The 57,671-nt window shown below is 57.3% G+C and carries 47 protein-coding genes, 1 tRNA gene and 1 pseudogene (2 of these 49 running past the window's edge); 28 read left to right on the forward strand and 21 right to left on the reverse strand.

The genetic code is table 11. The features are described 5' to 3' along the window. The 3 genes in view from VDP81_RS10220 to VDP81_RS10230 are tightly spaced (at most 39 nt apart) and all read left to right on the forward strand, a layout consistent with a single transcriptional unit that may run on beyond the window. A protein-coding gene (locus VDP81_RS10220) for a TRAP transporter large permease (protein ID WP_323012226.1) crosses the window boundary here: on the forward strand, positions 1-372 show its 3' end. The gene continues 900 nt to the left of window position 1, outside the view; only the last 372 of its 1,272 coding nucleotides appear in the window; its start codon lies beyond the left edge, outside the window; the stop codon is at positions 370-372. A gap of 16 nt (positions 373-388) precedes the next feature. After that, the gene (locus VDP81_RS10225; protein WP_323012227.1) at positions 389-1,534 is read left to right on the forward strand and encodes a mannitol dehydrogenase family protein; all 1,146 of its coding nucleotides are present in this window, start codon (positions 389-391) and stop codon (positions 1,532-1,534) included. Positions 1,535-1,573: 39 nt separating this feature from the next. Then, the gene (locus VDP81_RS10230) at positions 1,574-3,109 is read left to right on the forward strand and encodes an altronate dehydratase family protein (RefSeq protein WP_323012228.1); all 1,536 of its coding nucleotides are present in this window, start codon (positions 1,574-1,576) and stop codon (positions 3,107-3,109) included. A gap of 5 nt (positions 3,110-3,114) precedes the next feature. Here VDP81_RS10230 and VDP81_RS10235 read toward each other — a convergent pair whose 3' ends face one another. Both VDP81_RS10235 and VDP81_RS10240 read right to left on the reverse strand, forming a co-directional pair. Continuing rightward, positions 3,115-4,110 (reverse strand): Nudix family hydrolase, encoded by a 996-nt coding sequence (locus VDP81_RS10235; protein WP_323012229.1) that lies wholly within the window; start codon positions 4,108-4,110, stop codon positions 3,115-3,117. 25 nt (positions 4,111-4,135) lie between these two features. Next, on the reverse strand, positions 4,136-5,002 hold the full coding sequence (locus tag VDP81_RS10240; RefSeq protein WP_323012230.1) for an ATP-binding protein: 867 nt from the start codon (positions 5,000-5,002) through the stop codon (positions 4,136-4,138). 81 nt (positions 5,003-5,083) lie between these two features. On the opposite strand from VDP81_RS10240, the gene ispB reads away from it, so the two are divergent. The 3 genes from ispB (at position 5,084) to VDP81_RS10255 (ending at position 8,007) form a co-directional block, all read left to right on the forward strand. Further along, positions 5,084-6,049, forward strand: coding sequence for an octaprenyl diphosphate synthase (gene ispB, locus VDP81_RS10245; protein WP_323012231.1), 966 nt, complete (start codon positions 5,084-5,086; stop codon positions 6,047-6,049). 72 nt (positions 6,050-6,121) lie between these two features. Beyond that, positions 6,122-6,198: transfer RNA gene (locus VDP81_RS10250), tRNA-Pro, on the forward strand. Positions 6,199-6,417: 219 nt separating this feature from the next. Further along, entirely contained in the window at positions 6,418-8,007 is a 1,590-nt protein-coding gene (locus VDP81_RS10255) for a tyrosine-type recombinase/integrase (RefSeq protein ID WP_323012232.1), read from the forward strand. A 638-nt stretch (positions 8,008-8,645) separates the two neighbouring features. Here the strand turns inward: VDP81_RS10255 and VDP81_RS10260 are convergent. Then, positions 8,646-9,275, reverse strand: a complete 630-nt coding sequence (locus tag VDP81_RS10260) for a hypothetical protein (protein WP_323012233.1) — start codon at positions 9,273-9,275, stop codon at positions 8,646-8,648. A 421-nt stretch (positions 9,276-9,696) separates the two neighbouring features. On the opposite strand from VDP81_RS10260, the gene VDP81_RS10265 reads away from it, so the two are divergent. After that, the gene (locus tag VDP81_RS10265) at positions 9,697-10,734 is read left to right on the forward strand and encodes a DUF5677 domain-containing protein (RefSeq protein ID WP_323012234.1); all 1,038 of its coding nucleotides are present in this window, start codon (positions 9,697-9,699) and stop codon (positions 10,732-10,734) included. A gap of 248 nt (positions 10,735-10,982) precedes the next feature. Here VDP81_RS10265 and VDP81_RS10270 read toward each other — a convergent pair whose 3' ends face one another. Continuing rightward, complete coding sequence (locus VDP81_RS10270) at positions 10,983-11,186, reverse strand: hypothetical protein (protein ID WP_323012235.1); 204 nt, start codon at positions 11,184-11,186, stop codon at positions 10,983-10,985. A 225-nt stretch (positions 11,187-11,411) separates the two neighbouring features. Next, entirely contained in the window at positions 11,412-12,788 is a 1,377-nt protein-coding gene (locus tag VDP81_RS10275) for a replication-relaxation family protein (protein ID WP_323012236.1), read from the reverse strand. 729 nt (positions 12,789-13,517) lie between these two features. On the opposite strand from VDP81_RS10275, the gene VDP81_RS10280 reads away from it, so the two are divergent. The 4 genes and pseudogenes from VDP81_RS10280 (at position 13,518) to VDP81_RS10290 (ending at position 15,794) form a co-directional block, all read left to right on the forward strand. After that, positions 13,518-14,153, forward strand: a complete 636-nt coding sequence (locus VDP81_RS10280; RefSeq protein ID WP_323012237.1) for a hypothetical protein — start codon at positions 13,518-13,520, stop codon at positions 14,151-14,153. A gap of 162 nt (positions 14,154-14,315) precedes the next feature. Next, on the forward strand, positions 14,316-14,627 hold the full coding sequence (locus VDP81_RS15370; protein ID WP_416233231.1) for a DUF262 domain-containing protein: 312 nt from the start codon (positions 14,316-14,318) through the stop codon (positions 14,625-14,627). A gap of 2 nt (positions 14,628-14,629) precedes the next feature. After that, positions 14,630-15,037, forward strand: a pseudogene (locus VDP81_RS10285) (DNA polymerase IV); the annotation flags it as partial. After that, a complete protein-coding gene (locus VDP81_RS10290; protein ID WP_323012238.1) occupies positions 15,003-15,794 on the forward strand; it encodes a transposase in 792 nt (263 codons plus the stop codon). The pseudogene VDP81_RS10285 and the gene VDP81_RS10290, both read left to right, overlap by 35 nt. A 38-nt stretch (positions 15,795-15,832) precedes the next feature. Here the strand turns inward: VDP81_RS10290 and VDP81_RS10295 are convergent, their stop codons facing one another. Beyond that, positions 15,833-16,102: a hypothetical protein gene (locus VDP81_RS10295; protein WP_323012239.1), complete on the reverse strand. Its 270-nt coding sequence runs from the start codon at positions 16,100-16,102 to the stop codon at positions 15,833-15,835. 437 nt (positions 16,103-16,539) lie between these two features. Here VDP81_RS10295 and kdpF point away from each other — a divergent pair, with 437 nt between their 5' ends. From kdpF to VDP81_RS10325, 7 genes are all read left to right on the forward strand, one after another. Then, entirely contained in the window at positions 16,540-16,629 is a 90-nt protein-coding gene (kdpF, locus tag VDP81_RS15375; RefSeq protein ID WP_416233232.1) for a K(+)-transporting ATPase subunit F, read from the forward strand. 141 nt (positions 16,630-16,770) lie between these two features. Then, positions 16,771-18,474 carry a potassium-transporting ATPase subunit KdpA gene (kdpA, locus tag VDP81_RS10300; RefSeq protein WP_323012240.1) on the forward strand — a complete coding sequence of 568 codons (1,704 nt, stop codon included), beginning with the start codon at positions 16,771-16,773 and terminating at the stop codon, positions 18,472-18,474. Positions 18,475-18,483: 9 nt separating this feature from the next. Continuing rightward, positions 18,484-19,137, forward strand: a complete 654-nt coding sequence (kdpC, locus tag VDP81_RS10305; RefSeq protein ID WP_323012241.1) for a K(+)-transporting ATPase subunit C — start codon at positions 18,484-18,486, stop codon at positions 19,135-19,137. An 8-nt stretch (positions 19,138-19,145) separates the two neighbouring features. Further along, positions 19,146-21,230 (forward strand): potassium-transporting ATPase subunit KdpB, encoded by a 2,085-nt coding sequence (kdpB, locus tag VDP81_RS10310; RefSeq protein WP_323012242.1) that lies wholly within the window; start codon positions 19,146-19,148, stop codon positions 21,228-21,230. Positions 21,231-21,242: 12 nt separating this feature from the next. Beyond that, on the forward strand, positions 21,243-23,987 hold the full coding sequence (locus VDP81_RS10315) for a DUF4118 domain-containing protein (protein ID WP_323012243.1): 2,745 nt from the start codon (positions 21,243-21,245) through the stop codon (positions 23,985-23,987). Continuing rightward, on the forward strand, positions 23,984-24,676 hold the full coding sequence (gene kdpE, locus VDP81_RS10320) for a two-component system response regulator KdpE (protein ID WP_323012244.1): 693 nt from the start codon (positions 23,984-23,986) through the stop codon (positions 24,674-24,676). The genes VDP81_RS10315 and kdpE overlap by 4 nt, the downstream gene beginning before the upstream one ends. Positions 24,677-24,884: 208 nt before the next feature. Then, entirely contained in the window at positions 24,885-25,664 is a 780-nt protein-coding gene (locus tag VDP81_RS10325) for a TorF family putative porin (protein ID WP_323012245.1), read from the forward strand. A gap of 360 nt (positions 25,665-26,024) precedes the next feature. On the opposite strand, the gene VDP81_RS10330 is transcribed toward VDP81_RS10325, so the two are convergent. Both VDP81_RS10330 and VDP81_RS10335 read right to left on the reverse strand, forming a co-directional pair. Further along, a protein-coding gene (locus tag VDP81_RS10330) for an IS5 family transposase (RefSeq protein WP_323012246.1) occupies positions 26,025-26,974 on the reverse strand; the annotation gives its coding sequence in 2 pieces (ribosomal slippage) (positions 26,025-26,821 and positions 26,821-26,974; 951 coding nt in all). Positions 26,975-27,411: 437 nt separating this feature from the next. Next, a complete protein-coding gene (locus tag VDP81_RS10335; RefSeq protein WP_323012247.1) occupies positions 27,412-27,828 on the reverse strand; it encodes a hypothetical protein in 417 nt (138 codons plus the stop codon). Positions 27,829-28,433: 605 nt separating this feature from the next. On the opposite strand from VDP81_RS10335, the gene VDP81_RS10340 reads away from it, so the two are divergent. Further along, complete coding sequence (locus tag VDP81_RS10340) at positions 28,434-29,336, forward strand: helicase RepA family protein (protein WP_323012248.1); 903 nt, start codon at positions 28,434-28,436, stop codon at positions 29,334-29,336. Next, complete coding sequence (gene repC, locus VDP81_RS10345) at positions 29,333-30,163, forward strand: replication protein C, IncQ-type (protein ID WP_323012249.1); 831 nt, start codon at positions 29,333-29,335, stop codon at positions 30,161-30,163. The genes VDP81_RS10340 and repC overlap by 4 nt, the downstream gene beginning before the upstream one ends. A 577-nt stretch (positions 30,164-30,740) precedes the next feature. On the opposite strand, the gene VDP81_RS10350 is transcribed toward repC, so the two are convergent. Next, complete coding sequence (locus VDP81_RS10350) at positions 30,741-31,286, reverse strand: hypothetical protein (protein WP_323012250.1); 546 nt, start codon at positions 31,284-31,286, stop codon at positions 30,741-30,743. A 262-nt stretch (positions 31,287-31,548) separates the two neighbouring features. Between VDP81_RS10350 and VDP81_RS10355 the strand changes: the two genes are divergently transcribed. Further along, positions 31,549-32,208, forward strand: coding sequence for a hypothetical protein (locus VDP81_RS10355; protein ID WP_323012251.1), 660 nt, complete (start codon positions 31,549-31,551; stop codon positions 32,206-32,208). Between the two features lie 218 nt (positions 32,209-32,426). Here the strand turns inward: VDP81_RS10355 and VDP81_RS10360 are convergent, their stop codons facing one another. The 3 genes from VDP81_RS10360 to VDP81_RS10370 form a co-directional block, all read right to left on the reverse strand. Then, positions 32,427-32,846 carry a helix-turn-helix domain-containing protein gene (locus VDP81_RS10360; protein WP_323012252.1) on the reverse strand — a complete coding sequence of 140 codons (420 nt, stop codon included), beginning with the start codon at positions 32,844-32,846 and terminating at the stop codon, positions 32,427-32,429. A gap of 357 nt (positions 32,847-33,203) precedes the next feature. Next, on the reverse strand, positions 33,204-35,168 hold the full coding sequence (locus VDP81_RS10365) for a putative bifunctional diguanylate cyclase/phosphodiesterase (protein WP_323012253.1): 1,965 nt from the start codon (positions 35,166-35,168) through the stop codon (positions 33,204-33,206). A 72-nt stretch (positions 35,169-35,240) separates the two neighbouring features. Then, positions 35,241-35,729, reverse strand: coding sequence for a GAF domain-containing protein (locus VDP81_RS10370; protein WP_323012254.1), 489 nt, complete (start codon positions 35,727-35,729; stop codon positions 35,241-35,243). Between the two features lie 130 nt (positions 35,730-35,859). Between VDP81_RS10370 and VDP81_RS10375 the strand changes: the two genes are divergently transcribed. After that, positions 35,860-38,634, forward strand: a complete 2,775-nt coding sequence (locus tag VDP81_RS10375; RefSeq protein ID WP_323012255.1) for an EAL domain-containing protein — start codon at positions 35,860-35,862, stop codon at positions 38,632-38,634. Here VDP81_RS10375 and VDP81_RS10380 read toward each other — a convergent pair. Together VDP81_RS10380 and VDP81_RS10385 are read right to left on the reverse strand one after the other, a co-directional pair. Then, positions 38,625-39,260 carry a carbonic anhydrase gene (locus VDP81_RS10380; RefSeq protein WP_322996227.1) on the reverse strand — a complete coding sequence of 212 codons (636 nt, stop codon included), beginning with the start codon at positions 39,258-39,260 and terminating at the stop codon, positions 38,625-38,627. The two genes, VDP81_RS10375 and VDP81_RS10380, sit on opposite strands and share 10 nt — an antisense overlap. 36 nt (positions 39,261-39,296) lie before the next feature. Then, positions 39,297-40,199, reverse strand: a complete 903-nt coding sequence (locus tag VDP81_RS10385) for a LysR family transcriptional regulator (RefSeq protein ID WP_322996228.1) — start codon at positions 40,197-40,199, stop codon at positions 39,297-39,299. A 93-nt stretch (positions 40,200-40,292) separates the two neighbouring features. Here VDP81_RS10385 and VDP81_RS10390 point away from each other — a divergent pair, with 93 nt between their 5' ends. Then, the gene (locus VDP81_RS10390) at positions 40,293-41,891 is read left to right on the forward strand and encodes an NADH-quinone oxidoreductase subunit L (protein ID WP_323012256.1); all 1,599 of its coding nucleotides are present in this window, start codon (positions 40,293-40,295) and stop codon (positions 41,889-41,891) included. A gap of 1 nt (position 41,892) precedes the next feature. Then, positions 41,893-44,397, forward strand: coding sequence for a DUF2309 domain-containing protein (locus VDP81_RS10395; RefSeq protein WP_323012257.1), 2,505 nt, complete (start codon positions 41,893-41,895; stop codon positions 44,395-44,397). Here VDP81_RS10395 and VDP81_RS10400 read toward each other — a convergent pair whose 3' ends face one another. The 6 genes from VDP81_RS10400 to VDP81_RS10425 form a co-directional block, all read right to left on the reverse strand. Further along, a complete protein-coding gene (locus tag VDP81_RS10400; RefSeq protein ID WP_322996231.1) occupies positions 44,398-45,297 on the reverse strand; it encodes a DMT family transporter in 900 nt (299 codons plus the stop codon). Between the two features lie 254 nt (positions 45,298-45,551). Continuing rightward, positions 45,552-48,401 carry a phosphoenolpyruvate carboxylase gene (ppc, locus tag VDP81_RS10405; RefSeq protein ID WP_323012258.1) on the reverse strand — a complete coding sequence of 950 codons (2,850 nt, stop codon included), beginning with the start codon at positions 48,399-48,401 and terminating at the stop codon, positions 45,552-45,554. A 121-nt stretch (positions 48,402-48,522) separates the two neighbouring features. Further along, positions 48,523-50,634: a TonB-dependent receptor family protein gene (locus VDP81_RS10410; protein ID WP_323012259.1), complete on the reverse strand. Its 2,112-nt coding sequence runs from the start codon at positions 50,632-50,634 to the stop codon at positions 48,523-48,525. Positions 50,635-50,667: 33 nt separating this feature from the next. Beyond that, on the reverse strand, positions 50,668-51,333 hold the full coding sequence (locus tag VDP81_RS10415) for an ATP-binding cassette domain-containing protein (RefSeq protein WP_322996234.1): 666 nt from the start codon (positions 51,331-51,333) through the stop codon (positions 50,668-50,670). Further along, complete coding sequence (locus tag VDP81_RS10420) at positions 51,326-52,108, reverse strand: ABC transporter permease (protein WP_323012260.1); 783 nt, start codon at positions 52,106-52,108, stop codon at positions 51,326-51,328. The genes VDP81_RS10415 and VDP81_RS10420 overlap by 8 nt, the downstream gene beginning before the upstream one ends. Next, positions 52,105-53,088 (reverse strand): ABC transporter substrate-binding protein, encoded by a 984-nt coding sequence (locus tag VDP81_RS10425; RefSeq protein WP_323012261.1) that lies wholly within the window; start codon positions 53,086-53,088, stop codon positions 52,105-52,107. The genes VDP81_RS10420 and VDP81_RS10425 overlap by 4 nt, the downstream gene beginning before the upstream one ends. 70 nt (positions 53,089-53,158) lie before the next feature. Between VDP81_RS10425 and VDP81_RS10430 the strand changes: the two genes are divergently transcribed. The 3 genes from VDP81_RS10430 to nadE all read left to right on the forward strand — a co-directional run bounded on the left by VDP81_RS10430 (position 53,159) and on the right by nadE (position 56,533). Further along, positions 53,159-53,863, forward strand: a complete 705-nt coding sequence (locus VDP81_RS10430) for a Crp/Fnr family transcriptional regulator (protein ID WP_322996237.1) — start codon at positions 53,159-53,161, stop codon at positions 53,861-53,863. A 79-nt stretch (positions 53,864-53,942) separates the two neighbouring features. After that, positions 53,943-55,631: a dihydroxy-acid dehydratase gene (gene ilvD, locus VDP81_RS10435; RefSeq protein ID WP_322996238.1), complete on the forward strand. Its 1,689-nt coding sequence runs from the start codon at positions 53,943-53,945 to the stop codon at positions 55,629-55,631. Between the two features lie 71 nt (positions 55,632-55,702). After that, positions 55,703-56,533, forward strand: coding sequence for an ammonia-dependent NAD(+) synthetase (nadE, locus tag VDP81_RS10440; protein ID WP_323012420.1), 831 nt, complete (start codon positions 55,703-55,705; stop codon positions 56,531-56,533). A gap of 69 nt (positions 56,534-56,602) precedes the next feature. Here nadE and VDP81_RS10445 read toward each other — a convergent pair whose 3' ends face one another. Beyond that, positions 56,603-57,589, reverse strand: coding sequence for an LLM class flavin-dependent oxidoreductase (locus VDP81_RS10445; protein WP_322996259.1), 987 nt, complete (start codon positions 57,587-57,589; stop codon positions 56,603-56,605). 80 nt (positions 57,590-57,669) lie between these two features. Between VDP81_RS10445 and VDP81_RS10450 the strand changes: the two genes are divergently transcribed. After that, positions 57,670-57,671, forward strand: a 2-nt sliver of a protein-coding gene (locus VDP81_RS10450; protein ID WP_322996260.1) for an EamA family transporter. It continues 937 nt past the right edge of the window; just 2 of its 939 coding nucleotides fall inside the window; its start codon straddles the right edge of the window (only 2 of its three bases are visible, at positions 57,670-57,671); the stop codon falls past the right edge of the window.

A 57,671-nucleotide genomic window follows, 5' to 3' on the forward strand; every position in this document is an offset into this window, starting at 1 on the left:
GTGGCGATTGCCAACTGGGTGACCAGCCTGACGGACAACAAGTATGTCTTCCTGACGCTGATCAATATTCTGTTGCTGGTGCTGGGCATGTTCATCGAGGGGACGGCCCTGATCATTGTCCTGGTGCCGTTGTTCAAGCCCGTGGTCATGCAGTTGGGGATTGATCCAGTGCATTTCGGCCTGGTGATGATTCTGAACCTGTCGATTGGAACTTTGACCCCGCCAGTGGGTACGGTGATGCTGCTGGTCAGCAATATCACCGATGTGCGCATTAATGACTTCATCCGCGAGGCCTTGCCACTATTGCTGGCCTTGCTGGTTGCACTGGCTTTCGTGACTTATATGCCCGCCATTTCCCTGATTTTGACCTGATTTTTCGGATGGATGCATGACACAAGCTATTGTTCAGTTCGGGACCAGCCGATTTTTGCTGGCGCATGCCGGCTTGTTCATTTCGGATGCATTGGCAGGTCGGGCGGGCGCCACAGAGGCCCTGGGGGGGGTCACGCTGGTCCAGACCACCGATAACCCCGTCAGCGCCGCCCGGGTGGCGGCCTTGGCGGCGGGCCAGGGCTATCCGGTGATTGTCCGGGGACTGAAAAATGGGCTGCCAGTCCAGGAAACCGTGCAATGCATGGCCGTGCGCGAAGCCCTGCAGACAGCGAACCCCGCTGATTGGCGTGCCTTGCGCACGGGGGTGGCCAACGGTTCAGTGCAGGTGATCCTGTCCAATACGGCAGATCAGGGCTATCTGTGCGATGCCCGCGATAGTGCGGCGGCCTTGGCGGATGATGCAGCGGCCCCGTTCAGCTATCCCGCCAAGCTGCTGGTCTTATTGCATGGCCGTTGGCAGCTCAGTCCACAGTCCTCCATCAGCCTTTTACCCTGTGAACTGATCGAGCGCAATGGCGAAGCCCTGCATGGGGTGGTCAGCCAATTGGCGCAAGACTGGCATTTGCCGGCGGCTTTTGTTCAATGGTTGGCGGATCATTGCATCTGGGCCAATTCCCTGGTCGATCGCATCGTCTCCGAGGCCATTGATCCTGTGGGCGCCGTGACCGAGCCCTACGCCTTGTGGGCCATCCAGGCCCAGCACGGCTTGATTCTGCCCTGCAGCCACCCGGCCATGGTGGTCACGGATGACCTGGACCATTACGAAAGGCTCAAGCTTTTTTTACTGAATGCGGCCCACACATACCTGGCGGATTGCTGGCTGCGTGATCAAAGGCCAGCCGACGAGACTGTGCTCCAAGCCATGGAAGACGCCGCCTTGAGGGCTCGTCTGGAAGCTGTCTGGGCAGAAGAAATTCTGCCGGTGTTCGGCGCTATGGGCACAGCCACGCGCCTGGAAGCCGAGCGCTATGTGGACGATGTGCGTGAGCGTTTTCTGAACCCGTTCTTGCGTCACCGTCTGGCGGATATTGCGCAAAACCATGCTGACAAAATTCAGCGCCGCGTCGCGCCGGTTTTGGCGGCGGCGCAGGCCCTAGGCCTGTCGCTGTCGCAATCCCGCTTGCACGGTTTGCTGTCCTAATCCTGACGGCCCCTGGCCGCCGCTTTTATACGAGCTGTCATGTCTTCTACTTCTACTCCGATTCAGGCGATTCGCCTGGCCCCGAATGACCATGTGGCCGTTGCCCGCTTTGCGCTGTCTGCGGGACAGGTCTTGGTGTTGGGCGAGGTGACGGTCACGCTGCTGGCTGATATTCCGGCAGGGCACAAGTTTGCCGTCGTGCCGGTGGCGACGGGCGAGACCGTGCTGAAATATGGCCAGCCCATCGGCGTGGCCACGGCTGATATTTTACCGGGCGCGCATGTGCACACCCAAAATCTCGGCATGTCGACCTCCCATCAGCAGCATGCGGTGGGGCAGGCCTACCAAGCTACAGTGCCTGCCGTTGAATCCCGCACCTTTGATGGTTATGTGCGCCCCAGCGGCCGGGTGGGCACCCGAAACTACATTGGGGTGGTATCCAGTGTCAATTGCTCGGCAACGGTCTGCCGCCATATTGCCGATGGCTTGAACGCCACCGTGATGCAGCAATTTCCCAATGTCGATGGCGTAGTGGCCATTACGCATGGCAGCGGCTGTGGCATGAGCGGTGATGGCGAAGGCCTGGTGCTGTTGCAACGCACTTTGCGCGGCTATGCAAATCACCCCAATTTTGCCGGGGTGTTATTGATTGGCCTGGGCTGCGAGGTCAATCAGATCGCGCCGTTGGTCGAGAATCTGGATGCCCGTGACCCAGGCATGGTGGCCACGCTGACGATCCAGGATGTGGGGGGGACGCGAGACACCATTGCCAAGGGCAAGGAATTGATCATGGCCATGCTGGCGCAGGCCAATCAAATGCAGCGCCAACCCGTACCATTGTCTCATCTGTTGGTGGGGCTGCAGTGTGGGGGGTCCGATGGTTATTCGGGGATCAGCGCCAATCCCGCCCTGGGCGCGGCGGCGGATGCCCTGGTCCGGTTGGGCGGGACGGCGATTTTGTCTGAAACGCCGGAAATCTATGGCGCAGAACATCTGTTGACCTCGCGTGCGGCGTCCCCTGCGGTTGCCGACAAACTCATGCAGCGCCTGCAGTGGTGGGAAAGTTATACCGCCTCGCATGGGGGGGATCTGGACAATAATCCCTCGCCCGGCAATAAGGAAGGCGGCATTACCACGATTCTGGAGAAGTCGCTGGGGGCGGTGGCCAAAGGCGGTTCCAGTGGCGTGATGGCTGTATACGAATACGCTCAGACGGTGCAGCAGCAAGGTCTGGTATTCATGGATACGCCGGGTTATGACCCGGTTTCCGCCACCGGACAGGTGGCGGGCGGCGCCAATCTGATCTGCTTTACCACAGGGCGCGGGTCCACCTATGGTTGTAAACCTACTCCGTCTTTAAAGCTTGCGACCAATACAGCCATGTTTCGGCACATGGAACTGGACATGGACTTTAATTGTGGCACCATCGTCGATGGGACGCAGTCCATCGAACAGGCCGGGGCAGCGATTCTAGAGTTAATGATCCAGACGGCATCCGGCCTGCGGACCAAGAGCGAGGAAAACGGCCTGGGCGATAACGAATTCCTGCCCTGGCAGTTGGGCGCAGTGATGTAATCGAGTCAGGCCAGTAGTTTTCCCCGGATGGCGGCTATGCCGTGCGCGCCGTGGCGCCGGGCAATATCCAGGGTGTCGGCAGATTGTCCGCCGATGGCGAATACAGGCCGCCCGGCCATATTGGCCAATTGACGGAATCGATCCCAGCCCAGGGCCGGAATATCCGGGTGGCTGGCGGTGGGTTGGGCATGGCCCAGGACGACAAAATCCGCCTGCAGTTGACGAGCACAATCGATATCTTGCTGATTGTGGGCAGACACCCCCAGCCAGCCGGGTGGGCGGGTGTCCTGCTGCAGGATGAGGGCCGCATCGGCGGCGCGCAGCTGGACGCCATCGGCCTGGCACCACCAGGCTTGGGGGTGGGCACTGTTGATCAGGCAGCGCGCCCCATGCTGGCGGCATAGCGCCAGGGTGTCCTGGAATGCCTGCTGCAGGCTATCCGTATCGCCAGTCCAGTCAGGTTCGCGAAACTGCACCAGGCGCAGCCCATCCAGCAGTTGCAGACGTAATTGCGCTAGCCAATCCGCAGTCTGGTCCGGGCTGCCGATATGGCTGATCCGGTAGTGGGTGGGCAGGCGCAGCCAGCGCAGTGGCGGGGTGGCCGCAGGCAGCAAAGAGCCGCCTCCTGGCGCAATGGGGTGCTCGGACTCGTCCAGGCTGATGTCCCAGGGATCGACCCAGTCCAGGGCCTGGTTTTCACGGCCATGGGGTTCGCCGTCCCAGGCGGTCACCTGGCAAAAAGCCAGTTCCACGATGGACTTCGGGTATTCGTGCACATGCACTACCCAGGGATAGACCTGGGTGGCGTGGATGCCTAATTCTTCGTCCAGTTCGCGCACCAGGGCTTGCTCGACGGTTTCGCCGGTCTCGATCTTGCCGCCCGGGAATTCCCACCACCCCGGCCAGGCCTTGCCGTCCGGGCGTTGGCCCAACAATAGTCGGCCTCTGGGGTCCAGGATCAGGCCGGCGGCGACGCGTATATAGGGTTTGGGTGCAGTCATGGTCAATCAGCAGTCATAAGTTGGATCAGAGGTGGCGGGCGGCCCAGTCACGGGCAAACTGCCGGGCGACCCGGCCTGAGCGCGAACCCCGCGACAGCGCCCATTGCAGGGCCTCGGGGCGCGATGCCTGGATGTCTTCAGGGCGGCAGCCATGGAAGGCCAGCCAGTGATTGACGATATCCAGGTAGTCTGTCTGGGCAAAGGGGTAAAACGACAGCCATAGGCCAAAGCGCTCGGACAGCGAGATTTTTTCTTCGACGGTTTCGCCGGGATGGATTTCGCCATCGGGCTGGTGCTGGGCTTGCAGGTTTTCGTGCATATATTCCGGCATCAGATGGCGCCGGTTCGAGGTGGCGTAGATCAGCAGATTATCGCCGGGTGCCGCCACTGAACCATCCAGGGCGGATTTCAGGGCCTTGTAGCCCGCCTCGCCTTCCTCGAAGGACAGATCATCGCAGAACACAATGTAGCGTTCCGGGCGATCGACAATGAGATCGATGATCTGGTCCAGATCGCCCAGGTCCGATTTGTCGATCTCGATCAGACGCAGCCCCTGGCTGGCATAGGTACCCAGCAAGGCGCGCACCAGAGAGCTTTTGCCCGTGCCGCGTGCCCCGGTCATCAGGACGTTATTGGCGGGCTTGCCCTGCAAAAAAGCCAGGGTATTGCGTTCCAGGGTGGATTTTTGCTGTTCAACGTGTTGCAGATCGTCCAGCTGGATGGGGGCAATGCGATGGACCGCGTCCAGCCAGCCGCGCGCCCCGCGGCGCTGCCAGCGGTAGGCGTGGGCGCTCCAGTCGATGGCGGGCGGGGCGGGGGGCAGCCAGGCTTCGAGCTGGGCCAGCACGCCCACCGCTCGCTGAATCAGTCCCTGCAATTCGGTGTTGGACACACAGTTCTCCTGATTGTGATCCGGAAAGTATAATCTGGGTCTTTGCGGCAAGTGCCGCACCCACCAGTAGCCGGGTCCGCTTTGAACTTCTCCGAACTTTTCGCCCCTATTGTGTCCGATATGCAGGCGGTCGATGCCGTGATCCGCACGCGCCTGGATTCCGAAGTCGTCCTGATCCGCACCATCGGCGACTACATTGTCGGCGCAGGCGGCAAGCGCATGCGCCCCGCCATGGTGCTGCTGGTGGCCGGTGCCCTGGGGTACCGGGGCGACAATCACCATCGCCTGGCAGCGGTGGTCGAATTCATCCACACAGCCACCTTGCTGCACGATGATGTCGTCGATGAGTCCGATATGCGTCGCGGGCGCGATACCGCCAATGCGGTATTCGGCAATGCCGCCAGCGTGCTGGTGGGCGATTACCTATATTCCCGATCTTTCGAGATGATGGTCGAATCCGATTCCATGGCCGCCATGGCGGTGCTGTCGGCGGCCACCACGGTGATTGCCGAAGGCGAGGTTCTGCAACTGCTGAATGTGCATGATCCCGATGTCTCGCTGGACCGCTATCTGCAGGTGGTGCGTTACAAAACCGCCAAGCTCTTCGAAGCCGCCGCCCAGGTGGGCGCGATCATTTCCGGAGCCGCGCCCGCCCAGGAGTCCGCTGCGGCGGCCTATGGTCGCCATGTCGGCACGGCGTTTCAGCTGATCGACGATGTGCTGGATTACAGCGGCGACGTCCACACCCTGGGTAAAAACGTGGGTGATGACCTGCGCGAGGGCAAACCCACGCTGCCGTTGATCCGGGTGCTGGAAACCGGCACCCCCGCCCAGCGCGATTTGATCCGTCATGCGATTGAAACCGGGGATGCCGATTTCGAGGCCGTGGCGCGAGCCATCCATGCCACGGATGCCCTGGATTACACCCGCCAGGCTGCGCTGGCAGAGGCAGACACGGCACGTCAGGCTCTTGAGGCCTTCCCTGATTCCGTTTATCGCGAAACTCTGCTAAAATTCTGTGCTTTCGCGGTCGAGCGTGACCGTTAAATGATTTTGCAGTCCTGCTGCAAGATTCCCGTCAGAAGCACGGTTTTTTAGTGCTTCTTTAAGCATCCCCGTCGGGGTGTAGCTCAGCCTGGTAGAGTACTACGTTCGGGACGTAGGAGTCGCATGTTCGAATCATGTCACCCCGACCAAACGAAATGGTTTAAAACCTTGTTATTACAAGGGCTTAGGCGCACGACAACGGTCGTGCGCTTTTTTGTTTTTGGACGTGGATTTGCCATCGGTGACAAAACGGTGACAAATCCACGGCTTTCGGTTGAGCGTAGGAGTTTTTGTATTTTGAGCAAAAACTTTTCGAACGAATAAAACAGCGAGCTACAGGGGGTTCCTTTTCTAATTAGGAGTCCGCCATGGCCACCATTCTTAATCGTAGCCGTTACACCGTCACTGTTAAGCACCGCGAGGATCTGTATAAGGAGTTTCCCTGCACCGCCAAGCAGGCCGCCCGTGAATATTGCAAAAGTCTGCGTTCTCAAGGCTTAAAGCCCAGAGTTGCACAGCTTGAGAATAAGATTCTGGTTCGAATTCGTAATAAGGGCTTTCCCGCAGAGGAGGGGCAGTTTGAGTCCATGGCCGAGGCTGAGCATTTCATTCAGAAGGTGGAGAGCGAGCATCGAGAAGGAAAGGCAACGACCTTTCTCAAGAGTCGCAAAATATCCTTTGTTCAACTGCTGGAACGCTACATTTTGCAGGAAGGTCCAAAACGCCCTGTGCCGTGGGAAACCGTGGAGAAATATCGGTTCAACAAATTTCTTCGCGAGGGTACTGGAAACTTTAATGTCCGTGAACGTCGGAAACTGGCGAAAGAACTGGATGTTGCTCTCCAAGATTTGCCAAAGAAGTTAACGCCCGACCATCCCTGGATGCAAAAGCCGTTTGCCGACGTAACTGCGGAGGATATCGAGGATTACATTCAAGTGCGTCAGGATGAAGGCCTTATGCCCTCCACGATAGACCGGGAACTGGATAGTATCTCCGCTGTGTTTTCTGTCGCAATCAACGTTTGGGGTTATGCCGTCACGGAGAATGCCATGAAGAAAATACGTCGACCCAAGTATTTCAATGAGCGTGACCGTAGACTCAAGGTGGACGAATGGCGACGGTTGTTGTTGGCGGCCTGTGACGAAGACAAGAGACGGTGCTATTCGAGTTTTGTGGATGAGATGATGGGGCAGGTGCGCAAAGGGGAGTCGTTCGGTGCCTTAACGGCTGCAGAACGTAAGGTGCGCACCAAAGTGTTACGTGCGCAGTTTCAGGTACGGGCGGAAAAGGAGTGTGACCCCGTGTCAACGTTGGAAACGCTCATTGTTTTCCTGCTGTGTACGGCCGCACGTCGGGGGGAAGCCCTTGCGCTGAAATGGGAGCACGTTGATTTGGAAGGACGATCTGCATACTTTCCCATGACGAAAAATGGCCGCCCGCGAACTGTCCCTCTTCGGCGTGAGGTCGTAGATATGCTTGGAGATTTACCCCGAACGGGTGATAACGTATTTAACGTTTCGGTCGACACATTAAAGAACGCGTGGCAACGGATGCTCAAGGGCGCGGCAATCAAGGATCTGCATGTCCATGACTTGAGACACGAAGCGATCAGCGCAATTGCGGAAACTGGAAAATTTTCGCTGATTGACCTGCAGGCGATCAGCGGCCACAAGGACGTACGGATGCTGCTTCGATATTCACACCTGTGCGTTAGAAAGCTAGCCGCCCGATTGGATGAGGTTTTCGCCCAAGAGCACGAGGAAGATAGCGCCCAGAAGACGATTCACCGCGGGCGGATACGTTTGCCGAGTGGTAAAGGCTTAAAAATGGGTGACCTTATTCAAGAGTCGATTCAAGCTGTTGCCGTAAGAGAGCCTAAAGAGGTTAAGTTGGATATGGCTGGCTTGTCGCGGAGTGCCGTTGTGGTTGAAGAGAAGGAGCAGCGCGCCGCGGCCTAAAACGAAAGAGGGGGCTAGTAGACCAGCGCTGGTGCCCCTTATCCGTTGTTAAGTTTGCGTCGATGGTGCGCATTTTTTGTTGTTACGAGTTACGAAACTAGGACACTAATTCATAACGGCGTTACGTTACTGACCCATTTTGTCTCGGAGTTACGAAATTCAATTCGTCATGGAGTTACGAAATTGAACGGCTTTGTAACGCCGTTATAAAAATATAAATTGTCTTTGCTATATGAAGAGTCATAACTTTTTAGAACTCTGATAATGCTGCTCGTCAAGCGGCGTATCGCGCTCGCAAGCGAAGCAACGGATTTAGAGAAGTGTCACGATTTGTTCTCGACGTGCGCGACATTAACAAACCTTTGAAATCAAGCACAATTGACTTGTCAGAAGTGCGGCGATCGCGTCTTCGCCGTTCTTCTTAGTCTAACCGCCAAAATCTCATGTGGCCCCTATCAAGATGTGGATGGCCAGCTTTTTGTGCGCTGACGAAACTACGCCATGCAGGTGCGCCATGGCCTCGTGGCCGTGACATGCGTTTGTGGCGTTGTCGTAGTAGGTGCCGGCCAGGTGGTCGCATTCAACGAGTAGGCCCCTCACAACATTGAGGGGCCTATGAGAATAAAGAGCTTATGCTGTCAATGCATCGGTCCTACGGCGTCTTGCATAGTTCTGATGTACTCGGGGCCTTCCAAAACATTACTGATGACAAATAGCTGCACTTCGTCGACCGTTTCACCCGGCAAGTACGAAGAGAGCGTTTTATTTTTGAGTAGCTCCAGGGTTGCAGGCACCAACGCGGTCAATACATCTTCAGCTGTTAGGTCTTCGGGTACCTGTACCAAGGCGCGCATTGCCTTGGCGTCGGGAAAAGGGTGGGGACTCTGCAGTAGTGCCAGTTGGTTGGTTTCTTGCACATCGACGAAGCAGGCGAGCGTTTTATTCTGAATGCACCAGTCCAGCCAGCCGAGCGACTGCTCGTCAATTAACGGAATGGCTGCTCGCGCTTGAAAGTTACCGCTTTGGATCGTTACGACCGCTAGCATATAGCCGGTTCGCATGGGATAGAGAGTGAAGCGTATCGGGACCTTGTTCCTGGCTTGTTCCAGGTGGCGCAGATGCACATCAGGAAGAGAAAGCAGCAGCGCGTATCCGTTGAAGTCAGGCACTTTTGTCAGGGTTGTGCCGACAGTATCCATATCGCGGGGGGTGAGCAGGCGGCCCGTATGAAGCCGCTCTATGTTTTCATATGGCTGTTGAGCATTCATGGTTTTCCTTTCGAAAGAGTTGGCCTTGTAAGCAGTGCTTACCGTAGGTGTAGCGAGGCTTTCGAAAGTGGGGTGTGGCGATGCGATGATTGCGGTGAGTACACCACGTGGTTAAGGACGCAGGGCTTCAGAAATGGGTAACGCTAGCAACAACGTAACGTGTGACTGGGACCCGTCATTTGCCAGGTTAGGTTTTGACGTCAAAATTGCTAGTGCTGTGTAAAGAAATTGAGTCCGTTATGTGCATAAGTTGCTATTTAACCGGGCAGGGTGTGTCAGAATATGATGGGCACAGTTCGACCCAAAACAGACATAGCCCTAGTTGTTGACGCTAGCTTTTTCTCGCTTTGTTATCGTGTAGGTCACGCTTTCCGTCTATAAGGCAGTTCTATCGGCAGATAGAACGTTCAAATCAAACAGAATGAGCGAAGAAACCAGCGAGCTATTATATAAATTGTTTACTGAGCACCCCCAGCTAGTAGAGCTATTCGCCAGGCACGTTAAAGCGGATCTTGATGCGCAGGCGGCTGGGTATTTGAAAGAGGACTACAGGCAGATCGCATTTTTTCAGCGAAGACTATTCAAGACCTGGAAGGCGCCGATGTTGCGTCTGGATGCCATGCTTGTTTGTTCTCTTGAAATTAGCTCCGAAATCAATGAGGAGTATCGCCGGGGGGAGGTCGTCAACCCCAAGCAACTGAATGTTGCGACTCGATTGCACGCACGAGCGATTCATATTGCGAAGGAGATTTCGCATTTGCTGAAGGGGGGCTACGCGGATGGCGCGATGGCTCGTTGGCGTTCCCTTCATGAAACCTCCGTCATCGCTTCATTCTTGTCAGAGGGGGACGAACAGCTTTCTGTGCGATTTTCCGACTATCAGCTGGTAGAAAGGCTTAAGGCTGCGAGGACCTATGTCGACCATCAAGAATTTTTAGACTTTGAGCGCATACCTCCCGAGCAGGTGGCGAAGTACGAAGCGGAAGTCGATGAGCTCTGCCAAAAATACGGAATAAATTTCAGAAAGGATTATGGCTGGGCCTGTGAGAAATTTCCCAATCCTAAAAGAGTCACATTTCGAGCTATTGAAGAAGCCGTCAAGTTGCACTTTCTTCGAATTCATTACGGCTTTGCAAGCAAGAACGTTCATTCCGGTATTGACAGCATTGGCGACAAGCTCGGTCTGTCGATGAGTGGAGAAGACATCCTCTTGGCTGGCCCTTCAAACGAGGGGCTTATTGAACCGTTTCAATGCACCAGCCTATCGATATGCCAAGCTACAGATGCTCTAATCGCGTTGGCGCCGGATACCTCTCGTGATGTCGGGTCCGAAATTCTTTGGCAAATGCACGAGTCGATGAAGAAGGAGGCAGTAGAGGCAGCGGACGCGTTGCTGATAAAAGGTAAACGAATGCAGGCAAGACGGAAGAGCCGTGAAGAAAACGGGGATTATTCTTAAGGACACCAACGGCGGCAACCATCAGCCCGAGGCGGTCACCTGGACGTGAGTTTTACCCAGCCAGCGAAGGCTTGCCAAGGAAAAATAACGAGTTCCTACCGTGAGCGCTTGGATATGCTATGGGCTGCCTGTGATAGTTGAGTGCGATATAGATGTCCAGGCTCATCTTCGTGTCGCCCATCGTGAACAGGTGTTTTATTCAAAAAATCGGCCACCGTAAGCGGTAGCCGATTTATGTAATCAAAAAACTAGTTTTTTACTTCAGTTGCTGTTTCAGGCTGCTCTTCAGATGCCGCCCGCGGTGTGGGCTTGCTGATTTTGCTGGCTTCAAACGCGATAATAAGAAGTGTCCCGGTCGGTTTTCCTTCGCGTGACAGATAAAAGTCTGTTTTCAGCTTTCCTGTTACTTTCACAAAATCACCCTTAGCTAGACCCGGGTCTTGGTCGAGCATCAGTCTAACCGTGTACCAACATGTGTCCCCAGTGGAGTCATTCCTGTGGGATTCCGCTACTCGCATTTCGTAATAGCCCTTATTTGTGGTTTTAGATATCTTGCGATGAGGATTTACTGCTACGTTAGCGAACACCTGCATTGTTTATATGTCCTTGAAGTGGCGATGAACCTATTCATCTACTTCGTATAGCAAGCTGTGGAAAACGTCTTTTTCGTTCCTTGATTACAGAAGCGGGGAGGTTGGCACTGGCCAGGGTGATTTGCCATCAGGTCGCTGGTAAGGCAGGTAGTCCTCTGAAAACCACCCAGCCGTTGAGTATTGCCGCCGATTGTCGATCCTAACTTTTGGCAACCAGAGGGGAAGCATTTGAATAATGACATGTCCAACCAGTGCGGGCTCGAGACCGGTTCTGTCACTCCCGAATTTCTTTAGGATTTCCGTCCACACCTCAAAGACTCCAGTGCTAATTTCTTTCAGTAGTCGTGTGCCTTGTGTTGAAAACTTCAATTCGCAGGGATCATTAACCAGCTCTTGAGCGAGCGACATCGCACGCTTCAGAATGCGCTCTGATTTTGTGAGAACGACTACGGTGCCTAAAACATGTCCATTCTGCAATTGCCTGCCCACGGCTCGGAATAGGGCGGTTAGGCATGCTTCTCGATCTGCGCCGCGTTTGCTACGGTCAATTTCAAACCATGTCACAGTAGACTTGCCCCCTGGGCCTGTCGGCTTCTCGTAAGCGATGGCATCGGGACGCAGGATTCTTTTTTTTGACCCATTCCCTTTGAGTATGTTGACCGTGATCAGACCTTGACTAACAGGCTCGCCTTTCCCAGTGTTCCGGTTCAGGCTCTTCATCAGCTCTGTTTCTGTCAATGCCGATAGCCCACGAACTTCACAGCAGGTCACGATGAAGTTTGACCAAAGAAGGTGTTCGGGGTTCGTCATGTCGCTGACGCGGCGCACCGATGACGACGCGACAACACCGCGGTCGTCGAGCCACTGTGCTCCTTTTTGTGTCAGCCCATACACATGCTGTTGTCGGTCGGTGCGATAACGAATGAGGAGGTTGTCTTTGGCCATAGAGCGCATTGCTCGTTGAGCGGCTGTCAACGCGGCTTTGTAAGGACGTTCTGGAAAGCAGATGGCGGCTATATCAAAGGTCCTGATGACGCGGAATCGGTTGGCAGCAGAGAGTGCTCGAAGCCGGATGGCCTGGCGTATTTGCCCTGTTGAGGCCACGTTGGTCAGTCCTCTATCGATACGGTGGGATTTTTCGTGCTGTATTTCTGGCTCTGGTGCCTTTGTTGTTCTAGCCCCGGTGGCACGGGTGGTGTGGTCCTGGGCGCGGCAGCCCATTGGCACCGGTTCTTGGTCGGTTTTGTCAGCAGCTATGGTTTTTGACTCGACGTTGTTGTGTGCCAGTGAGCCGTCAATAGGAAGTGCTTGAGCATGGGGGAGCTGGAGCATGATGTTCTCGCTATGAAGAAAGTGTTCTATGCCGCTGTGCATCGTTGTTACTCGATGCGCAAAGGATGTACTTTCTATAGCGATGTCTTTAGCGACAACATGTCGCAAAAGACCAGACACCACGCGCATTTGCCAGTGTTTGTGCTGGCTAGGACTTGAAGAGCGGTCCTTTTATGGCATGGGCCAATTGTTCTTCCCCATAAAAGAACCTTGTGGGCGCGGGGGCCCACATCCTCAACGTATTCGTCGCGACGTCCATCAAAGGCGAAAGTACTACTCCGGCTGCGCCGGGGCGAAACCCCGCCGCCGACCGCATACCGTACTGTCAAATATAGCTGTGCTTTCAGGGTCGTCGGCTACCGTGTTATCAGCATGCTGTTTCATCTTCGTTTGCCCCAAATGCGGAAAGCATATGTGCTCACGTCCGCACCCGGGGACCCCTACGAAAGCATGAGCCAGGCCATGGGGCCAGGCTCCGTGCGTCCTATGTCTGCATGCCCAGGCCGGCGGCGGGGTTTCGCCCCACCTTGCCGGCCAGTCGCGAGCAACTCTTCTTCCAAAAACCTTCTGTCATCAGCAATCGTGACCCCAATACGCAACCACCGCTTCTTCAAAGGACTCGGCTGAACGCCTCGCCGTCCGCCTGCTACTGTCATCAAGAGCCTGGGTTTGGTGACATCGGGCCGGGCCTACATGAAATCGTACTGGGCGATGGTGAGGGTTCCCACGTTGCGTTCTGCGACACAGGCATCAGTCTTCGGCGCAACCGTACCCACTATCTGCCTCTCCCTATGGTCGCAGGTGATTGTTCACCAGGGCGCTATACGGTGTATCTACAAACGTACTGGAGACAACCCGATGGCTTTCATCATCAAGAAAAACAAGTTTTCTGCTCGCATAATTCGACGTACCTACGTTCCGAAAGGCATGCAGGACAACACGCACTCATTCTTTGAGGACACTACTGTCGGCAACATCCCTTTGGCAGCAACTGAACTGCCGCCAGGTTTTCCCGCCTTAACCGAGCATGAGTTCGGGCGAGTCGAGTCTTCCGTCTTTGAACCCGCTCGCCAACTCGCTATCACACAGCGATTGGCTGAAGCCGAGCATGAGGCGGATCCTGTATGGCGAGTTATGGAAGCGATGAAGTGGATAGGGGAGGCCGCGGCACGGAGCGAGAACCGCCCCTTGGCAGCAGATGTCGGTCAAGACTTGCTGGCAGCAATGCAATCGTTGAAGACAAATGAGCCCTATAGTGCACCTGCAACCCGAGACCCCTTGGAGGCAGTTTCGGCCGCTGCTAGGGCTGCGATTATTGCTATCAAAGATGGGTGTTACGGGACCAATAATGCTGGCTCGTCAATGAAGGACTCTCCGGCTGCAATTGCATGGGCTAAAGTCAGAGCTGTGGTGTTGGATGACGGTACTGGCAGCGTAAAGGGAGCGTTGCAAGAAAAAGGGTGGGTAAAGAGTAGGGGGAGAGGACAGTTCTGAGGTCTGCTGCGTCTGACAGGAAATGTTACCGGGTTACCGGAGTTACCTCGTTAATCGGCAAGTATTTGTTCCCCTCATAATGTATCGTTCTGTAAGATAGAGTCATTTGATTGCTGGGCATTATGTCCTAGCTGGTATTAGCCTAAACCGGGGAAGAGCAAGGTGCCAAGTAAAACAATAAAGTCGTTCATCGCAGATATTAACAATTCGGATGCAGATGGAGGCGGTTTATGGCTTCCTAATATCCAACGTTTTTTTGTTTGGAGGGAGGACCAGATGGAGAGGTTGTATGACTCAATCATGCGCCAGTACCCTTTGCCGTCACTCCTCATCTGGAAAACTAAGGCTGACATACGCAATCGCAAATTCATAGACCAATACACCGAGACGATTGATTTGAAGTCTCTTTACCGACCTCTGTCAAAGAAAACCAAACGGTTTGAACCGAAAAGGATGGAAGTCTACGTTTTTTAAGAATGAAAGATTACATTGGCCGGGGAGTGGTGACCACATCCACTTATGAAGCTCGTAAGCTTGGCATTTTTTCCGCGATGGGCATTATGAAAGCGGCACGTTTAGCACCAGAAGCAATGCTTCTCCCAACAAATTTTGACAAATATCGTCAATACTCCAAATTGTTTAAGCAGGCCGTGGCGAAAATTGTTCCTCATATTGAAGACAGAGGCATAGACGAGATTTATATTGATCTGAGTGAGCAGTCCGATGAAACGCGCTCCTTAGCTCTACGATTAAAGCATGCGGTTTTTGACGCGACTAAATTGTCTTGTTCAATTGGTGTGGCTCCAAATAAACTTTTAGCGAAAATATGCTCAGATCTTGAAAAGCCAAATGGCCTCACTATTCTTAAATACGCAGATATACCGGCGCTTGCACAAGACGATCAAACGCCAGTGCACCATTCTGGGCCGCCTGGCGCGCGACATCGAACGCAGCAAGACAGTGCTCTCAAAGCATCCAGAACGCGCTCAACCCTTGCTGGCGCGGGCGGAACAGAGCCGTCGAAAGAAGGCTGTGAAGGGCAAGGACAAGGTCTACAGCTGGCACGCCCCCGAAGTCGAATGCATCTCAAAAGGCAAAGCCCGCACCCCTTACGAGTTCGGAGTGAAGGTGGGTATCGTTACGACTTTGAAGGGGAATTTCATCGTGGGCGCGCGCAGCTTCCCGGGCAACCCCTCCGATGGCCACACGTTGGCAGAAGCCCTGGAGCAGACTAGCATTGTGCTGCAGGACACCGGCGTCAAACCCAAGACGGTCTATGCCGATCTAGGATATCGCGAGGTAGATGGTGAGATCCCGGAATATGTCCTGAAGCACCGTGGGAAATTCAAACGGCTGACACCCGGCGAGCAGCAGCAGCTGCTGAAACGACGCCAGGCGATTGAACCGCTCATCGGGCATCTGAAAAGCGATCATGGCATGAATCGCTGTCACCTGAAGGGGCAAATCGGGGACGCCATTCATGCGGTGCTGTGCGCGGCAGGCTTCAATATGAAATGGCTGCTGCACATGATTGCCCGCAAGGGCGTTCGACCTTTTTTTATACCTTATTTTTGGGCTTGGATCTGGCAACGGACCCGGAAACAATCCGAGTGGGGTGAGCTACCCCGCCAGAACTCGTAGTCACAGATCGCCGAAAATCCGGCGTGATGGGTGTGAAATCAATTCTTCAGGGACGACTTCTTAAGGGTGTCAAAGGTCAGGATTTGCGTCTTCCCCCCCCCCCGACGGCACAGCCGAAGTTGAAAGAATGTCGCCAATTGGATGAGTTTGGCCCGAAAGCCCTTCACCTGAATACTTTCCAGGTGGGCGTGGGCCTTTTGCCGGGCGAAAAACGCGAACGGCTTCTCAAGGGATGGTTTGGAACGGGCCTGCACGAGCCAAGGTGCATGGTTGCAAATACTGAATTGGCCTGTGTACTTCTGAGTCATACGAAACTCCATGAACTAGGAAGCACCGTACAGGCAGGATGGGCCGATTTCTTGCAGGTTTCTTGTAAGAAATCCGGATCATTGGCGCAGGGTTGGCGCATAACCACTTTTCTTATACGCCAATACCCTGCAGCGCATAATAAAAACCCTTGCGTAACAAGGGCTTATATTTAAATTCGATAGTCTTGGCAACATGATTCAAACATGCAATTCCTACGTATCTCCCAACGATACTATATATGATTCTGCCCTATTCGCGAACAATTCCCAGACCTATACAAAAAATAAACAAGCCGGGTTCAGGCAACGGGCATAAAGGCTATACGCCAAAAATCCGTTTTTATACTTTCTTTATATTTGCTTGCCGCATTTATATAAGAATTTTATGCGCTTATGGATACAGTATCAGCTGTCGATAATCCCTTTGGGAGGTCTCTATGAGTTGGTTCTATTTATGCAGCGGCATCGGCGCCGCAGGGCTTTTTCTATATCTTTTCTACGCCCTTATTAATCCCGAAAAATTCTAGCCAGCCTGAATATTGCGGCGTACCACACTTTATTAAAGGACGATCGTGGGCGATCTTATTTTCATGACTCTGTTAGTCATATGTTTTGTTGTTGCGGCTATATACATAGCCGCGTTAGAAAAAATTCAATGAGCTAATAAAATGCCAACCAATATCTTGCAGTTTGTATTGCTTCTTGCCTGCATGACAGGACTAACCGTCCTTATGGGCAAGTGGCTCACGCGGGTTTTTACCGGCGCCGGGCACGCTATGCCCGAGCGCTGGTCCTACCGGTTGTTCGGCATTGATCCGGACGAATCCATGGGATGGAGCCGCTATGCAGCAGCGCTGGTGCTATCCAACGGTCTTATGGCCGTGCTGGGTTATGTCTTTTTGCGCGGCCAGGCACTGATGCCGCTTAACCCGCTGGAGCTGGCGGCGCAGACCCCCGACCTGGCCTTCAATACCGTCTCATCGTTTATCACCAACACGAACTGGCAGGCTTACTCCGGCGAAACCAGCCTGAGTAATTTCAGCCAGATGGCCGTGATTACCTTTTTAATGATGGTGGGCGCGGCAACCGGTCTTGCGGCCGGCGCAGCCTTCATACGCGGGCTAAGGCGGTCTACATCGCAGAGCATCGGCAATTTCTGGGTCGACCTGACGCGAATACTTTACCGGATCTTATTACCGCTGTGTTTCCTTATGGCTCTCGTGTATGTATGGCAAGGCGTTCCGCAAACGCTTAGCTCCGACGTCATGGTAACCACGCTGGAAGGCGTGAAGCAGCATATTATTTTGGGCGCCGTGGCCAGTTTTGAAACGATCAAGCATATCGGCACCAACGGCGGCGGGTTCTTCGGCATGAATGCGGCCCACCCGTTTGAAAACCCCACACCCATCACCAACGCCCTGGACATTCTAAGCATGCTGCTTATTCCCGCAGCGTTGACTTATGCCTTCGGCAGCATGCTAACGCGCCGGCGCCAGGGTTGGGTGTTCTTCGGCACCTTTCTGGTTCTCTTTATCGGTTTTCTTGCCATTGTGTATTCGGCCGAGCAGTCTGGCAACCCCATTCTGACTGCGGCGGGCGCCGACCAAAACCTGACCGCCACTCAACCGGGCGGCAATATGGAAGGCAAGGAATTGCGCTTCGGCATCGCCGGCACCAGTATGTTCGTGGCAACGACTACGGCTGCGACGACCGGCTCGGTCAACGCCATGCATGACTCGCTCACGCCGCTGGGCGGGGCCGTTCCGCTTGCCCAAATGATGCTCAACAGTGTTTTCGGCGGCGAGGGGGTGGGCTTTATCAATTTGATCCAGTACGCCATTCTTGCGATATTCCTGGTCGGCATGATGATAGGGCGCAGTCCCGAATTCCTGGGCAAGAAAATCGAAGCGCGCGAAATAAAGCTTGTCATGCTGTCTGTCTTGGCCCATCCGATCAGCATTCTGGGGTTTACCGCTCTGGCCGTATTGTGGCCGGGCGCAGAAAACAGTCTGAATAATCCGGGGGCTCACGGCTTTAGCGAAATTCTGTATGCCTATACATCGGGCACGGCAAATAATGGATCGGCCTTTGCCGGCCTGAACGCCAACACCCCTTTCTTCAATACAACCATCGGCCTGGCCATGCTAATAGGGCGTTTTCTGACAATGCTGCCCATGCTGGCCGTGGCAGGCCTGCTAGCGGCGAAGAAAACCGTGCCCGACACCGCAGGCACCTTTCCCACGGCCACGCCTTTGTTCATGATCCTGACCATCTTCGTGATTCTGATCGTGGGCGGCCTGACGTTTCTTCCCGCCATAGTATTGGGCCCCATTGTCGAACACATCGACATGCTAGCTGGCCGCGTGTTTTAAAGGAATTGTATGTCTGAAAAACCAACTATTTTCAAAGGGATTGCCCGTCCGGTGATCGTATCAAGCGTATTTTTTATGGCCCTCACCGGCCTGGCTTATCCCATGTTCACGACCGGTGTGGCCAACCTGCTGTTCCCTGCGCAAGCGCAAGGCAGCCTGCTTGAGCGCAACGGGGCAGTTATTGGTTCATCGCTGATCGGCCAGAATTTTACGCGTCCCGAATACTTTCATCCGCGTCCCAGTGCAACGATGGGGCCAGATCCTGCGGATGCCTCCAAGACCGTCAGCCTGCCCTACAACGCAGGGCTGAGCGGCGCAAGCAACCTAGGCCCGACCAACCGCAAGCTGGCTGATCAGGTCGCTGAACGGGTCGCCGCCTATAGGGCTGAAAATGGCTTGTCCAATACAGCGGCCGTTCCCGTGGACGCAGTGACCGCCTCCGCGTCGGGCCTGGATCCGGATATTTCCATCGCCAATGCCCTGCTGCAGGTTGCACGCGTGGCCAGTCACCGCAATCTGCCCGAAGCAAAAGTGCAGCAGCTGCTGACCGCCCATACCACCGGGCGGGCCCTTGGCGTACTGGGCGAACCGCGCGTCAATGTCCTGCAATTGAACATCGCGCTGGATGCCTTGTCCAGTGTGTCGATTCCCGGAAAATTTTGAGAATAATCATGAGTGATAGAAACACAAACCTGCCGTTATTCGATCGGAAATTGGTAGGGCCAGCGTGCCTAGACGCATTCAGAAAACTCGCACCGCAAGCACAATGGAAAAATCCTGTCATGTTTGTGGTCTATCTGGGCAGCATTCTGACCACGGCCTTATGGATACAGGCTTTGATGGGACAGGGGGAAGCCCCCTCCGGCTTCATTCTTGCGGTAACGCTATGGCTGTGGTTTACCGTACTGTTCGCCAATTTCGCCGAAGCGCTGGCCGAAGGGCGCAGCAAGGCGCAGGCGGCCAGCTTGCGCGGCATGAAGCGCAAAGCCATTGCCAAAGTGCTCCAGGAGCCGCATTACGGCAGCAGCTGGCTGCCTCTTGAGGCCGATGAACTGCGCAAGGGTAGCGTCGTGCTGGTTCAGGCCGGCGACTTCGTACCGCTGGACGGCGAAGTCATCGAAGGAGTTGCTTCGGTCGATGAAAGCGCCATCACAGGGGAATCGGCTCCGGTAATTCGCGAGTCGGGCGGCGATTTTTCGTCGGTGACCGGCGGCACCCGGGTATTGTCAGACTGGCTGGTGGTGCGCATCAGCGTCAACCCCGGTGAGTCATTCCTGGATCGCATGATCTCCATGGTCGAAGGCGCCAAGCGGAATAAAACACCCAATGAAATCGCGCTGACCATTCTACTGGTCGGCCTGACGATTGTGTTTTTGCTGGTGGTCGTTACGCTGGCGCCCTTCTCCGCATTTGCGGTAAAAACCAGCGGCATGGGCCAGGCCGTCAGTATCACGGCCCTGATCGCTTTACTGGTGTGCCTGATTCCAACCACCATCGGCGGCCTGCTCTCGGCGATAGGCGTTGCCGGCATGAGCAGGATGATGCAGGCGAACGTGATTGCAACGTCGGGCCGCGCCGTAGAAGCCGCGGGCGACGTAGACGTTCTGCTACTGGACAAGACAGGCACGATTACGCTGGGAAACCGGCAGGCCAGCGCCTTCCATCCCGCCGACGGGACAAGCGAACGTATCCTGGCCGAGACAGCGCAACTGTCTTCACTGGGCGACGAAACACCCGAAGGCCGCAGCATTGTCATACTTGCTAAAAAGCTGTTCAACGTACGCGAACATGAAATGGGCAAACTGAACGCCACATTTTTGCCCTTCACCGCGCAGACCCGCATGAGCGGGGTCGATTTGGCCAGCGAAGGTGCGACCCGGGGCATCCGCAAAGGCGCCGCTCAGGCCATACGCACGCATATCGAATCGCTGGGCGGGCGCTGGCCCGATGATATACAGCAGAAAGTAGAGGATATCTCGCGCAGGGGAAGTACCCCGCTGGTGGTTTCCGAGAACGCGGCGGTGCTTGGCGTGGTAGAGCTGAAAGATATTGTGAAAGGCGGAATAAAAGAGCGGTTCGCCGAGCTGCGCAGCATGGGCATCAAAACCGTCATGATCACCGGGGATAACCGCCTGACGGCGGCGGCCATTGCCGCAGAAGCCGGTGTGGACGACTTCCTGGCCGAAGCCACGCCCGAAGCCAAGCTGCAAATGATCCGCGACTACCAGGCTGCGGGACAATTGGTTGCCATGACCGGCGATGGAACCAACGACGCTCCCGCGCTGGCCCAGGCCGACGTTGCCGTGGCCATGAACACGGGCACGCAAGCCGCCAAGGAAGCGGGCAATATGGTCGATCTGGACTCGAACCCCACGAAATTGCTGGAAATCGTTGAAACGGGCAAACAGTTGCTGATGACGCGCGGGTCTCTGACAACCTTCTCGATAGCCAACGACGTTGCGAAGTATTTCGCCATTCTGCCGGCCATATTTATTACTACCTACCCGCAACTTTCGGTTCTGAACATCATGGGCCTGGCCAGCCCCGAATCGGCTATTTTATCGGCGGTCATCTTTAATGCGCTAATTATCATATTCCTGATTCCGCTGGCTCTGAAAGGCGTGCGTTATCGTGCAATGGGCGCAAGCGCTTTGCTGAACCGGAATTTACTTGTTTACGGTTTAGGAGGACTGGCCGTACCATTCATAGGGATAAAACTGATCGATATGCTGTTGTCGGCCACCAACCTGATATAAAAGGCCTGCTACATGAATAACCCTAGACGCGATCCTGACGCCCTTTTAAAGCAGCTGCGCGACGATGAATCCCAGGCTGCGCGCGGAAAACTGCGCATCTACTTCGGCGCATCGGCGGGAGTGGGAAAAACCTATGCCATGCTGAATGCCGCGCTTAAGCGTCGCGCCGAGGGCCTCGATGTCGTAGTCGGAATTGTCGAAACGCACGGCCGTGCGGAAACCGCCGCGCAGATCGGCGCGCTGGAAATACTTCCGGCACAGCAAATGGATTATCAGGGCCGCAGCCTGCCCGAGTTCGATTTGGATGGCGCCTTGAAGCGCCGGCCCGACTTGATCCTGATCGACGAACTGGCCCATTCCAATGTGGCCGGTTCCCGCCATCCCAAGCGATGGCAAGATGTGGAAGAACTGCTCGACGCCGGAATCAATGTCTATTCAACGTTGAATGTGCAGCACCTGGACAGCTTGAACGACGTGGTGGGCGGCATTGCCGGAATCCGCGTGCATGAAACGCTACCCGACACTTTTTTTGACCAAGCCGACGAAGTCGTGATGGTTGATACGCCCGCTGACGAACTGATCGCCCGCCTGAAAGCGGGAAAAATCTATATAGCCGAGCAGGCCGAGCGCGCCGGTCGGAATTTCTTTCGCAAGGGCAACCTGATTGCCCTGCGCGAACTGGCGTTGCGCCGCGCCGCCGACCGGATTGGGGAGGACGTACAGGCGTATCGCGCCAACCATGCCATCGGTCGCGTGTGGAAAACTGAGCAGGCGTTGCTCTGCTGTATCGGCCCCGAAGAAGGCGGCGACTATATTATTCGCAGCGCCGCCCGCCTGGCGCAGCAAATGGCAACTGTGTGGCATGCGGTCTATGTTGAAACCCCAGCGCTGCAGCGCTGGGATAACGCGCAGCGCGAACGCATTCTTCAAACGGTCAGGCTAGCTCAAAACCTGGGGGCTAAAACAACCGTTCTTTCGGCCCAGGATATCCCGGCAGCGTTGGTCGACTATGCCAGGCAGCACAATTTATCCAAATTTCTGATCGGACGCAGCCAGACGCGGCGCTGGTGGCGAGGCCCCGGTCTGGGGCAAAGAATTGCCGCGTTGGCCTCCGACCTGGATCTGGTTGAAATCGGCCAGGCCCAAAACGCCTCGCCCGCTCCAGCTCCCAAAGCGCGTAGCCTGAACCCGGCCTACCCGCTGACGCGTTACGCCTGGGCTGCCGCCATTTGCGCGGCAACCACCCTGGCCGTCTTGCCGTTGCGCTTCGCACTGGATCAGACCAACATCGTCATGCTGTTCCTGCTGGCGGTGCTTGGCATAGCCATGCGCTTCGGACGCGGCCCGGCCATGCTGGCGGCTTTTTTCAATGTTGCCGTCTTCGACTGGTTTTTCATACCGCCCCTGATGTCGTTCTCGGTATCGGATGTGCAATACCTACTGACATTCGGCGTCATGCTCGCAGTCGGTGTCATTGTGGGCCAGCTCACCGCAGGATTACGTTTCCAAGCGCGCATTGCCCGGCATCGCGAAGCGCGTTCGCGCACCCTATTTGAAATCGCGCGCGATTTGTCGAGCGTGCTGGTTACCGAACAATTAGTAGATGTGGCCGAACAGGCCATTGCCCGCGAGTTCCGGGCGCGCGCCTACATCTTTATTCTGGACTCCAACGACAAGCTTCAACCTCCGCCGCCGAACACCGGCGAGGCCAGTCCGGAACTCGGCGCCGCCAGCTGGGTGCTGAACACCAATGAACCGGCAGGCCTTGGAACAGATACCCTACCCGGCAGTCAGTGGCTTTACCTACCGCTTAAAGCACCCATGCGCGCGCGCGGCGTATTGGCGATTTGCCCCGAACAACCCAGGCTGTTGCTGGTGCCCGAGCAGCGCGAGCAGCTTGAAACGTTCGCCGTGCTGACCGCCATCGCGCTGGAACGGGTGCACTATGTGAAAATTGCGCAGCAGGCTACGTTGCAAATGGAGTCCGAACGATTGCGTAATTCGCTGCTTTCCGCCCTATCGCACGATCTTAGAACACCCTTGGCGGCCCTTTATGGCATGGCCCAAATGCTGGAGGCCAGTTCCAGCAGTCTGCCGGTCAAAGCCGTAGAAACTGCCCACGCCATAAGCGAAAGCGCACGCCGCCTGAACGCCATGGTCGACAACTTGCTGGACATGGCCCGTCTGCAAAGCGGTGCCGTACAACTGAACCGGCAATGGCAGCCCGTCGAAGAAGTCGTGGGCAGCGTGCTGCGATCCATGGATACCGTCTTATCCAACCATACTGTCGTCACCCAGCTGGCCAGCGACCTTCCGTTGGTTTACATTGACGCAGTACTGATTGAACGTGTTCTTTGCAACCTATTGGAAAATGCCGTGAAATATACCCCGTCCGGCAGCACCGTAACGATCTCGGCCTCTACCTACAATGAACAACTGCTGGTCACTGTTTGCGATAATGGCCCCGGTCTACCTTCCGGCCGGGAAGAGTCGCTATTCCAGAAATTCACTCGCGGGCAACAAGAGTCTCCCACACCCGGAGTGGGGCTGGGGCTAGCGATCTGCAGAGCCATCGTCGAAGCGCACTCAGGCCGCATGTGGGCCAAGGCACCCTCGATACCTGCCTCCAGCGCGCCCAGCAGCCTGAGCGTCAAAGGAACCGGAGCCCGATTCTGTTTTTCTTTGCCGCTTGGCACGCCGCCCAACATGCTTGCCGATCCCGAAGCCAATCAGGCCCTGACGGCGCCAACCTCATGAGCGAGCCATTGCTGACCGCCCTGATTGTCGAAGACGAACCGCTTATCCGCCGCTTTGTCCGCACCTCCCTCGAGGTGGAAAGCTGGCAGGTGTTCGAAGCCGATACATTAAAAAGAGGGTTGATCGAAGCCGGCACGCGCCGGCCCGACTTGATCATTCTTGACCTGGGCCTGCCGGACGGCGACGGCCTGAACTACCTGAACGACTTGCGCGCCTGGTCGACCACCTCAGTCATAGTGCTGTCCGCACGTACCGGCGAAGCCGACAAGATTGCGGCGCTAGACGCAGGCGCGGACGATTATCTGACCAAACCCTTCGGCATGGGCGAGCTTCTGGCGCGCGTGCGTGTCGCCATGCGGCGCAGCCATTCCACCAAGACGGGCCATCACCGGTTTGTATTCGGCGGCGTCGAGGTCGACTTCACCACGCGTCAGGTGCGGCGCGACGGCGAACTAGTGCATTTGACCCCTATTGAATACAGGCTTTTAAGCGTACTTATCGCGAATGTCGGCCGCGTACTTACGTACCGGTATCTACTGCATGAAGTATGGGGGCCTACGCAATCGGAAAACACGCATTACCTGCGCGTGTATATGGGGCATTTACGGCAAAAACTGGAACTAGACCCCACCAGGCCCAAGCATTTGATAACAGAAACCGCGGTCGGCTATCGAATGCTGACTGAATAAATAATAAGCCGCCATAAAAACCGGCCATAAATTATTTATATTTCTATATAGAAAAACAATAAAGAAAATATAAAACCTGTTGTTTATTTATATAAATAATTCAAGTAGCAGCATAAAATTTATAAAAAAAATATATCCATTTAGATACGATAGCGATTCTGCATCACCAAATTAATTCAAAATCGTTTTCCAATAGGATATATCAGTAATGAACACAAAAATCGCTCTCGGCGTACTTTCCCTAAGCCTGCTTGCGGCCGCCGCTCAGCCAGCCGTTGCGCAACCGAACGCCGCAGCCAGCCGCTCATCCGTCTGGGATGACATCACCCTCATCGGCAACATCGGCCTGGCCAGCCAGTACCGCTATCGGGGCTTGATGCAAACCAATAATAAGCCGGCGATCCAGGGTGGCTTCGACCTTTCCCACACCAGCGGTTTATATATAGGGAACTGGAATTCGAATATCAGTTCGCTGTCGGATTCGAACTCTGACGTATCCACCCCGATAGAAATGGATTTTTATGGTGGTTACAAAGCGGAGACGGCATTCGGCATGACTTTCGATGTTGGCGCCATTGCTTATTATTATCCGGGCGACTACCCCGATGGCCTCACCAGCCCCGATACGACAGAATTCTATGCAGGCATAGGCTACGGCCCGCTGGCTTTCAAATATTCGCATGCACTCACCAATCTGTTCGGCGTTGCCGGCAGTAAAAACAGCCAGTACTATGATTTGTCAGGCAGTTTCCCCACCCCATTCTGGGGCCTAGCAGTCAATGTTCATGCAGGTCATCAGCGAGTGCGCAATTTGGAAGATGGATCGTATACGGACTGGTCAGTCGGCCTGAAGCGCAGTTGGGACAATGGCTTTGCCGTCACGTTGACCTATATGGACACCAATGCCGATGAAACTGTGTATACGAATGCTAAGGGAAGATACATCGGGAAACAGACAGTCATCGCGCAACTGTCAAAATCATTCTAATCATGAAAAATACGAAATTTTTATATTACCTATAAGTATTTTTTCACTATTTATATATTGCTAATCCTATACTTATTTCGTGTATAACAACGGAAATAAAAAGTGTGCCGATTAAATCGGCACCTCATATTTAGTATAGAATGCAAGTAAATATCCCCGGCAAAGCGGGGGGCTTTAGTTTGTGAGCCGCTCAAAGATAATCTGAATAAGCCAGTTTTGATAACCGATTACGGTTGAGTCGCCGCAGGTTTCTCCGAAAACCCATTCAATTTTCACAACATGGAACAAAACCCCTAAAAACTACGGTTTTGCCCCGTCTCTGGCCTGAATGCAGGCCATTTTACGCTTTTTTGGCGCAACCTATCCCATGGCTGTGGCCAGTTTCTTTCTGATCATCCACAAATTCGCCAATGCAAAGAGTGTCTTAATCTGTGCCGTGTTCTTGGCCAGGCCTCGGTAGCGCACCTTCGTGTAACCGAATTGCTGCTTGAGAACCCGGAAGGGATGCGCAATGCGGCGGACGCACTCTTGCAAAGAGGCGTGCATCCGCTTGACCGCGCTGGGCTCGGCGGCAATGTACCAGTCCACTTCCACGTCCAGGTTCTCTTTGCGCTTGGCCGCCCCCGTGTAGCCAGAGTCAGCAAAGACATCGGTCTCTTCTCCGTGCAGCAAAGCGTTCATCTGGGTCACATCGTTTGCGTTCGCCGCTGTGCCCGTGACGGTGTGCACCAAGCCGGACTCGGCATCCACTCCGATATGCGCTTTCATTCCGAAGTGCAGCTGATTGTCATTCTTGGTCTGATGCATCTCCGGGTCACGCTTGCCCGAGCGGTTCTTCGTCGAGCTCGGTGCCGTGATGATCGTCGCATCCACGATCGTGCCGTGGCGCAGCAGCAAGCCTTGCTCGCCCAACATCGCGTTAACCTCAGCGAGCAGCCATTCGGCCAGGTGGTTGCGCTCCAACAGGTGGCGAAAGTTCAAGATCGTCGTCTCATCGGGCAGACTACCGTGCGTCAAGCTCAGGCCTGCAAACTGGCGCAACGGCGTGATGTCGTAGAGCGACTCCTCCATCGCCGGATCCGAGAACGCAAACCATTGCTGCATGAAGTGAATACGAAGCATCGTATCCAGTGCGTAGGGCCTGCGACCGTTACCCGCCTTGGGTACACCGGCTCAATCAGTGCGGTGAGCTGCGCCCAAAGCACGACTTTATCCATCTCGGCCAAGAACACTTCGCGGCGGGTGCGCGTGCGTTGACTGGCAAATTCGACCTCAGAAAAGCTGATTTGTTGCTTGGCGTGGCAAGGCATAAATGCGGTGATGATCGATGAACTCCATTTTACCCGACGGACACTTGATCAGAGTTTCCCTAAGCACCGCTTCCCGGCCATTGCTTGCCGTGATACTGAGGCGCAATATCCCTCGTTCCAAGCAATAAAATCCATCTGAATTGGAGCCATAAGTGAAGAGCGTACTTCTTTTCGGCACTCGAAATAGCCGCGCGTGAGTGCTCAATGCCTTTTCCAATTCAAGCGATAGAAAACTGTGACTTGGGTTTCCGAGGTGAAATTCTGCTTCCTCAGCCAGCTTTCATCACCTCTTGGCCAGGAGACGCGCTGTACGTTGTGAGTGTGCAAAACCGCAACTCTAATGAGCCCCTTAGTAAGGAGCAATAATCTATAGCTAGTCTGTTTATTCATGCGTGCTAAAGGCGTTTTAGCGGCGTCGGCTCAAGTCAAGATCAGCATCAAGGTTCACCGGTCTTCGTCACAACTAGGCCATTACGAATGCCGTGCGCAATACGAACCATCGCAGCAATATCCCCACTACCTTTCAGCAGTTCTGGGGCCATTCCTTGGCGTTTCATTTGAATTTTCTGCGTGCTAAAGCCCGATGGGATAGCCAGCAACTTGCCGCTTTCTAGCGCGATGCTAATCCAGTATGTCCAGCCACGGTCGGTACGACGATGGTGATTAGATTCTCCTTCGAATAACACGTCGCCGGGAAGCAGCTCCTCGTCCCCAATTTTTAGATAAGGACCCGGAATATCAGTTGCGCCTGCGACATTTACTGGTTGCGGTAGGGCTTCATCGACGCGGATAATTTTCGCCCAGTAGCGGCAACGGTGGTCAAAAGGACAAATTTCTACAGAATGGGATTTCATTAAATTTTTCTCAGTTAGTTAGTCGCTTCCGGATGGCGGGTTGCCGTCCTGCAATGTCTAGCGATCAAGTGAAAAATCTAAAATCCTCGTCCGTTGTAGGCGTAGCGTTAAGGCGTGGGTTAACGGCGTGTGTAATTGTCGGGGTGTCGTAGTCGTGACCGATCATGGCTTTTCGAAGCTCCAGAAGTAATGAGGAACCTCGTAAAGCAACGGTATTTATATGTTTCAGGTGAAACGAGCATTAATTACATATTGTTTCAACTTGGATGGGAGGACGACGGATAAGGCTAAAAGAAGTCAATACACCGGACACTAGGCGGCTTTGCGCAGCGCCTGGTGGCACGGCAGAAAGCTAGGTGGCTTTCGGTGTCAATTTTCCACCGAGACTTCTCTGAAATGAAACCTTTACTTGACCTGGCCACGCTGGCTGAACTTCTTGGGCGTAGCCCAAACACAATTAAACGCGACCTGCGGCGTAATCCGGATGCCGTGCCTCCCCGTTTAATATTGCCCGGCACGAAACTGCTCCGGTGGCGCGAGGAAGATGTCGAGGCTTGGCTGAAATGTCATGTGTCGCGACGTTCTCATACGGATAGGAGGTTCGCATGAACGGACTTCCGTTGTCTAAAAGCCAACTGGATGTTGCGCATGTACTCTCCACGCAGCCTCCTGAGCCCGACCATGTCCTGCCAGGACTCCCTGTGGGGGCCGTGGGTGCCCTAGTAGCGCCGGGAGGGACGGGTAAAACCATGCTTGCCCTGCAGTTGGCCATTAGCCTTGCTACCGGTCAGCCTTCTCCTCTTCAATTTAGTGCGGGACCGAAGCGTCAGGAGCCCACCACGGTTGTACTGATCGCTGCAGAGGAAACGGGGGGTGAGATGCATCGACGTCTGTTTTACTTGGTTAATGCTCTCTCCCCCGTGGCAAATACCGTGAATGGGGGAGAGCGGCGGCGTGAGTATCATGACTTGCTTCAAAAGCACCTTCGGGTCTATTCCTTGGCCGGTCGCTCGCGGCTGAGGTTGGATGGTGACGAAAGCGCAGAGCCTAGCATTCAGGCTTTGAAGGAAGTCGCAAAGGGAGCCAGGCTTCTGATACTTGACCCGATGCGCCAAATTCATGGAGGCGATGAAAATGACTCTTGGGCGATGACATCCTTGGTGCAAGCGTGCCAGAGCATTGCTCACCAGAGCCATTGCGCCTTGCTCTTGACGCATCACACTACGAAACATGCGACGATGAACGGCCTTGGGGACCAGGCGGGGGCATCCCGTGGGTCCGCGGCGTTGACCGATGCCGTGCGCTGGCAGGTCAACTTGTCGCGGTTGGATGAGAAGTTGGCTAAGCAGTACGGCATTGAGGTTGACGGGCCTGCGCATCATATCCGTGCAGACCTGGCCAAAGCGAATTACTTGGCAGCGCAGCCCCCACTTGTTTTTCGTAAAGGTGAGGGTGGGGCGTTGGAGCTTCGTACAGCACTAATAAAAGTGCGTAGGGGACGGGCATGAGTCGCGTGGATGTCGTGCGCGTCGATAGTGCCCTGGGTTTTAATCAGGTGTTTCGGCCTCTTAAACGTGTCGCACATGGCAAAAGGCCGAAGCTTGACGTCGAGTTTCCCTGGAAGGGTGCGTCGATTCGGTTTAGCGCGCCGAACCAACTCGATATTGGGGACCAGGCTGTGTTGCTGGCTGTACTGCAAGTCGTGCAGGAGCACGCTAAGGAGGCGTGCTTGCGTGCGGAGCAGACCGGGTCTTCAAGATTAGAGCGGTTACTTGAACTGTCCGGAACGAAGTTTGGCGAGACACATGTCTTGGTTGAGGTGAGTTTACGTCAATTGGCTAGGCTCGTGAACGATTCAGGCTGTGCAGGTGGTTCATCGACTGCGCGTATTCAACAAAGCCTGGTGCGCCTTGCCGAGACCACGGTGTGGTTAAAGGAAGGGAAGACCTGCGGCAGCTCTCGACTTATTGGTTGGGAGGTTGGTGATGAAAAGAAAGTGGCTCTTACCGTGAACTGGCGGCTTGTCGGTGCGCTTCTTGGGCATGCATATTCAAAGGTGTTGATGACTGAACGCTGGATGTTGCCCGGCGAATTACCCAAAGCGCTCCATTTTGTCTTGTCGTGTCAGTTGAAGCCCGGCGTGAAGCGCCAGTATGGCCTAGAGACTTTGCAGCGACTGCTTTGGGGTGACGTGCCGACCGGTGCCGCATCGCGTCAGCGTCGCGTGCGTTTACTCAATGCGGTAAGAGCGCTGGGTGGCCTTGAGGGGTGGTGCGTTTTGGTTAAGGGCTCTTTAGTGGAAATTACTCGCAAGCAGATCTCTTTTGCAACGTGATGAAAAGACTGTTTGTGGGCCAAGGTGCGTCGTATCTGTCACACAAGCGCGTCATATCTGTCACGAGAGTACGTCATTTCTGTCACGGTGTAATTTGGTAAGTCCTTTATCCATGCGGGTTTCAAGCGGTTTTCTGAGTTGGTAATAATCTGTAGGAGCTTCATAGAAGCTCCTACAGAAGGGGGCGGTCAATACCGCCCCTTCTGTGTGCCGGCTATGGCCGGCGGTATTCGAGATATCCACCCGTGAGCGTTCAGCCTCGTCTCCTGTCTGGTGCGTAAGGAATAGCAGGGATGGCGCATCAACGGCGCTGGAGCGTTAAAAATGCGCAAAGTCCTTTTTACCGTTTTTCACTGGCCAGGGAATGCCTTTAGGCATTCAAGAGCTCCTGGTACAGCCGAACCTCTGCACGTTTCCGGCCTGTGCTTTCGATATATCCCCTTTTGCAGAGCACAGGGCGCTGCCCGAGCGTCTCATACCTGGAAGAAGGCTTTTGGGGGGGGTGTTTAGTAAAAAATACGGCCCCTGGAAGGGGGCCGCGTCATAGTGAATCAGTGCTTATTAGGGGGGTCTACAGTTACTCTTCGAGGATCGTAATCACCGCAAGATCCTCCAAGGTCATCCCCGCAGGAGGTGGCACAGTGCTGTCATTCAGAAAGTGACAACCGAGTTGCATCATGTCCGCGATGGCTTCGACCTGGGTGAGTGTGGGGTGTGATTGGCCTAGTTCCAAAAGGCGGGGTAGCTCTTCGTGAATGGGGGGGCTAATCAGTCCTATCTGTTGTTCGCTGCTTTGCAACATGAGTGCGACGCCAATCCCGTCGGTGCCGTTTAAGTTTTTGAGCATCGTTCGAACACTAGGGGCTGTTAGGTTAGCAAGTATGCGTAATTGAGTGGCTGCGGTCTGTGCAACGATAGCTAAAACGGGCAGGCCATGGCGGGATTTTGCGATATTAATCGTCCAGCGAATACCTTGGCCTGTTTCAAACGCTCGATACACGGAAGTGGGAACGCGTGCGGCGATGGCGTAGCCGGGGCCTAGTTTGGAGGAAACGATAATCCCGGCAGAGAAGCCAATGGCTTCTAGCTGAGTTTGTAAGACAAGTGCAGATTTAGTGGCCATGTTTATTTTCCTATGTCGATAAAGGACGGGTTTTTCCGAACTACTGATTCGTATAGGCATAGAGATAAATTGGGTATCCCTTGATGTGTCGCGCCTAAACCGTTTTCAATCTCTTGATGTTCGTGCTGGCCGTGAAGGGAGGGGCGGTGTGAGGGAGCGGGGAGATTTTCGGTAAGCCGGCCTGCGCCAAGAGCCGCATCGGGAGCGGTTGCTATAAGTAGTACGCGGGTTCATTACGCCCGTTTTTTTAAAGGACATAGATATGCAATCGAATCACGATCAGCTGCAAGCCATTCCGGCTAAATCCCGTCGACGCCTCAAGCTCAAAGTCGAGGAGGTGCTAGAAGACCGAGCCGAACGTCTTTATCAAGCGCGAGGCGGGCCACTAATAGGGTGGCTTGAAGATGAAGCGCAACGAAAAGGTCATAGCAAAAAAGAGCTCTGTGAGAGGTTGGGCATTAGTTACGGGTATTTGGTGCAATTGCGCCTTGGTATCCGTGGTCAGGCGGCCACGAGTGAGCGGTTTGTGAGTGCGTGCGCTGCGTATCTGGAGGTGCCACCCATCGTTGTCAAGTTTTTGGCGGGGTGGTTGCGGATAGCTGATTTTTTTGTCGGTGGCACGACTGAAGATGTTCAGGTGCGTCGAGCTATGGCGCGACTGCTTGAAGATGAGCATGCACGTGTTTTGCTACCTGACAACGTCCAGAACTTGCCGTTCGAGGCCCAGCAGGCCCTCTTGTCAATGTACGCTGAGTGCTCCAGTGTGGACGTTTTCTCGATTAGTCGTCTTCCTGGGATACTTGAGTATTTGAAACCGGCTGCGGCCGTATTCGCAGAGCACCAGGCGCGTGCCGCGCTAGCGCTGGCATCGGAGGACTCAATAGATGAGCCTCAAGTTGAGGAGCCACAGGTTTTTCAGTGACTTGTCGGCGGCAAGGTAGTTTTGGTCGTTAACGCAGTGATTCAACGGGGCCGATTGGCCCCGTTTTTTACATTATTTATTAAGGGTGTCTTTTGATCAAGGTGTCAGGTTTCCGCAATCACATTTGACCGTACATCCGTTGGGCTCCAAGTTTGTTAGATGTTTGGGGTACTTCCCTCCTGCGGTTGCATAGAAGGGAAAGGGTACGTATGTAGTTTTCAGCCTTCTGCGATGAGAGCTAGTTGCTTTGCCTGAGACCTGCGCGAACGTGCTGCAGGTGACAGTTTCATCTGTGGTTGCTTTTTTGTCGCATTACTTCCGAGAGGTTCAGGGCTTTTGCTTAAGCCTTTATCGCTGGCTATGTCTTGATATTTTGTTTGGAGCGTTGTTGGCTGTAATGGCGCTGAGGGCCCAGTTTGTTCGTCATGAGCTTTGACGTGGGGCATTTGAGTGACTTCTTGACTGATAAGGTAGGTATGTAGGTGTCCATAGAATACGTTTGGGTGCCAGAATGCTTTTCTGCCAATGCTAACCGGTTTTGGCAGAAGCCCTTGATTAATGTAATTAGTGATACTTTTAGAGCAAACGCCCAAAATAGTTGCCGCCTCAAGTTTCGTGATTGGTTTAAAGTTTTGCATGTGAAGATACTCGTAAGTAAAGACCTTGTTGGGATGGTCTTATGTCTAGGTCTCGAGTTTATTCACTTTGCTTGATGCGATATTCCCGGGGGCGTGTGTCATCTTTAGGGTTGAGGCGAGGCTTTGCGTAATACCTGAAGGCTATTGAGCGAGGGGGGACACTACGTGAGCTGTAAGTGCAAGGCAAAATCGGTGACAAATCGGTGACAAATTAGAGATTTTTACTGTGGTTGGAATTAGCGAGAAAATAGAGGAAGCAATGTGTAAGCCATTGATTTTTCTGGTATGATTTGCACTCACACCCCCTGATTTAGTGCGCTTAAACTACGTTCGGGACGTAGGAGTCGCATGTTCGAATCATGTCACCCCGACCATATATTCAAAATCCCCCCTTTCAGCCTGTAGGCGCAACGCCAGTTGTTCCGCCGTCATGGGCCGTGCATGCCAATATCCCTGGCCGTAATCACAGTCGATATTTTTCAGAATCCAGTGTTGGTCTTCGGTCTCTATGCCTTCGGCAATGACTTTCAGGCCCAGTTGGTGCGCCATGGCGATGATGGCCTGGCATAGAACCCGGTCGCTGGATTCCGGGCTCAGGTTGCGCACGAAGCACTGGTCGATCTTGATATAGTCCACATCGAAACGCTGCAGGTAGGCCAAGGACGAATAGCCTGTGCCGAAATCATCCAGCGCCACCTGAATCCCCGCATCGCGAAACTGCAGCAGGCGTGAACTGACCCAGTTTTCAGCCCCCATCAGGACTTGCTCGGTGATTTCCACGGTCAGGGCGCTGCCGGGCAGGCCCAATGCGTGCAGGGCGCTGATCCAGGCGGCCGGGTCCAGTCCATCGTCTTTGAATTGGGCGGGCGAGACATTGATGCCGATGACGAAATCAGGCAGATATTCTTGGCGCCACTGGGCCAGTTGCTGGCTGGCAGTATGGAATACCCAATCGCCAATCGGGACGATCAGGCCGGATTCCTCGGCCAGCGGGATGAAATCCATCGGCTTGATCAGGCCGCGCTGTGGGTGCAGCCAGCGGATCAAGGCTTCGGCCTTGATGGTGCGGCCCGTGTGCATGTCAACCACTGGTTGGTAAAGCAACTGAAAGGCTTTTGAGTGCACGGCGGCGTGCAGGTCCTGCAGAAGTTCGCGGTGATCCTGGGCGGCCTGGCGCATGGAGTCCTGGAATACGCAATAGCGATTGCGGCCCAGGTTTTTGGCGGCATACAAAGCCAGATCGGCATGTTTCAGCAGGGTGGTGGCATCCGCGCCATCCTGAGGGAAAAAGGTCAGCCCCGCGCTGATCGAAATCTGTGCGGCCTGGTGTTGCAGCGTAAATGGCCGGGTGATGGTCTGCAGCACGCGCTGACAGATCTCGTGGGCCGCGGCGGGGGTGATTGGCGCAGCCAGGATCAGGGTGAACTCGTCGCCGCCCAGGCGTGCCAGCAAATCGGTGTCGCGGATGCAGGCCTGCAAGCGTTGCGCCACCTGCTGCAGCAGGGCGTCGCCCACGTCATGGCCGTGGCTGTCGTTGATTTCCTTGAACTCGTCCAGGTCCAGAAACACCAGCGCGAAGGGTTGACCGCTAACCTGGGTCAGATCAATATTGGCTTGTAGCTGTTGCTGGAAGGCCTGGCGGTTGGGCAATTGGGTCAGTGAGTCAAAATGCGCCTGATGCCAGACGGCTGCTTCGACGCGCTTGCGCTCGGTGATGTCCAGCATCATGCCGATGATGGTGGGTTGGCCGCCCAGCATGATCTGAGACCCGTAGACCTCGACCTCGATTGGCGTGCCATCTTGGCGGATGGCGGGGCATTCATAGCGGGCGTGGGCGACGGTGCCCGATAGCCGCTGATCGGCACGGACACAGATTTTTTGATAGGTCTCGGGCGGAAAAATACGGTCCAGGGGGAAATTATCGGCCAGCGCCTGCTGCTCGTAGCCCAGTATCTGGGCCAACTGCGGGCTGGCGTAGGTGAATTGCACCGCTTTATTGACCATGTAGATGCCAATCACGGTATTGCCATCCAGTCCATTGAACATGGCCTGGGTATGGGCCAGGGCGTGATGCATGGATAGCGCTTGGCGCTGTAGATGGCGGATGTGGCGGATCAAGAGCCAGGCGCCGGTGTTGGTCAGCAGCAGCAAGAGCAGGCCCAGCCATAGCACGGCCTGCTGCTGCCGGGCCGCCGGTAGCAGCAGGCCAGTGATCAGCAGCGCATTGCAGGCCAGCAGCAGGCCTATGCCAACCCAGATGCTTGGCCGCGTCGGTAGACGTGCGTGCGAATCAGCCAGGGTGGAGGACTGGAAGCTAGGCATGGGCAATGTGCTGGGGGTGATGTCCCCATCAGCTTAACTGATCTGGGGCCAAAGCACCGCCAGTGTCTGGTCTCAGGCCAGATGTGCCATGAATACCTGGCACAGGGCCTCCATGCCGATACGGTCCTCTGCATCAAAGCGTCCCGCGACGGGGCTGTCCACGTCCCAGACGCCCAACAGCGTGCCATCGGCCCGCACCAACGGCACGACGATTTCGGATTGCGAGGCCGCATCGCAGGGGATGTGACCTGCAAATTGATTCACATCCTGCACGACCTGAGTCTGGCGGGTGTGGGCGGCAGTGCCGCAGACCCCCGTTCCGAGCGGAATGCGGATGCAGGCAGGCTTGCCCTGAAAGGGACCGACCACCAGCTCGGTGCCGTCATAAAGATAGAAGCCGGCCCAATTCAACCGGGACAGGCTATGGAAAACCAAGGCGCTGAAGTTGGCCGCGTTGGCAATCAAGTTGGGCTCGCCGGTGATCAGGTGTCGTGCCTGTTCAACCAGGCTGGCATAGTGGGCGGTCTTGTTGGCAAAGGTTTGTGGCGACAGGTGAAACATGGATCAATCCTGATCTGTGGTGATTCACGCATTGTAGAGCCGGGCGTGCCAGGCTTTAGTCTGGACTGCATTCCGTGTATATTCAGTTACTTCAAACTTAACCTAGGGTTCGATACCCAAGGAGCCCGATTTGGCTGATGCGCGTGGCCATTCCGTAGAACCCAATTCAGATCCCGGCACCCGTCCGGGATTTTTCGATAGTCTGCGCACCCGGTTGTTTTTGGCCGTGTTGGTGGCTGCGATCCCCATCATTATCGGCATGGGGTATTACATCTGGCACCAATACAAAGGCTTGGTGGCCAACGCCGAACATAGCGCTGAAAGCCTTGTTCAGATTACGGTAGCCTACGATCGCACCTTGCTGGATGATGCCCGGGATGTCTTGCTGGCTCTATCCAACTCGCCGGTGCTGCGCGATGGGCGCTGGGATCAATGCCGGGGCTATCTGGCGACATTGCTGTCGCGTTTGCCGCGCTATCTCAATTTAGGGGTAGCCAGCGCCGAAGGCTATCAAGTCTGTTCTGGTTTGCCCGATCCGAACCCCAACGGTGCTTATCTGGGCGACCGTCCCTATATTCAGGCTGCCATGGAGCGGCCCGATGTCGTGTTGGGGGGGTTTATTATCGGCCGCATGTCCAATATCCCGACGCTGGTGCTGGGGGTGCGCATTTCAGGTGACTCGGGCGTTACCTCTGGCGTGGCCTTTGCGGGGCTCAATCTGGGGTATTTGCGTGCCGGGGCTGCCATTCCGGACTTGCAGCCGCGTTCGCGGCTGTGGATACTGGATCGCGAAGGCCACGTATTGCAGCGCATTCCCGGCGACATCAGCCATCTGGGCGAGCGGGTGGACCCATACCCGCCTGGCGGCGTCGGCTTGCTGCGCAGCACGTATCTTGACGCCAGCGGTGAGCCTTGGGTGTCCTTTACCATGCCCAGTGGCCCCAGGGGGGATCCCCTGGGTATTTCCGTGCGCTATGAAATTCCCGAAACCTCGCTCTATGCCGAGGCTAGAAGCGCGCTATGGACGGGACTGGTCATCATGGCGCTGCTGCTGGGTGTCGTGATGCTGGTGGCCTGGAATCTGACCCAACTGGCGGCCGGGCGCAGCCTGGAATACTTGCGCGAGGCGGTGCGGCGGCTGGCTGCGCAGGACTTTTCCTGGCGCGTGGCGGATCGGCTGCATGGCCGCGATCTGCGCGAAATCGGACAGCAGTTCGATGCCATGGCGGATGCCTTGCAAAGCACACAGCGCCACCTGCAGCAGTCCGAACAAAGCTACCGCCTGCTGTTCGAGGGCAGTCCGAATCCCATGCTGGTGATGGGCACAGACAGTGGCCGCTTCCTGGCGGTCAATGATGCCGCCTTGCTGCAGTATGGCTATGATCGTGAGGCACTGCTGGCTTTGACGCTGGATGATTTGCGCGTCGCGGTGCTGGACAATCAGTCTGGCTCATCCTATTTCTACGAGCATCATCGACATCATGACGGCCATGTCTTGTTGGTCGAGGTGCGTAGCCTGTTCCTGCGGTTTACCGAACAATCTGCCCATGTGTTGGTGATTCGGGACCTGACCGAGCACCATGCCCAGCAACAAGCTCTGGCCTATCAGGCATCCCATGATCCGCTGACCCAATTGCTTAACCGAGGCGAGATCCTGGATCAGCTGCAGCGCCGCACTCAACAGACATCTGACCAGGGCTGGGCCCTGGTACTGTCCAATCTGGATGGCTTCAAAGAGGTCAATGGGGCGTTGGGTCATGATGTGGGCGATCGCATGCTGCAAGCCGTCGCTACTCGTTTTCGGGATACATTGGGCGCGGATTGCGTGCTGGCCAGGCTGGGTGGCGATGAGTTTGCATTCTTGCTGGAAACCAACCACGAGGTCCAGGCACGCGGTCGCGTCTATCGCCTGCTGGCAGCGATTCGCGAGCCTTTTTCCTTTAACGAGATGCAACTGCGCATCAATTGCAGTTTTGGCCTGGCCCTATATCCGGACCATACCCGCGAACCTGACGAGTTGGTGCGGTTTGCCGACGCTGCCATGCGTCGCGCAAAGCGTGAAGGTCTGGGGATCGCCGTCTTCAATGCCCAGGACCGAACCCATGTGCATGATCGTTTGTTGTTGCGGGCGGAGCTGCGCACCGCCCTGGCGCAGGGCCAGTTCCTGCTGCACCTGCAGCCGAAAATCATTCTGAACTCTGACCACTACGCCGAAGGCACTCCGGTCGGGTTCGAGGCCCTGGCGCGCTGGAGTCACCCCGAGCGCGGCCTGATTCCCCCCGCCCAGTTCATTCCTATCATCGAAATCACGGACTTGATCCACCCCTTTACCCGCTGGGTGGTGGATCAGGCAGTTGCCGCTTGCGTCCGGCTGCAGGCCGTGTATCCGGGGGTTGGGATTGCGGTCAATATTTCAGCGCGCAATCTGCTGGACGAATACTTTCCGCAGCAGGTCGAAGATGTGCTGATCCACCATGGGCTGGACCCGTCCCTGCTGGAACTCGAAGTCACCGAGAGCGTCATCATGGCCGATCCGGCCCGGGCGCTGCGCACGCTGTATGCCTTGCATGGCCTGGGTGTGCGCCTGTCCATTGATGATTTCGGCACTGGGTATTCCTCATTTGCCTATCTTAATCGCCTGCCGGTCGATGCCTTGAAAATCGATCAGTCGTTTGTGGCGGGCATGGTCGAGGATGCGGATCTCGCCGCCATTGTGCGCTCTATCATCGACATGAGTCACACGCTGGGCTTGAAGGTGATTGCCGAAGGCATTGAAACTGCCGCTGTGCAGCAGCAATTGCGTGACATGGGTTGCGATATGGGACAGGGCTATGGCATAGGCCGACCCATGCCCGCAGACCAGGCGTTGGCCTGGTTGCGGGATGCCGGGTCAGTTCATTCCTGATAGGGTTCGAACTTCCCGGTATCGGGGTTACGGATGAATAGCACGCCGGTGGCGACCCCGAAGTACGCCCCATGAATGGTGAGCTGGCCTGCCTCCACCCTTTCCCGCACAGCGGGGAAGGTCAGCAGATTATTCATGCTGTATTCCACGACGCCCCATTCCATCTGGCGAATCCATTCAGCATAGTCGCCTGTGCGGGGGCCGATCTTATCGACCACGGGCTGAATCTGCGACATCCATTTACCGATGAAGTCGGGCTTGGACAAAGGGGCGGTCTGATTGGCAAAGGCAGACACGCCGCCGCAGCTGGCATGGCCCATGACGACGATATGGCCGACCTCCAGGGCGTTGACCCCGAATTCGATGCAGGCGCTGGTGCCGTGAAAGGCCGTTTCCGGATCTGCTTCGCAGGGTGGAACGATGCCGGCGATGTTGCGCACCACGAACATTTCCCCCGGGCTGGCATCAAAAATAGCCTCGGGTGCCACGCGTGAGTCGCCGCAGCTGATCAACATGATGTCGGGGTGTTGGCCATATTGGGCCAAATCGAGATAGCGGGCGCGCTCAGTTTCGAGTCGTCCGTGCAGGAATGATTGGTAGCCTTCGGTCAATCGTTGAGGGAACACAATGGATGTCCTTTTGGTTTGAGGGGGGCTTGTGGGTTACGTGAAAATATTGCCGGCTGCCGCATTCAGCAGTAACTGATTAAGCGGGCCAGCCGGATGACTATGCTGGACGGTGATGGCATAAAAATGCTCGGTCAGTTGAGAGGATTGCCCGATATGCACCAGTTCGCCAGATTGTAGTTCGTCTTGTACCACCACCTGAGGCAGCATGGTGATCCAGCCGCTGTCGCGCGCGACCAGGCGCAGCATGGTCATGTCGTCGATTTCAGCGCGCAGTCTGGGTTGCACCCCAACGGAAAAGCACAGGGCATCGAATTGTGGGCGCACGCTGTGGCGCGCACTGGGTACGGCCATTTCAACGCCATTCAGATCGTGCGGGACGCGCAGTGTCGTGCCGGCCCAGCGGTCGGCTCGCCCCACCAGAGAAATCACTTGGCTCCCGAGAAATCGGGAAGATACCGGGCGAGCTGGGTCAGAGGGAAGTGGTTCGTTGGCCAGCACCACGTCCAGTTGATGGCGCAACAGCCGTTCCACCAGAACCTGTAAGGAACCTGAATCGACTGACAGCACGACGGCAGGGTCGTGAAATAGCGGATTCAGCCAGTTGACCTGAAAGTTGCGCGACATGGTGGATACGCTGCCCACGCGGATGTGGATAGTCCCTTCGTCGCGGCCTTCCAGCCAACCCAGCATCTGTTCGCCCAGGCCGAAAATGCCTTCGGCATAGACAAATATCTGCTGACCAATGGCGGTGAGCTCCAGGTGGCGTCCCTGGCGGTCGAACAAAGGGGTGCCCAGCCGACTCTCCAGTTGGCGGATCTGGGTGGAGAGGGCGGATTGAGATGTATGGATTTGTTCAGCAGTATGCGTCAGAGAACCGTTTTTCGCGACTCGCCAAAAATAGAACAAATGCTTGAAATTCAGCTGGTTAATGTCCATCGTTCTGTTTTGTAGAACATTCAAATATCATAAATGTAATTTACAGAATAAATAAAAGACCCAAGAATGTGCAAGTTGTTTTTTGGAGTCGCTGTGTTGTTCTTGTCATATGAAATGAATTTCTTGCTGGCTGTGATGCCGGCGGTGCTGATGCTGATTGCCGTTGGCCGAGCGTACTGCAGCAAGCAGCCAGTGGAACGCATGTGGTGCCAATTCAATCGACTGACGCTGGCGGCGCTGGTATTTGCATTGCTGGGCTTAGTGTCGCAGTTGACCTTGGGCTTCTTGCCGGGTGGTACAGGCCCGTGGATGGATGGGTGGCTGGCTGCCGGGCTGTTTGGTGCCTGGGTCAGCTTGCTGGTGCAGTTGTTGGGACTTGTGATTGGCCTTTATTCTTCCAGGCATCTGCGTGGCGAGCCGCGCCAGCAAGTCTATATCACAGCCTTGGCGGCTGTCCTGGCTGGCGTGCATGTGCTATTGCTGGCCGACCACTGGCTGGTTCTGATCGCAGCGTGGGCAGCAATCGGCCATGCCATGCATTATTTGTTGTGTTTTTATCCGGATCGCCCATTTGCCTTGCTGGCGGCGCATAAGAAAAAAGCAGCGGACAGGGCGGCCGATGTGCTGTTGGTTCTGGCCGCCACGCTGGCATGGTCACAGGTTGGCAGCGGGTCTTTGTCGGCCTTGTGGGTTTATATTGCGGCAGGCCATGCATCCGGCGTTTTAGCCTGGAGCGGGGTCTGTCTGGCGCTGGCCGTGATTGCGCGCACTGCGCTGATGCCCGTTCATGGCTGGCTGGTCCAAGTAATGGAGGCCCCCACGCCAGTCTCGGCGCTGCTGCATGCCGGGGTGGTCAACCTGGGGGGGTATGTGCTGGTGTTGTTTGCCCCTTTATTGGGTGTGTCGCTGGCGGCGCGCTGGTTGTTGGTGGGCTTTGGCCTGGTATCCGCCATCGTGGCGGGGCTGGTGCTGCTGACCCGGGTCAGCCAGAAGGTGCACCTGGCCTGGTCCACGATTGCCCAGATGGGGTTCATGCTGCTGGAGTGTGGCCTGGGTTTGTACCTGTTCGCAGCCCTGCACCTGCTCGGCCATTCTCTGTATAAGGCACATAATTTTCTCAATGCGTCAAGCGCGGTCCAGGCATGCAATCGCAAGTTGATGCTGGGTGAATACCGCAACTCAGGTCTGAGCATGCTGCTTGCCGTGCCGGTTTCACTCTTTGTCGTTTTTACGATTCAGCTTGCCTTGGGCAGCCATGCCTGGCACTGGTGGTGGAGCGCTTTGCTGGCGCTGGCCTGGGCGCCGGTTTTGTGGGTACCTGCTATGCAGCATGAGCTACCGATGCAGCGCTGGGTGCGCTGCTTGACCGCATTGGCGTGCGCTGCATTCCTGACGCTGGCTGCTGGTGTGCTGGATCAGGCCCCGATCGGCGCGGGCAGTGATCCGCTGGAGGCGGCTGGTGTGGTGGCTCTGGCCGGCATGGCGGCCATGTATCTGAGCATGGTGGCGCTCCAGCGCTGGCCGCAGGCGGCGATTGGTGTGCGCCGCTGGGTGTACGCCGGTTTTTATATGGATGAAGGCTATACCTGGTGGCTCTTGCGCCTGTGGCCGACGGCCTGGGCAGCTGTCGGGCGTCCTTCTGTTCCAGTCCGCCCGGCCCTGGTGGCGGGTCATTCGACCCAGGGATTTTGATATGCAAGCGCAGACTGCACAGAGGCTGTCCGAGACAAGCCTGGCGGACCGGGATGATGGGGCCTGGCAGCAGGCCCTGGCGCTTGCGTGCGCCGGTATCATGCCCGCCTGGCCATTGGATCAGGCGGTGGCGGTCAACCCCCATTGGCGCCGGATTGGGATGCCGATTCGGCGTGTTGCGGCCCGTTTGGCGGTGCTGGGGGACTTCCATGTGTTTCCCGCACGCGACATGATGCGCCAGGCATGGGCGACGGGCGAGATGACCGGCGAAGACCTGGCTTTGGCCCTGCAGTTGCAGGCCTCGATGGGGCCATGCTCCGTGACGCAGGATCATTGCGTGGCTCAATTGGCCGGGCCTGCACGGGTGCGTAGCGAGCCTTTGCTGGTGGATTTGCTCGATGACGCCGTTCAACGAAATCGGCGCTGGCCGTGGCGGGCGGCTATTGTGTTTCAGCTCAGTCAGGTGTGCGCGACATATTTCGATCGCCATCAGGCGGATTGGCGGGCAGTCGGTAGCCCTGGCTTGTATGGCTTCTGGCGCGAAAGCATGGTGGGCGATCATGGTCTGAGCGCCCGATTGGGTTTATCCGGTCTGATGGCGCAGATCCGTCAACTGCCCTTGCAGCCTGAACAGGCGATTCCCTGGGCCTTGGCGCAACTCGAACTGGATCAGGGTGCCTGGCCGGATTACTTTGAGGCTTTGCTGCTGTCGATCAATGGCTGGGCCGCCTGGTGCGCCTATATTGGCTGGCAGAAAATCCCGGCTGCTCAGGAGGATGCGCGGCTGAGCGATCTGCTGGCCTGTCGACTGGCCTGGGAGGCCGTGCTGGCGAAGGCCGTGCCCGCAGCGGCGCGCAAGACCGCGCTGACTGCTCTGAATGCCAGTTGGCATGAGGTCGATCAGCGGATTGCCGAGGCGGATGATGCATTGATTGTGGATGAAATCTGGCAATGTGCGCTGGACATCGGCTTTCAGCGTGGTTTTGCCCAACTGCTGCGTACATCCGCGCCGATCCAGCCTGCAGTGGTGCCGGAAGTCCAGGCGGTTTTTTGCATCGATACCCGTAGCGAACGCATGCGCCGTGCCTTGGAAGCCCTGTGGCCTGGGGTGCAGACGCGGGCCTTTGCCGGGTTTTTCGGCATGCCCATCCACTACACCCCGTTGGGGACAAATGTCCGTCGTCCCCAATTGCCTGGTTTGGCCTATCCCAGCATTGCCGTGCAGGATGTCGTGACGGCTTTTGGCGAGACGGGTGCCGATGAGATCAGGACGGCGCAAGCCAGTGCGGCGCGTCGCCATCATCTGGCACAGGAGGACCAGTGGCTGGGGTTGACGCGCTGGCCCAATGCCACCTTTTCCTTTGTCGAAGCCTTTGGGGTGGGCTATCTGGGCAAAATTGCCCGCTGGATCAGGCCTTCGGCCAAATCGAGGACGAGTGAGGATCAGCAGCGCCTGTTTGCAGCGCACCGGGGTCAGTGCAGGCCCATGGTGATGGGGCTGGATATAGCCCAGAAAGTTACCTTGGCGGCGGATATCTTGCATACCATGGGGCTGGATGATCGCCTGGCGCCCTTGGTCATTTTTTGCGGTCACGCGGGTCACAGCACGAATAATGCGCACGCCTCCACGCTGGACTGCGGGGCTTGTCATGGCCGCCCAGGGGATGCCAATGCACGGGCGCTGGCACTGATGCTGAATGATGATCAGGTGCGTGCCGGACTGCAGCAGCTGGGGCTGAAGATCCCGGCTGAGACCGTCTTTATGGGGGCGCTGCACAATACCACCACGGACGAGATCACGGGATTTGATCTGGATCTGTTGCCGCCAACTGCCTTGGCGCGTTGGAAAAAAATGGAGCAGGTTTTTACCGATGCGGGGGATAGGATACGCCGTGAACGCGCGCCGACTCTGGGCATGGAGGTCAGACCAGACGCTGCGAGCTTATTAAGGGATTTTCGCAGGCGCGCCAATGACGGGTCGCAGACGCGGCCCGAATGGGGACTGACGCGCAATGCCGCCTTCATCATTGGCCCGCGTGAACGCAGCCGCGACCGATTGCTGGATCGGGTCTATCTGCACGACTATGATGCCCGCTTCGATCCTGATAGCCGCGTGCTGGAGCAATTGATGATGGGCCCCATGCTGGTGACGAACTGGCTGTCCTGGCAATACCACGCATCCAGTTGCGACCCCTTGCACTATGGGGCGGGCAACAAAGTGCTGCACAATGTGGTGGATGGTCATATCGGCGTATTCGAGGGCAATGGCGGGGATTTGCGCATTGGTCTGCCCCAGCAGTCCTTGAGCGATGGTCAGGGCTGGTATCACCAGCCGGTGCGGCTGACCGTGGTCATTGATGCGCCTGCTGATGCGATTACCGCCGTGATTGCCCGCCATACTGTGTTGCAACAACTGTGCGACCACGGCTGGATGTGGCTGTGGCGCTACGAGGGCAATGCCCTGCAGCGCTATGCGCAGGGGGGCTGGTTGCCGGTGCCGGTCTGATCAACGTCGTCCTGAACGTAGAATGGCCGCGCCGATTTTTTGTACCTGGGGTACCGACAGCACCAGCCCGCCCAAGGTAATCACCAGAATCCCCAGCCATGCCATGGTATCGGGCAGTGTCCCAAATATCAGCCCGCCCAATATGGTTGCCCAGAGGATCTGCGCATAGCTGTAGACGCCCAGCTTGGTGGCGGGCGCATGCAGCAGGGCATAGGTAATGGTCAGGTGGCCCACGGACGCGATCCCGCCTATGCCCAGCAATAGCATGAAATCCATGGTCTGCATGGGCGCCCAGTCGCTGACACCCCACGGGGTCAGGATCAGGACGCCGATCAGGCCGGTGTAGAAATTGCTGGTGGCGGCGTGTTCAGAAGCGCGGACTGAGCGGGTGACGAGCTGATAGAGGGCATTGCACAGGGCCGAGCCCAGCGGAAACAGAATCGCCCAGGTCAGCAGCCCCCCGCCGGGTCGGGCGATGATCAGCACTCCGATAAATCCGCAGCCGACGGCCAGCCAGTCCATGGTGCGGGCTTTTTCCTTCAGTAACAAGCCCGAGAGCATGACGATCAGCACCGGAGCCAGAAACACGATGGCCGTGGTCTCGGCCAGCGGCAGACGGGCCAGGCCATTGATGACAAAGACGCTGCCGCAGCACAGGCACAAGCCCCGCAGCAACTGGATGCCGTAACGATGGGCCATCAGTAACTGGCGGCCCATGGCGGGTGCAAAGATCAGCGCCACCGCCAAGGTCTGGGCCATATAGCGCACCCAAACAATCTGCATCAGCGGGTAGTGTGCGGCCAAGTACTTGGTGCCGGCGTCCAGCATGGCAAAGCAGAGGCTTGCGCCGCACATCAAGACGGGGCCCAACCAGGGAGGGGATGATTTTTCGGTGGTCATGGAAAGTCAAAAAAACTGCCAGGCACCGTGTATCGGCATCCTGGCAGGCAAATCATAGTGCTTTTTGGTTGATGGCGCGGCCTTGCAGGGCGCTTCGTAGGGTCTCCCACGGCGCGGCTTGCAAGGTGCTTCGCAGGGGCTCCTCACGGCGCGGCCTGCGGGGGGCTTCGCAGGGTCTCCCACGGCGCACCTTGCAAGGTGCTTCGATTCGATAGGCGATGGACAGTCCGCAGGGGACTGTCCATCGTCCGATCTCATCCCGAGTTTCTGAGGCCTGCGGCGATGCCGTTGATGGTCATGTGGATGGCCCTTTGGACGCGGGATTCCTGTTCGTTGGCGCGATGGGCCGAGGCCGGCCCGGAGCGCATGCGGCGCAGTAGCTCCACCTGCAGGTGATTCAGCGGGTCGATATAGGCGAAACGTTCGGCCAATGCTGCCTGCAAGGGGGCGTCGTGTGCCAGCAGATCATGCCCGGTGATATCGCGGAAAACCTGCACCGTGGCATGGTATTCGGCTTCGATGCGGCTAAAGATCTGCTCGCGCAGGGTCTGGTCCGTGAGCAGTTCGGCATAGGCCCGGCCAATCGCCAGGTCGGTTTTGGCCAGCACTTGCTCCATGTTGGACAGCAGCGTGCGGAAAAACGGCCAGTCGCGTGCCATGGCCTGCAGTCGGTCCAGGCGGGCTGCCCGGTCCAGCGCATGGTCTGGGCCACCGTCTTCCAGGTATTGCGTCAGGGCGGTGCCAACCCCGTACCAACCCGGTAGCGGCAGGCGGCATTGCGCCCAGGAAAACGACCAAGGGATTGCGCGCAGATCTTCGATGCGTTCCAGGGCCTTGCGTGACGAGGGTCGCGAACCAATGTTCAGTCCCGTGATTTCGCGGATCGGGGTAGAGGCGAAGAAATAGTCTGTAAAGCCTTCGGTGTCGTAGACCAGGTCGCGGTAGGCGTGGCGGGCAGTCTCCGACATCCAGGCCATGGCGGCGCCGTATTCGGCGGCCCGTTGGTCTTCGGTGCGTGCCGCCGAGGTACCAGCCAGGGTGGCCTCCAGGGTGGCGGCCACGAACAGTTCCAGGTGCCAGCGGCCTACCTCCACATCTTTGTAGCGGCTTTGGATGATTTCACCTTGTTCGGTCAGGCGGATCTGGTTATTCACCGTGCCAGGGGGTTGTGCGACGATAGAGTCATAGCTGGGGCCGCCGCCCCGGCCCACCGAGCCCCCGCGCCCGTGAAACAGGCGCAGGCGGGTATGGTGTTTGTGAAAGACTTCGACCAGTCGGCGTTCGGCCTGATACAAAGACCAGTGTGACGTCAGATAACCGCCGTCCTTGTTGCTGTCCGAATACCCCAACATGACTTCCTGGATGCCTTGCTGCACCTGCTGCACACGGCTGGCAACTTCGGGCAGTGAGAGCCAGGCGTCCATGATCTCGGCGCCTCGTTCCAGGTCGGGGATGGTCTCGAACAACGGAACCACCATCAGTCCTTCCTGGGGGCGGGCATTATTCACCGTTGGGGCGATCAGGCCGGTTTCCTGTTGCAGGATCAGCACCTCCAGCAGATCGCTGAGGGTTTCGGTGTGCGACACGATGGATTGGCGGATGGCCGCCGTGCCAAATCGACGGCGGCAGTCCGCCGCCATGCGCAGAATTGCCAGTTCCTTGGTGGTCTCTGGCGAGTAATCCACCCAGGGCGATACCAGGGGGCGGGGCTCGTGCAATTCTTGGCGCAGCACGCGCACACGATCATCTTCGGATAGCTGAGCATACTGGACAGCCTTGCCGTCCAGCGTGACCTTGGCCTGGCGCATCAGTTCATCCAACACGCGTTCATGCACATCGGAACTCTGGCGCAAATCCACGGTGGCCAGGTGAAAGCCAAAAATCTCCACGGCTTGGCATAGGTGGCTCAGGCGCAGACGACCCACCAGGGCGCCATGGTGGGCATCCAGGGATTCAGTGACGGTGCGCAGGTCGGCAGCCAGGTCTGCCGCTGTGCCATATGGCGGGGCGTCGTACGTGTTGCGTCGAGCCAACCGGCGTCCGGTCAGGGCCAGCGCTGTGGCGGCCAATCGGGCGTAGATATGGATGCAGGCGCGCCGATAGGGCTCGTCCTGACGGTGGGATGATGAATCCTGGCTGCTGGCAGCCAGCTCGGCCAGGGCCGGGCTGACGCGCATCAGCGATTGCGAGACGGACAGCTCCGACCCCAATTCGTGTACCTCGGTCAGGTAATGGCGCAAGGCGTGGGCGCATTGGCGCAGCAGGGCCTGTTCCAGCGTGGCGTCGTCGACGTTGGGATTGCCGTCGCGGTCGCCGCCGATCCAGCTACCCATGTGGGCGAATGGCGGCAGGGGCGTGTTGTCTACGTCAAAAGGGCTTTTTGGGGGTTTGCGCAACAGTGCACCCATGTCCAGATGCAATTGCGGCAGGGTGCTGAAAAAAGTGCTGGTGTAATACGACAGGGCATTGTCGATCTCGTCCAGTACGGTGAGCTTGGTCTGGCGCAGCATCCGGGTTTGCCACAGGGCAGCGATCAGGCCGGTCAGACGTTCTTGCTGGCGGGCGGATTCCAGGGGCGCGTGCGGGATGTCCATGCCGCGCAGATGGCGGGCAATGGCCTGGTGCAGGTCCAGCGTGCTTTTACGCTGGACTTCAGTGGGATGGGCGGTCAGCACCGGGACGATGCAGGCTTCTACCAGGTGTTGGCGGATTTGTTCGCCGGACAGGCCTTCGGTTTTCAGATGATCAATGGCGTGTTGCAGGCTGCCTGGGGTTGCCGGGCCTTCGGCCTGCCATTGCAGGCGCTGGCGGCGGGTTTGGTCGCGGTCTTCGGCGATATTGGATAGGTGCAGAAAATAGCTGAAGGCGCGCGCGACCGAATTGGCTTCGCTGTCGGCCAGGCCGTGGATCTGGCGCTCTAGCAGGCTGCCGTCGCTGTCCTGGCCTTCGCGGCGGAATGTGACGGCGGCCCGGCGCAGCTTCTCGATGACGTCATAGATGGAGCGTCCTTCGCATTCGCGGATGACTTCGCCCAGTGTTTTGCCCAGTAATCGAATATCTTGCCGCAGGGGGGATATGGCGTCAGTCGGGGATGCTGGGTTCACAAGGTCTCCATCGGAAACAGGTTAAATGGACCGATCCCGCATGGTGCGGGATCGGTGGCTATTTATCATAAGCGCATTATTGCCCCGTTGCATCCATATCACGGGGCATGAAAGCCCATCCTTAAAACCGATAGCTGACCCCCGCCGTCACGCTGCGGCCATTGCCCGGCAGGAACGTAGGGGCGTCGGGCGCCGCCACGTTGCGGATCACAAAAGCGCTGGCGTAGGTTTTGTTCGTCAGGTTGTCTGCCTGCACATAGGCCTGCCAGTGCTTGTCGATGCGGTAATCCGCCTTGAAGCCCAGCAAGGCATAGCTGTCTTGCTGGGTATCAGGTATGTTGGCATGATTGGTTTCGGTGGCTGATGGCATCCAGCGCACATTGGGGCCGATGCGCAGGCCGCCGCTGTGATACAGGACTTCGGCGCTGATCAGATGGCGCGGCACGCCGGCAATGCGATTGCCCGCGTATTCGCCATCCTTGAAACGAAAGTCGCTGAAGGTATATGCCACGCGGTAGTCAAAGGTCGCGTTCTGGACAAAGCCAGGCAGGCTGCCGCGCAGGCCCAGCTCCATTCCCCGGTGCCGGGTGCCGCCCTGGTAGTTATAGGTGCCTGCCGCCGTGCCGTTGGCCGTGCTGACAGACATCAGTTCGTTTTTCACATCGCTGTGGTACAGCGCCACAGCCCAGCGAGGTGCATATTGGCCCTCGCCCAGACGGCCTTCGCCACCGATTTCGATGGTGTCGGCGCGTTGCAGCTGCAGCTCGCTCAGGCTGGTGCTGGCCGGGATCGGCATGATGGCATTGGGGCGAGGGGTCACTGAACCATTGACGATTTCCCAGTAGGTCGGGGCTTCATTGCTGCGGCTGATGTTGGCAAAAAACCGTTGATGTTCGGCGGGCTGCCAGACCAGGCCCAGGGTGGGGCTGATGTAGCTCCAGTCCTGATTCAGATCCTTGCCGCTGCTGCGTTCGCGGGCATTGCGGATCGCCTGTGAAAACTTGGCATTGCCCACGACTGACCATTGCGGCGTGACATGCCAGGCAAAACCCAGCAGAGCATTGCGGTTTTCGGCCTGCAGGTCGTAGTTGCCGAATTCTCGCAGGCGCGAGCCGTTGTCCGGGTTGACCACATAGAGCTTGCGATCCATGTCGCTGCGCGCCCAGTCCAGGGCCACACGGTAGTCGATATTCTCGTATTGGCCGGCCAGTTGCCACTGGGCGCCGTAGGTCATGCCGTCCGTGGCGGTCACGCTTAAGGGGTCCTGGAATGTATCGTCCACGTTCTGGGCGTACACCCCGAAGGTATGGTTCAGTGCCTCGGTGCCCCAGTACGTGCGATTGGCCACCCGGAACTGGCGCGAGATGCGGTGCGGGTCGCGCTTATAGACATTCAGCGGGTGGTTGGCGGTCTTGCCGTCACCGATAACGTCCCGAGGGTCTTCCTCCATCATGGCGCGAGGCACCACGAAGGGGATGGTTACGTCCAGGTCCACGTAGGACAGGTAGGTGCGGTTTTCAAAGTTGTCGCCGACGACGCCCACATTGCCCTGTACGCTGGTGCGTTTGGACCCCGAGTGATGGCGGTAGCCGTCGTACTTGTCGTGGGTGACGCTCAGGCGACCATCCAGGGTATCGCCCTGAAAGCCTTTGGCGGCCTGGGCGCCCAGGCGTCCAAAGCTGCCGCCTTCCAGCCGCAGCATATCGCCTTGCGTGCCGGTCAGGGATTGGAAATCCAGTTCGCCGCCCAGGGTGGTGGCCGCGGGCGACAGGGCATTGGCCCCCCGGCGCACGCTGATGTAGTCGGCGTTGCGCGGTTCCAGGAACCCGATGACGAATGAACCATCTGCCTCGTTCAATGGCAGGCCGTCTTGCAGCAGCAGGACGCCGCGGTTGACCGGATTGCTTTGGATGCCCGAGCCCCGGATATTCAGGCGCGGCTGATCCAGGCCCCCGAAAAACTCCTGCACGACCAGGCCTGGCTCGAAGTCCAGGGCATCGCGCAGGGTGGCCAGCCGGGCTTCTTGCTGAGGGGTGATCAGGTTGGTGCCGCCGGGCACTTGATTCAGGCGTTGCTGCTCGGCCTGCACGCTGGGGGCCAGGGGGCTGGCCTGGGCATCGCCGGTGATGATGATGGGTTTCAGGCTGTTGACTTCCTGGGCCAGCGCCGCGCTGCTGCCTAGCGTCAGGGCAAGGGCCAGCGCCAGAGGGGTCGGGATAAAGAGAGTACGCATCGGAGTACCTGTGGGTAAAAAATAAAGGGGCGATCAAGCCTGGAGGCTGGCAGGGTTTGCCATGGCTCCTGGCCCGGATGTACAGGGCGCGACAGGCTGGATACATCCGTCGGCGACTTGCAGAATGCAATCGACCAGACCATTCAGTTCCCAGGGTTGGTGGCTGATGCAGATCATGGCGGCCTGGGTGGCGCGGCACTGAGTGCTGCACAGTTGGCCCAGGTCGCTGCGCAGCGCAGGGTCCAGCGCACTAAAGGGTTCGTCCAACAGCAGCAGATCGGGTTCCAGGGCCAGGGCGCGGGCCAAAGAGGCGCGCTGCGCCATGCCGCCGGACAGCTCGGTTGGCCAGGCGTGTGCCGCGTCAGACAGGCCTACCCGGTCCAGCCAGTGATTGCGCCGTTGTACGGCCAGTTTCGGATCGATCCCCGCCGCCTGCAGAGCCAGGTCCAGATTTGCCGCCACGCTGCGCCAGGGCAGCAGGCGCGGGTCTTGAAACACCAGACGGGTGCGGGCAAAGGTGTTGCTGCAGCGCCCCCGTGTGGGCGGCAATAGTCCGGCGGCCAGCCGCAGCAGCGTGCTTTTGCCTGCCCCGCTGGGGCCGATCAGGCCAATGCAGTCACCCGGTCGGACCGACAGGTTGATGTCATGCAGGACGGTGCGCGTGCCGAAACACAGGCTCAGGGCGTGCATCTCAAGCATGACTGGGCTCTTGCCAGCGCGTCAGGCGGCGTTGAATCGGTTGCAGCAATAGAAACTCCAGCAGCCCTACCAGGGCCAGAATCAGCAATACCCAGGCATACAGACGGCCGCTGTCAAAGGTGCTGCGGGCATTGGCCAGGGCGTAACCCACCCCGCTTTCCGCTCCCAGGACCTCGGCCATGACGACCAGGCGCACCCCGCCGCAGGTGGCGATCAGCAAGGCCGCCGTCAGGGGGGCCGCCAGGGCCGGCAAATAAATGTGACGCAGGCGCATCCAGGCGCCGAAGCGATAAACCTGGCTCATTTCCAGCAAGCCGCGGTCTATCATGCGCATGCCCTTGACCGTGTTGACGTACATGCCGGGGGCCATCATCAAAATCGTGATGAAGATCACCATCCCGGACCCCAGGCCAAACCACAGCATGGCCAGTACCACCACCACGACAGGCGGAATGGCCATCAGCAGCCAGCGCAAAGGTTCCAGCAGCCCGCGCAGCCGCGCATCGTGGCCGGCCAGCACCCCCAGCGTAAAACCGATGAAGCAGCCCGTGCCCACGCCGATGGCGATGCGCAGCAGGCTGGCCTGGCTGTTGGACCAGAACCCTGGATCGCGACTGAGATCGGCGATGGATTGCAGCGCCTGCCAGGGGGTGGCCATCAGCATGGGGCCCATGACGCGGGCCGCGATCTCCCAAGCCAGAAAGATCAGCACGACGCCCAGGGCCGACCAGCGCCAGGAAGTCGGTTCGGCAGCAGGCATGGCGTCCGGTTTCATGGGCCGTAGAACCCAGGAGCGGGCAGTTGGCCGCCCACCGCTTCAGGATTGTTGGCCAGGATCAGTTCGTACAGCGCCTCTAACGCAGGGCGCACAGCACTGGCATCCCGGCTGTCCAGGCGTGTCACCTGGATCGAAGCCTCGATGGCTGCCAGCGGCAGGAAGTCCAGGTGTCGATGGACTTCCCGGGCGCATTGCGCGGGCTGGGCCTTGCACCAGACTGTGGCATCGGTATAGGCCTGGGCCACAGCCTGGCTCAGGGCCTCGTCGTCTGCCCGGTGGCTATTGACCATGATGCCTGCCTGGGGCAGATCGGGTTGCTGGGGAAACGCCTGGTGCCAGGCGTCTTCCAGGCTTTGCACCCGGTGGATGGTCTGCTTGCCCTGTTGGGCATTGCGTGCCAGCAGCAGCGAGACGGACGGCTCGGGCAGCAGCAGGTTCGGGGCTTCGCCGGTCAGCATCAGGGCGGTCGCATCCTGGGCATCGCGGGCGTAGCGCAGCTGGGGCGCTTTGTCGCCCGTCAGGCCCTCAGCGACCAGCAGGCGTTCCAGCAACAGGGCCGGCAGGTCGCGTTGAAACGTGGTCAGCAGAGGCTGACCAGCCAGGTCGGCCACGGATTGAATGGCAGGGTCGCTGCTGATGAACCACAGCAGACCCCATACCGACACATTCAGCAGGCGTACCGGCAAGCCGCGATTTGCCATGATGGCAGGCAGGTTCACCGGGGTGGCGCTGAAATCCACCTGTTGCTTGGCCAGCAGCACCCGCAACTGGTCTGGATTCTTCCAGTGGCGAAATTCCACTTGATCGGCCCAGCCCGCCAGTGCGCCGGATTCGACCATATGGATCAGGGGAAAGCTGACTGCAGCGGTGGGCCCGGCCAACACCAGTTTTTCGTAAGGGGCGGCCTGGGCAGGTTGGACCAGGCACAGTGCCGCTGCCAGCAATCCGCCCGCCATGACGCGGTATGATGATTTCAAAGCTTTCCACATAGATGAATGCGAATTATTATCAATCGCGTATGTTCTCACTTAAAACCGATAGCCCACAATGACAAAAGTCAACAAATCTGGTTATTCCTCCGTTCAGGTGCTGGACCATGCTTTGTTTCGCGACATGCCGCCGACCCTGCAGCAGGTGCTGTTGCGCGATGCGGCGGTCTTTCACGTACAAGCAGGCGAGGTCCTGTTTCGCGAGGGTGAGGACGCGGTGGAATATCTCTATGTGCTGGATGGTCACGTCGAGGTCTTGCGCCACACTCAGGAAGGCCAGGAGCGCGTTTTTCAGATTTTTTGTCCGGGGCAGCTGCTGGCTGAAACCGCCATGTTCATGACCCATGGCCGCTATCCGATGGAGGCGCGGGCGCGCGGCGATGCCGTGGTGCAGTGCCTGAAACGCAGTGGCCTGATCGAACTGGTCACTGGCTGGCCCGAACTATCTCTGCGTCTGCTGACGCGCCTGAGCGACCGCGTCTATCGACGGGTCAATGAAATGGAATGGTTCAGCGACAGCACCGCTGCCCAGCGCTTGGCCGATTATCTGTTGCGTCTGCCTTGCAACCCTGCGGGGGGTGTGCGTATGCCCCTGACGCAGCGCCAGCTAGCCGTACACTTGGGCGTGCGCCCCGAGACCCTTAGCCGTCTGCTGGCCGACTGGGTATCTCAGGGCTTGATCACCGGCGCACGCCGCGATTGGACGCTGCGCGACCTCACTGCCCTGGAGGCACTGGTCCAATCCGCCCGTCGCAGCTTCTGATCTGACAAACCCTGCAAAAGCGCCAAACAAGCCGTACACTTCAAGATTGTTCGCTGATATAACCCGGAAGGATCCGCTCATGTCCAAGCCTTTGCGCTCATCCAATATCACCCAGGGGGTGGCCCGCGCACCTAATCGCTCGATGTATTACGCCCTGGGCTACAAAGAAGAAGACTTCAACAACCCCATGATCGGCATTGCCAACGGCCAAAGCACCATCACGCCGTGCAATAGCGGCCTGCAGCCTTTGGCCGATGCCGCTGCCGCCGCAGTCAAGGCAGCTGGTGGCAACCCGCAGATGTTCGGCACCCCCACCATTTCGGATGGCATGGCCATGGGCACCGAGGGCATGAAATATTCTCTGGTCTCGCGCGAGGTCATTGCCGACTGCGTTGAAACCTGTGTGCAGGGCCAGTGGATGGACGGTGTGCTGGTCATCGGCGGCTGCGATAAAAACATGCCGGGCGGCATGATGGGCATGTTGCGCGCCAACGTGCCCTCCATCTACGTGTATGGCGGCACCATTTTGCCGGGCAGCTACGGCGGCAAAGACCTGAACATCGTCAGCGTCTTCGAGGCCGTGGGCGAACACGCAGCCGGGCGTATGTCCGAAGAAGACCTGCGCAACATCGAGACCCATGCCATTCCCTGTAGCGGGTCCTGTGGCGGCATGTACACCGCCAACACCATGAGCTCGGCCTTCGAAGTCATGGGCATGAGCCTGCCGTATTCCTCCACCATGGCCAATGTGCACCAGGAAAAAATCGATTCAGCCGCTGAATCGGCCCGGGTACTGTTGAACGCTGTCAGGCTCGACCTGAAACCGCGTGATATCGTCACACGCAAATCCATCGAGAACGCGGTGGCCGTCATCATGGCCACGGGTGGCTCCACCAACGCCGTGCTGCATATCCTGGCGATTGCGCATGCTGCCGGGGTCGAATGGACCATCGACGACTTCGAGCGCGTGCGCCGTCGCGTGCCGGTCATTTGCGACCTGAAGCCCAGCGGTGCACACCTGGTGGTCAATTTTCACCAGGCGGGCGGCGTGCCTCAGGTCATGAAGCTGCTGCTCAATGCCGGCCTGCTGCATGGGGATTGCATTACCATCACCGGCAAGACCATTGCCGAGACCCTGGTCGATGTGCCCGACGTGCCGGTCAATCAGGACGTGATTCATACGCTGGACAACGCCTTGTATCCTGAAGGCCATCTGGCCATCCTCAGGGGCAATCTGGCTGAACTCGGCGCCGTGGCCAAAATCACCGGCCTGAAAAATCCGTCCATCACCGGCCCGGCCCGTGTGTTCGACGACGAACCCTCGGCCATGGATGCCATCCTGGCGGGCAAGATCAAGGCTGGCGATGTCATGGTGCTGCGCTATCTGGGCCCCAAAGGCGGTCCGGGCATGCCTGAAATGCTGGCGCCGACCAGTGCCCTGGTGGGCGAAGGCCTGGGTGATTCCGTGGGCCTCATCACCGATGGCCGGTTCTCCGGCGGCACCTGGGGCATGGTCGTGGGTCACGTAGCCCCTGAAGCTGCCGTGGGCGGCACCATCGCTCTGGTCGAGGAAAACGACATCATCACCATTGATGCCCACAAGCAGTTGCTGCATCTGGATGTCTCCGACGAGATCCTGGCGGTTCGCCGCGCGGCCTGGAAAGCCCCCGCCCCGCGCTACACGCGCGGCGTGCAGGCAAAATTCGCCTTCAATTGCTCGGATGCCAGTACAGGCGCAGTGCTGGATCTCTTCGAGGATCGCAACTGATTCTGCTGAAAAGTTAGTATCGTATGGGGTCGGGCCTGTGTGCCCGGCCCTTTTTTGATTCAGGAATCATGATGATCAGTGCTGACCAACGTCATTTACAAACCCGTATCCGTCAAGACCTCGGGGTATCGGATGATTTCGATGCCGCAGCTGAAATCGAGCGCCGGGTTCAGTTTTTGACCGACCTGTTGCGCCAGACCGACGCGCGCGCCTTGGTGCTGGGCATCAGCGGCGGGGTGGACTCCCTGACGGCGGGTTGCCTGGCGCAGCGCGCCGTTCAGCGCTTGCGCCAACAGGGCGGCGATGCACGGTTTGTCGCCATGCGCCTGCCCTATGGGGTGCAGTTGGACGAATCCGATGCCCAGGGCGGGCTGCAGGTAATCAATCCCGACGAAATCCTGGTGGTGGATGTGCAGCCCGCCTCGGACGCCATGCTGGCTGCCGTGCAGGCAGCCGGTCAGGGTTTCCGCGATGCCGCCCAGCAGGATTTTCTGCATGGCAACATCAAGGCCCGCCAACGCATGATTGCCCAATATGCCGTGGCAGGTGCCCAGGGCGGGCTGGTGGTAGGCACGGATCACGCCGCCGAAGCATTGATGGGGTTTTTTACTAAATTCGGGGATGGCGCCGCCGATGTCACCCCCTTGGCGGGGCTGAATAAGCGTCGGGTGCGGGCCCTGGCCAGTGCCCTGGGGGCTAACGATGCCTTGGTCTATAAAGTCCCCACGGCCGATCTTGAATCCCTGCAGCCCCTGCGGCCCGACGAAGACGCCTTTGGGGTCAGTTACGACCAAATCGACGACTTTCTGGAGGGCAAGGCTATTCCCCAGGCTGCCTTTGACACCATCATCGCCACCTGGCGGCGCAGCGCCCATAAGCGGGCCTTGCCGATTGCGCCTTGAGGCCAGCAACAAGCCGTTGCATTGAACGATGCCCCGTGCCAGCGCCAGACAGCAAAGAAGGCACCAAGTCTAGCGATTGATCAGGCCCGCCACGATTTGATAGGAATACAGCCGGGCGGCGTGGTCATGCATATTGCAGGTAATCATCAGTTCGTCGGCCCCGGTGCGGGCGATGAAGGCGTGCATATGGGCGGCCACCGTATCGGGCGAACCGATGGCGGCACACGACAGAATATGATCCAGCAGGTTTTTGGCCGGTGGCGGCAGGCTGCCCGGGTAGTTTGCCACTGGGCGGGGCAGCTTGCCGGGCCGTCCGCTGCGCAGATTGACGAAGGACTGTTGCCACGAGCTGGCCAGCAACTGCGCTTCTTCGTTGGTGTTGGCGGCAAACACATTGAAGCCCAGCATTACATAGGGCTTGGCCAGAAACTCCGAGGGCCTGAATTGCTGGCGATAAAGGCGGATCGCATCCATCATCTGGGCGGGCGCAAAATGCGATGCAAAAGAATAAGGCAGCCCCAGGGCAGCAGCCAGCTGAGCGCCGAACAGGCTGGACCCGAGAATCCAGACTGGTACTTGGCAGCCCTCACCAGGCGTGGCGCGGATTGGATTGTTGCCCTGGAAATAATCCATCAGCTCCATCACGTCCTGGGGGAATTGCTCCGGGTCCGTGTCCAGTGCGCGCCGCAGTGCGCGGGCGGTGGCCTGATCCGATCCAGGCGCACGCCCCAGGCCCAGGTCAATGCGCCCGGGGTACAGCGCATCCAGGGTGCCGAATTGCTCGGCCACCATCAGCGGCGAGTGATTGGGCAGCATGATGCCTCCGGCGCCCACGCGAATCCGCGAAGTCACCCCCGCCACATGGCCGATCAGCACCGCCGTGGCGGCGCTGGCGATCCCCGCCATGCCATGGTGTTCGGCCAACCAATAACGCTGGTAGCCCCAGTAATCCGCATGGCGGGCCAAGTCGACTGTGCAGGCAAAGGAATCGGCTACGCTGCCCCCTTCGACGACAGGGGCCAGGTCCAGGACGGACAGGGGAATATTGATATTCATGGGCTAGTATCCTATTTCACTATCTTATTAACGCGCCGGTGAAGCAAGACTATAGCTGTATCGGCAAGCAGACAGTCACTGT

The sequence above is a fragment of the Castellaniella sp. genome (assembly GCF_034675845.1).
Lineage (GTDB): Bacteria > Pseudomonadota > Gammaproteobacteria > Burkholderiales > Burkholderiaceae_B > Castellaniella.

Excerpts from the sequence above, each read along its gene's own strand:
- kdpC (WP_323012241.1), top strand. The coding sequence starts at position 18,484 with ATGTCTGAAAAACCAACTATTTTCAAAGGGATTGCCCGTCCGGTGATC.
- VDP81_RS10370 (WP_323012254.1), bottom strand. The coding sequence starts at position 35,729 with ATGTTTCACCTGTCGCCACAAACCTTTGCCAACAAGACCGCCCACTAT.
- VDP81_RS10445 (WP_322996259.1), bottom strand. The coding sequence starts at position 57,589 with ATGAATATCAATATTCCCCTGTCCGTCCTGGACCTGGCCCCTGTCGTC.
- VDP81_RS10400 (WP_322996231.1), bottom strand. The coding sequence starts at position 45,297 with ATGACCACCGAAAAATCATCCCCTCCCTGGTTGGGCCCCGTCTTGATG.
- VDP81_RS10350 (WP_323012250.1), bottom strand. The coding sequence starts at position 31,286 with ATGGCCACTAAATCTGCACTTGTCTTACAAACTCAGCTAGAAGCCATT.
- nadE (WP_323012420.1), top strand. The coding sequence starts at position 55,703 with ATGATCAGTGCTGACCAACGTCATTTACAAACCCGTATCCGTCAAGAC.
- ilvD (WP_322996238.1), top strand. The coding sequence starts at position 53,943 with ATGTCCAAGCCTTTGCGCTCATCCAATATCACCCAGGGGGTGGCCCGC.
- kdpA (WP_323012240.1), top strand. The coding sequence starts at position 16,771 with ATGCCAACCAATATCTTGCAGTTTGTATTGCTTCTTGCCTGCATGACA.
- VDP81_RS10290 (WP_323012238.1), top strand. The coding sequence starts at position 15,003 with ATGGCCTCACTATTCTTAAATACGCAGATATACCGGCGCTTGCACAAG.
- VDP81_RS10415 (WP_322996234.1), bottom strand. The coding sequence starts at position 51,333 with ATGCTTGAGATGCACGCCCTGAGCCTGTGTTTCGGCACGCGCACCGTC.
- VDP81_RS10335 (WP_323012247.1), bottom strand. The coding sequence starts at position 27,828 with ATGAAATCCCATTCTGTAGAAATTTGTCCTTTTGACCACCGTTGCCGC.
- VDP81_RS10355 (WP_323012251.1), top strand. The coding sequence starts at position 31,549 with ATGCAATCGAATCACGATCAGCTGCAAGCCATTCCGGCTAAATCCCGT.
- VDP81_RS10365 (WP_323012253.1), bottom strand. The coding sequence starts at position 35,168 with ATGCCTAGCTTCCAGTCCTCCACCCTGGCTGATTCGCACGCACGTCTA.
- VDP81_RS10280 (WP_323012237.1), top strand. The coding sequence starts at position 13,518 with ATGGCTTTCATCATCAAGAAAAACAAGTTTTCTGCTCGCATAATTCGA.
- VDP81_RS10225 (WP_323012227.1), top strand. The coding sequence starts at position 389 with ATGACACAAGCTATTGTTCAGTTCGGGACCAGCCGATTTTTGCTGGCG.
- kdpE (WP_323012244.1), top strand. The coding sequence starts at position 23,984 with ATGAGCGAGCCATTGCTGACCGCCCTGATTGTCGAAGACGAACCGCTT.
- VDP81_RS10255 (WP_323012232.1), top strand. The coding sequence starts at position 6,418 with ATGGCCACCATTCTTAATCGTAGCCGTTACACCGTCACTGTTAAGCAC.
- repC (WP_323012249.1), top strand. The coding sequence starts at position 29,333 with ATGAGTCGCGTGGATGTCGTGCGCGTCGATAGTGCCCTGGGTTTTAAT.
- VDP81_RS10270 (WP_323012235.1), bottom strand. The coding sequence starts at position 11,186 with ATGCTCGACCAAGACCCGGGTCTAGCTAAGGGTGATTTTGTGAAAGTA.
- VDP81_RS10395 (WP_323012257.1), top strand. The coding sequence starts at position 41,893 with ATGCAAGCGCAGACTGCACAGAGGCTGTCCGAGACAAGCCTGGCGGAC.
- VDP81_RS10260 (WP_323012233.1), bottom strand. The coding sequence starts at position 9,275 with ATGAATGCTCAACAGCCATATGAAAACATAGAGCGGCTTCATACGGGC.
- VDP81_RS10315 (WP_323012243.1), top strand. The coding sequence starts at position 21,243 with ATGAATAACCCTAGACGCGATCCTGACGCCCTTTTAAAGCAGCTGCGC.
- VDP81_RS10430 (WP_322996237.1), top strand. The coding sequence starts at position 53,159 with ATGACAAAAGTCAACAAATCTGGTTATTCCTCCGTTCAGGTGCTGGAC.
- VDP81_RS10325 (WP_323012245.1), top strand. The coding sequence starts at position 24,885 with ATGAACACAAAAATCGCTCTCGGCGTACTTTCCCTAAGCCTGCTTGCG.
- kdpB (WP_323012242.1), top strand. The coding sequence starts at position 19,146 with ATGAGTGATAGAAACACAAACCTGCCGTTATTCGATCGGAAATTGGTA.
- VDP81_RS10340 (WP_323012248.1), top strand. The coding sequence starts at position 28,434 with ATGAACGGACTTCCGTTGTCTAAAAGCCAACTGGATGTTGCGCATGTA.
- VDP81_RS10385 (WP_322996228.1), bottom strand. The coding sequence starts at position 40,199 with ATGGACATTAACCAGCTGAATTTCAAGCATTTGTTCTATTTTTGGCGA.
- VDP81_RS10275 (WP_323012236.1), bottom strand. The coding sequence starts at position 12,788 with ATGCGCGTGGTGTCTGGTCTTTTGCGACATGTTGTCGCTAAAGACATC.
- VDP81_RS10295 (WP_323012239.1), bottom strand. The coding sequence starts at position 16,102 with ATGACTCAGAAGTACACAGGCCAATTCAGTATTTGCAACCATGCACCT.
- VDP81_RS10410 (WP_323012259.1), bottom strand. The coding sequence starts at position 50,634 with ATGCGTACTCTCTTTATCCCGACCCCTCTGGCGCTGGCCCTTGCCCTG.
- VDP81_RS10235 (WP_323012229.1), bottom strand. The coding sequence starts at position 4,110 with ATGACTGCACCCAAACCCTATATACGCGTCGCCGCCGGCCTGATCCTG.
- VDP81_RS10230 (WP_323012228.1), top strand. The coding sequence starts at position 1,574 with ATGTCTTCTACTTCTACTCCGATTCAGGCGATTCGCCTGGCCCCGAAT.
- VDP81_RS10420 (WP_323012260.1), bottom strand. The coding sequence starts at position 52,108 with ATGAAACCGGACGCCATGCCTGCTGCCGAACCGACTTCCTGGCGCTGG.
- VDP81_RS10265 (WP_323012234.1), top strand. The coding sequence starts at position 9,697 with ATGAGCGAAGAAACCAGCGAGCTATTATATAAATTGTTTACTGAGCAC.
- kdpF (WP_416233232.1), top strand. The coding sequence starts at position 16,540 with ATGAGTTGGTTCTATTTATGCAGCGGCATCGGCGCCGCAGGGCTTTTT.
- VDP81_RS10360 (WP_323012252.1), bottom strand. The coding sequence starts at position 32,846 with ATGCAAAACTTTAAACCAATCACGAAACTTGAGGCGGCAACTATTTTG.